The 56713-nt window shown below is 47.6% G+C and carries 58 protein-coding genes and 1 pseudogene (2 of these 59 only partly in view); 25 read left to right on the top strand and 34 right to left on the bottom strand.

The genetic code is table 11. From position 1 onward, the window contains the following. From EHO60_RS00220 to EHO60_RS00250, 7 genes are all read right to left on the bottom strand, one after another. Positions 1–399: the 5' end (the start) of an LIC11755 family lipoprotein gene (locus tag EHO60_RS00220; RefSeq protein WP_135766162.1), read on the bottom strand. It extends 1791 nt beyond the left edge of the window; only the first 399 of its 2190 coding nucleotides appear in the window; its start codon is at positions 397–399; the stop codon falls past the left edge of the window. Positions 400–465: 66 nt separating this feature from the next. Continuing rightward, positions 466–2313, bottom strand: coding sequence for an excinuclease ABC subunit UvrC (gene uvrC / locus EHO60_RS00225; protein WP_135766163.1), 1848 nt, complete (start codon positions 2311–2313; stop codon positions 466–468). Positions 2314–2323: 10 nt separating this feature from the next. Then, entirely contained in the window at positions 2324–2770 is a 447-nt protein-coding gene (locus EHO60_RS00230; RefSeq protein ID WP_135766164.1) for a peptide chain release factor family protein, read from the bottom strand. 2 nt (positions 2771–2772) lie between these two features. Then, a complete protein-coding gene (locus EHO60_RS00235; protein WP_135766494.1) occupies positions 2773–3198 on the bottom strand; it encodes an acyl-CoA thioesterase in 426 nt (141 codons plus the stop codon). Positions 3199–3200: 2 nt separating this feature from the next. Then, positions 3201–3920 (bottom strand): endonuclease III domain-containing protein, encoded by a 720-nt coding sequence (locus EHO60_RS00240; RefSeq protein ID WP_135766165.1) that lies wholly within the window; start codon positions 3918–3920, stop codon positions 3201–3203. Then, complete coding sequence (gene rpmB / locus EHO60_RS00245; protein WP_135766166.1) at positions 3871–4152, bottom strand: 50S ribosomal protein L28; 282 nt, start codon at positions 4150–4152, stop codon at positions 3871–3873. The genes EHO60_RS00240 and rpmB overlap by 50 nt, the downstream gene beginning before the upstream one ends. 94 nt (positions 4153–4246) lie before the next feature. After that, a complete protein-coding gene (locus EHO60_RS00250) occupies positions 4247–5023 on the bottom strand; it encodes an LOG family protein (protein WP_135766167.1) in 777 nt (258 codons plus the stop codon). Between the two features lie 92 nt (positions 5024–5115). Here EHO60_RS00250 and EHO60_RS00255 point away from each other — a divergent pair, with 92 nt between their 5' ends. Then, entirely contained in the window at positions 5116–6192 is a 1077-nt protein-coding gene (locus tag EHO60_RS00255) for a hypothetical protein (RefSeq protein WP_135766168.1), read from the top strand. Here EHO60_RS00255 and EHO60_RS00260 read toward each other — a convergent pair. Both EHO60_RS00260 and EHO60_RS00265 read right to left on the bottom strand, forming a co-directional pair. Beyond that, positions 6117–7253, bottom strand: coding sequence for a pyridoxal phosphate-dependent aminotransferase (locus EHO60_RS00260; protein WP_135766169.1), 1137 nt, complete (start codon positions 7251–7253; stop codon positions 6117–6119). The two genes, EHO60_RS00255 and EHO60_RS00260, sit on opposite strands and share 76 nt — an antisense overlap. A gap of 21 nt (positions 7254–7274) precedes the next feature. Beyond that, positions 7275–7640 carry a Rossmann-fold NAD(P)-binding domain-containing protein gene (locus EHO60_RS00265; RefSeq protein ID WP_135766170.1) on the bottom strand — a complete coding sequence of 122 codons (366 nt, stop codon included), beginning with the start codon at positions 7638–7640 and terminating at the stop codon, positions 7275–7277. 82 nt (positions 7641–7722) lie between these two features. On the opposite strand from EHO60_RS00265, the gene EHO60_RS00270 reads away from it, so the two are divergent. The 4 genes from EHO60_RS00270 to EHO60_RS00285 are packed head-to-tail and all read left to right on the top strand — an operon-like array spanning position 7723 to position 12245. Beyond that, positions 7723–9489, top strand: coding sequence for a phospho-sugar mutase (locus EHO60_RS00270; RefSeq protein WP_135766171.1), 1767 nt, complete (start codon positions 7723–7725; stop codon positions 9487–9489). After that, complete coding sequence (locus EHO60_RS00275) at positions 9486–10712, top strand: aspartate aminotransferase family protein (protein WP_135766172.1); 1227 nt, start codon at positions 9486–9488, stop codon at positions 10710–10712. The genes EHO60_RS00270 and EHO60_RS00275 overlap by 4 nt, the downstream gene beginning before the upstream one ends. A gap of 18 nt (positions 10713–10730) precedes the next feature. Beyond that, the gene (gene leuB, locus EHO60_RS00280; protein WP_135766173.1) at positions 10731–11807 is read left to right on the top strand and encodes a 3-isopropylmalate dehydrogenase; all 1077 of its coding nucleotides are present in this window, start codon (positions 10731–10733) and stop codon (positions 11805–11807) included. A 30-nt stretch (positions 11808–11837) separates the two neighbouring features. After that, positions 11838–12245, top strand: coding sequence for a response regulator (locus tag EHO60_RS00285; protein ID WP_135766174.1), 408 nt, complete (start codon positions 11838–11840; stop codon positions 12243–12245). A gap of 3 nt (positions 12246–12248) precedes the next feature. On the opposite strand, the gene pgeF is transcribed toward EHO60_RS00285, so the two are convergent. Then, entirely contained in the window at positions 12249–12947 is a 699-nt protein-coding gene (pgeF, locus tag EHO60_RS00290; protein WP_135766175.1) for a peptidoglycan editing factor PgeF, read from the bottom strand. 98 nt (positions 12948–13045) lie between these two features. Between pgeF and EHO60_RS00295 the strand changes: the two genes are divergently transcribed. Both EHO60_RS00295 and mutS read left to right on the top strand, forming a co-directional pair. Beyond that, positions 13046–13702: a phosphoribosylanthranilate isomerase gene (locus tag EHO60_RS00295; RefSeq protein WP_135766176.1), complete on the top strand. Its 657-nt coding sequence runs from the start codon at positions 13046–13048 to the stop codon at positions 13700–13702. Continuing rightward, positions 13692–16250, top strand: a complete 2559-nt coding sequence (mutS, locus tag EHO60_RS00300) for a DNA mismatch repair protein MutS (protein ID WP_135766177.1) — start codon at positions 13692–13694, stop codon at positions 16248–16250. Before EHO60_RS00295 ends, mutS begins: the two co-directional genes overlap by 11 nt. Positions 16251–16274: 24 nt before the next feature. Here the strand turns inward: mutS and serB are convergent, their stop codons facing one another. The 9 genes from serB to EHO60_RS00340 form a co-directional block, all read right to left on the bottom strand. Continuing rightward, positions 16275–17138 carry a phosphoserine phosphatase SerB gene (serB, locus tag EHO60_RS00305; protein WP_135766178.1) on the bottom strand — a complete coding sequence of 288 codons (864 nt, stop codon included), beginning with the start codon at positions 17136–17138 and terminating at the stop codon, positions 16275–16277. Positions 17139–17145: 7 nt separating this feature from the next. After that, the gene (locus tag EHO60_RS00310) at positions 17146–17892 is read right to left on the bottom strand and encodes a GDSL-type esterase/lipase family protein (protein ID WP_135766179.1); all 747 of its coding nucleotides are present in this window, start codon (positions 17890–17892) and stop codon (positions 17146–17148) included. Positions 17893–17924: 32 nt separating this feature from the next. After that, positions 17925–18095 carry a hypothetical protein gene (locus EHO60_RS17055; protein ID WP_167880118.1) on the bottom strand — a complete coding sequence of 57 codons (171 nt, stop codon included), beginning with the start codon at positions 18093–18095 and terminating at the stop codon, positions 17925–17927. A 161-nt stretch (positions 18096–18256) separates the two neighbouring features. Next, positions 18257–19348: a biotin synthase BioB gene (gene bioB / locus EHO60_RS00315; protein WP_135766180.1), complete on the bottom strand. Its 1092-nt coding sequence runs from the start codon at positions 19346–19348 to the stop codon at positions 18257–18259. Between the two features lie 62 nt (positions 19349–19410). Next, positions 19411–20715, bottom strand: coding sequence for an adenosylmethionine--8-amino-7-oxononanoate transaminase (gene bioA, locus EHO60_RS00320; protein ID WP_135766181.1), 1305 nt, complete (start codon positions 20713–20715; stop codon positions 19411–19413). Beyond that, on the bottom strand, positions 20712–21377 hold the full coding sequence (bioD, locus tag EHO60_RS00325) for a dethiobiotin synthase (RefSeq protein ID WP_135766182.1): 666 nt from the start codon (positions 21375–21377) through the stop codon (positions 20712–20714). The genes bioA and bioD overlap by 4 nt, the downstream gene beginning before the upstream one ends. Before the next feature lie 2 nt (positions 21378–21379). Continuing rightward, the gene (locus tag EHO60_RS00330; RefSeq protein ID WP_135766183.1) at positions 21380–22522 is read right to left on the bottom strand and encodes an aminotransferase class I/II-fold pyridoxal phosphate-dependent enzyme; all 1143 of its coding nucleotides are present in this window, start codon (positions 22520–22522) and stop codon (positions 21380–21382) included. Between the two features lie 19 nt (positions 22523–22541). After that, on the bottom strand, positions 22542–23522 hold the full coding sequence (locus tag EHO60_RS00335; RefSeq protein WP_135766184.1) for a malate dehydrogenase: 981 nt from the start codon (positions 23520–23522) through the stop codon (positions 22542–22544). Positions 23523–23550: 28 nt separating this feature from the next. Next, on the bottom strand, positions 23551–24615 hold the full coding sequence (locus EHO60_RS00340; protein ID WP_135766185.1) for a DsbA family protein: 1065 nt from the start codon (positions 24613–24615) through the stop codon (positions 23551–23553). Positions 24616–24962: 347 nt separating this feature from the next. Here EHO60_RS00340 and EHO60_RS00345 point away from each other — a divergent pair, with 347 nt between their 5' ends. Both EHO60_RS00345 and EHO60_RS00350 read left to right on the top strand, forming a co-directional pair. Beyond that, entirely contained in the window at positions 24963–25280 is a 318-nt protein-coding gene (locus tag EHO60_RS00345; protein WP_135766186.1) for a hypothetical protein, read from the top strand. Between the two features lie 3 nt (positions 25281–25283). Continuing rightward, on the top strand, positions 25284–25925 hold the full coding sequence (locus tag EHO60_RS00350; protein ID WP_135766187.1) for a hypothetical protein: 642 nt from the start codon (positions 25284–25286) through the stop codon (positions 25923–25925). A gap of 10 nt (positions 25926–25935) precedes the next feature. Here the strand turns inward: EHO60_RS00350 and thrB are convergent, their stop codons facing one another. After that, entirely contained in the window at positions 25936–26904 is a 969-nt protein-coding gene (thrB, locus tag EHO60_RS00355; RefSeq protein ID WP_135766188.1) for a homoserine kinase, read from the bottom strand. A gap of 96 nt (positions 26905–27000) precedes the next feature. Between thrB and EHO60_RS00360 the strand changes: the two genes are divergently transcribed. Further along, a complete protein-coding gene (locus EHO60_RS00360; RefSeq protein ID WP_135766495.1) occupies positions 27001–28464 on the top strand; it encodes a sodium:solute symporter family transporter in 1464 nt (487 codons plus the stop codon). Here EHO60_RS00360 and EHO60_RS00365 read toward each other — a convergent pair. From EHO60_RS00365 to EHO60_RS00385, 5 genes are all read right to left on the bottom strand, one after another. After that, a complete protein-coding gene (locus tag EHO60_RS00365; protein ID WP_135766496.1) occupies positions 28457–29254 on the bottom strand; it encodes an alpha/beta fold hydrolase in 798 nt (265 codons plus the stop codon). The genes EHO60_RS00360 and EHO60_RS00365 overlap by 8 nt on opposite strands. Continuing rightward, complete coding sequence (locus EHO60_RS00370; RefSeq protein ID WP_135766189.1) at positions 29239–30228, bottom strand: SH3 domain-containing protein; 990 nt, start codon at positions 30226–30228, stop codon at positions 29239–29241. The genes EHO60_RS00365 and EHO60_RS00370 overlap by 16 nt, the downstream gene beginning before the upstream one ends. 4 nt (positions 30229–30232) lie before the next feature. Next, the gene (locus EHO60_RS00375) at positions 30233–31450 is read right to left on the bottom strand and encodes a pyridoxal phosphate-dependent aminotransferase (RefSeq protein WP_135766497.1); all 1218 of its coding nucleotides are present in this window, start codon (positions 31448–31450) and stop codon (positions 30233–30235) included. Positions 31451–31507: 57 nt separating this feature from the next. Beyond that, complete coding sequence (locus EHO60_RS00380; protein WP_135766190.1) at positions 31508–33202, bottom strand: DNA repair helicase XPB; 1695 nt, start codon at positions 33200–33202, stop codon at positions 31508–31510. Positions 33203–33280: 78 nt separating this feature from the next. Continuing rightward, complete coding sequence (locus EHO60_RS00385) at positions 33281–34183, bottom strand: aldose epimerase family protein (RefSeq protein WP_135766191.1); 903 nt, start codon at positions 34181–34183, stop codon at positions 33281–33283. A 229-nt stretch (positions 34184–34412) separates the two neighbouring features. Here EHO60_RS00385 and sppA point away from each other — a divergent pair, with 229 nt between their 5' ends. The 6 genes from sppA to EHO60_RS00415 all read left to right on the top strand — a co-directional run bounded on the left by sppA (position 34413) and on the right by EHO60_RS00415 (position 40105). Continuing rightward, on the top strand, positions 34413–35300 hold the full coding sequence (sppA, locus tag EHO60_RS00390; RefSeq protein WP_135766498.1) for a signal peptide peptidase SppA: 888 nt from the start codon (positions 34413–34415) through the stop codon (positions 35298–35300). A gap of 38 nt (positions 35301–35338) precedes the next feature. Further along, positions 35339–36757, top strand: a complete 1419-nt coding sequence (locus EHO60_RS00395; protein WP_135766192.1) for an MBOAT family O-acyltransferase — start codon at positions 35339–35341, stop codon at positions 36755–36757. Positions 36758–36868: 111 nt separating this feature from the next. Continuing rightward, complete coding sequence (locus EHO60_RS00400; RefSeq protein WP_135766193.1) at positions 36869–37483, top strand: hypothetical protein; 615 nt, start codon at positions 36869–36871, stop codon at positions 37481–37483. Beyond that, positions 37480–38460 (top strand): PP2C family protein-serine/threonine phosphatase, encoded by a 981-nt coding sequence (locus tag EHO60_RS00405; RefSeq protein WP_135766194.1) that lies wholly within the window; start codon positions 37480–37482, stop codon positions 38458–38460. The genes EHO60_RS00400 and EHO60_RS00405 overlap by 4 nt, the downstream gene beginning before the upstream one ends. A gap of 54 nt (positions 38461–38514) precedes the next feature. Further along, positions 38515–38802, top strand: a complete 288-nt coding sequence (locus tag EHO60_RS00410; RefSeq protein WP_135766195.1) for a hypothetical protein — start codon at positions 38515–38517, stop codon at positions 38800–38802. Positions 38803–38815: 13 nt separating this feature from the next. Next, on the top strand, positions 38816–40105 hold the full coding sequence (locus tag EHO60_RS00415; RefSeq protein WP_135766196.1) for a hypothetical protein: 1290 nt from the start codon (positions 38816–38818) through the stop codon (positions 40103–40105). A gap of 1 nt (position 40106) precedes the next feature. Here EHO60_RS00415 and glpK read toward each other — a convergent pair whose 3' ends face one another. Continuing rightward, the gene (glpK, locus tag EHO60_RS00420; protein ID WP_135766197.1) at positions 40107–41597 is read right to left on the bottom strand and encodes a glycerol kinase GlpK; all 1491 of its coding nucleotides are present in this window, start codon (positions 41595–41597) and stop codon (positions 40107–40109) included. Positions 41598–41631: 34 nt separating this feature from the next. Continuing rightward, positions 41632–42588, bottom strand: a complete 957-nt coding sequence (locus EHO60_RS00425) for an MBL fold metallo-hydrolase (RefSeq protein ID WP_135766198.1) — start codon at positions 42586–42588, stop codon at positions 41632–41634. Positions 42589–42870: 282 nt separating this feature from the next. Between EHO60_RS00425 and EHO60_RS00430 the strand changes: the two genes are divergently transcribed. The 9 genes from EHO60_RS00430 (at position 42871) to EHO60_RS00470 (ending at position 48396) form a co-directional block, all read left to right on the top strand. Beyond that, positions 42871–43185 carry an STAS domain-containing protein gene (locus EHO60_RS00430; protein WP_135766199.1) on the top strand — a complete coding sequence of 105 codons (315 nt, stop codon included), beginning with the start codon at positions 42871–42873 and terminating at the stop codon, positions 43183–43185. Positions 43186–43193: 8 nt separating this feature from the next. Then, complete coding sequence (locus tag EHO60_RS00435; protein WP_135766200.1) at positions 43194–44009, top strand: hydroxyacylglutathione hydrolase; 816 nt, start codon at positions 43194–43196, stop codon at positions 44007–44009. Between the two features lie 59 nt (positions 44010–44068). Continuing rightward, a complete protein-coding gene (locus EHO60_RS00440) occupies positions 44069–45445 on the top strand; it encodes a dihydrolipoyl dehydrogenase (RefSeq protein WP_135766201.1) in 1377 nt (458 codons plus the stop codon). A gap of 60 nt (positions 45446–45505) precedes the next feature. Then, positions 45506–46423 carry an ABC transporter ATP-binding protein gene (locus tag EHO60_RS00445; protein ID WP_135766202.1) on the top strand — a complete coding sequence of 306 codons (918 nt, stop codon included), beginning with the start codon at positions 45506–45508 and terminating at the stop codon, positions 46421–46423. After that, positions 46420–47193, top strand: a complete 774-nt coding sequence (locus tag EHO60_RS00450) for an ABC transporter permease (protein ID WP_135766203.1) — start codon at positions 46420–46422, stop codon at positions 47191–47193. The genes EHO60_RS00445 and EHO60_RS00450 overlap by 4 nt, the downstream gene beginning before the upstream one ends. Then, the gene (locus tag EHO60_RS00455; RefSeq protein WP_135766204.1) at positions 47194–47466 is read left to right on the top strand and encodes a BolA family protein; all 273 of its coding nucleotides are present in this window, start codon (positions 47194–47196) and stop codon (positions 47464–47466) included. A gap of 94 nt (positions 47467–47560) precedes the next feature. Beyond that, a complete protein-coding gene (locus EHO60_RS00460; RefSeq protein ID WP_135766205.1) occupies positions 47561–47785 on the top strand; it encodes a BolA/IbaG family iron-sulfur metabolism protein in 225 nt (74 codons plus the stop codon). Positions 47786–47827: 42 nt separating this feature from the next. Next, positions 47828–48145 carry a Grx4 family monothiol glutaredoxin gene (grxD, locus tag EHO60_RS00465; protein WP_135766206.1) on the top strand — a complete coding sequence of 106 codons (318 nt, stop codon included), beginning with the start codon at positions 47828–47830 and terminating at the stop codon, positions 48143–48145. A gap of 5 nt (positions 48146–48150) precedes the next feature. After that, positions 48151–48396 (top strand): glutathione S-transferase N-terminal domain-containing protein, encoded by a 246-nt coding sequence (locus EHO60_RS00470; RefSeq protein WP_135766207.1) that lies wholly within the window; start codon positions 48151–48153, stop codon positions 48394–48396. On the opposite strand, the gene gshAB is transcribed toward EHO60_RS00470, so the two are convergent. From gshAB to EHO60_RS00505, 7 genes and pseudogenes are all read right to left on the bottom strand, one after another. Beyond that, positions 48393–49427, bottom strand: a complete 1035-nt coding sequence (gshAB, locus tag EHO60_RS00475) for a bifunctional glutamate--cysteine ligase GshA/glutathione synthetase GshB (protein ID WP_135766208.1) — start codon at positions 49425–49427, stop codon at positions 48393–48395. The genes EHO60_RS00470 and gshAB overlap by 4 nt on opposite strands. Further along, positions 49415–50956, bottom strand: coding sequence for a glutamate--cysteine ligase (gshA, locus tag EHO60_RS00480; RefSeq protein ID WP_135766209.1), 1542 nt, complete (start codon positions 50954–50956; stop codon positions 49415–49417). Before gshA ends, gshAB begins: the two co-directional genes overlap by 13 nt. Positions 50957–51019: 63 nt before the next feature. Continuing rightward, the gene (gene ggt / locus EHO60_RS00485; protein WP_135766499.1) at positions 51020–52786 is read right to left on the bottom strand and encodes a gamma-glutamyltransferase; all 1767 of its coding nucleotides are present in this window, start codon (positions 52784–52786) and stop codon (positions 51020–51022) included. Then, positions 52786–55038: an ATP-dependent Clp protease ATP-binding subunit ClpA gene (gene clpA / locus EHO60_RS00490; RefSeq protein WP_135766210.1), complete on the bottom strand. Its 2253-nt coding sequence runs from the start codon at positions 55036–55038 to the stop codon at positions 52786–52788. Before clpA ends, ggt begins: the two co-directional genes overlap by 1 nt. After that, the gene (gene clpS, locus EHO60_RS00495; RefSeq protein WP_135766211.1) at positions 55035–55370 is read right to left on the bottom strand and encodes an ATP-dependent Clp protease adapter ClpS; all 336 of its coding nucleotides are present in this window, start codon (positions 55368–55370) and stop codon (positions 55035–55037) included. The genes clpA and clpS overlap by 4 nt, the downstream gene beginning before the upstream one ends. Continuing rightward, positions 55367–56538 (bottom strand): annotated as a pseudogene (locus EHO60_RS00500) (GNAT family N-acetyltransferase). The gene clpS and the pseudogene EHO60_RS00500 overlap by 4 nt, the downstream one beginning before the upstream one ends. Before the next feature lie 6 nt (positions 56539–56544). Continuing rightward, positions 56545–56713, bottom strand: partial view of a sigma-70 family RNA polymerase sigma factor gene (locus EHO60_RS00505; RefSeq protein ID WP_135766212.1) — the final stretch only. Its footprint extends 416 nt past the window's final position; 169 of the gene's 585 nt are visible here — the last part of the coding sequence; its start codon lies beyond the right edge, outside the window; it ends in the stop codon at positions 56545–56547.

Here is a 56713-nt window from a genome sequence, read left to right on the forward strand (position 1 = left end):
GACCTCGTTGATTTTAAACGTTCCGATACTCGCTGAAATGTTCCGATCGACGGAGTCATAAACGGTACGTTCCGGGGATATCTCCTTTCGCCGCCATGCTTCGATCGAATTTTCCCATGTGCTGTTTATGGACCGATCCGCGTCCGACAAGCAAAACGTGAACGCATAGCCTGGAACTTCTCCCGATTGCAAACAGGTTCTGGAATCTAAAGTAAGGATTCGAACGGGGATGCTCCTCGGGTTCTCTCTGGCTTCCGGATCGTAATTGAGATGAAAAGGATTCTGAACGGGAAGTTCGAACCAAAGCCGTTCTTTTTCAGAGATCTTACAATAAAAGAAAGGAAGCGCGAGCCAGAGCCGAAAGGAACTCGAGAAGATAGAATTGATTCTTTTTTGCATTCTTTCCACCTGCTTGGATCGGCGGGTGGGAAGAACGTGAGCTCAGGAACGAAAAATTTTAAAAACTCACTCCGATTGTGTCGGAATACTCTCCGAATGGAAATGACGGAAAATTTTTTCCGCAAGTGCATCTCCGATTCCGGGCACCTTCTTCAACTCCTCCACGGTAGCTTCTTCGATTCTTTTTTGTCCCGTGAAGGAGCGGAGCAACAACTTGCTCCTTTTTAAACCGATATCTGGAACGTCTTCGATCAGACTCCGCAACGCTTCCCGGTTCCGTCTAGAGCGATGGTGCTCCACTCCGAATCTATGAGCCTCGTCACGGACATGACGTAGCAATTTCATTCCCGGAGAATTCATATCGAAAGTATAGGGTTCGGATTGTCCCGGAAAATAGATTTCCTCTCTCTTTTTAGCGAGTCCTACCATCGGAAGGTCCGGCACTCCCGCTTCTACAGCCGCCTCGCATGCCTTGCCGAGTTGCGTCGGGCCGCCGTCGATTACGACGAGATCGGGCAGAACCCCGTCTTCGTTTAGGATTCTTTGGAGACGACGGGAAATCGCTTCGTGCATCATCCCGGGGTCGTTGATCCCTTCGTACCCTCGGATATTGTATTTTCTATATCCTTGTTTAAAAGGTTTTCCTTCCACAAAGATGACACCGCTGGCGACGGGGAAGGATCCTTGGAAATGGGAAATATCATAGCACTCTATGATATGAGGCGGCTCCTTCAGACGGAACATCTCTTGGATCTCCTTTAAAGCGACGGTTTGATCCCGGTACTGCGTCGCAAGTAAGCGCTCAGTCAGGCCTAATTCGGCGTTTTTTTCCGCTATTTTCAAAAGGGATTTCTTTTCACCTGCTTTCGGAAAACGTAATTTAGGACGGAAACCCGTCTTTTCCTGCAGAAAATCCAAAACGGTTTCGGCCTCCTCCTTCAGAGCGGAAGGAACGACGATATGAGAGGGAACTAAAGCGGCGCTCATATAGTAATCCCGAAAGAAAGAGGAGAGAATCTCGTCTTCCGAGGAGTTTGCCATTCCTTGGATTGGAAAAGATTTCTTGGACTCCAGACGTCCTCCCCTGACTTCCATCAACACGACCTGTCCCTCGTCCTCCTTTCTAGCAAAGGCGATTACGTCTTCGTCTCCTCCGTCTAGACTGACGACCGTCTGCTTTTGGCGGAAGAATTGCAGCTTCAGAAGCATGTCCCTATAACGACCCGCGATTTCGTATTCCAATTTTTCGGAAAACTCGTCCATCCGTCGGGTCAGTTCGGAGACGAGACCGTCCTTTTTTCCCTCTAAGAATTGGATGACCTGGTCCACCACTAATTTGTATTCCTCGACGGGAATGTTTCCTTGGCAAGGACCGAGACAACGCTTCATCTGAAAATTCAAGCAAGGCCTGCGGGGCTTGGGCAACGGTAGGACCTGTTTCGTTTTCCGGATCGGAAAGATCCTGAGAACCACGTCGAGGGTTTCTCTAGTCGTCTTCACATCCGTATAAGGACCGAAGTATCGATCTCCGTTATCCTTTAATTTCCTGGTCACGGATACCATAGGATAAGGCTCGGAAAGAGAAACGCAGATGTACGGATATTTCTTATCGTCCTTTAGACGGACGTTATATCTAGGAGTATGCTTCTTGATCAAAGTGGCTTCCAAAATGAGAGCCTCTTTTTCCGTGGATGTGGCGATCCAATCCAAGTCCGCGATTTCGTTGCGGAGAAATCGGGTTTTTAGATCCGTATGATTTTCTTTCAGATAACTGCGGATCCGCTTATCCAGGTTTTTGGCCTTTCCTACGTAGATGATTTCGCCTTCCCCATTCTTCCAGAGATAACATCCGGGAGAACCGGTAAGGTTCTTCAATTTTTCCACGATCAGATTGTGGTTTAAGACTTCGGCCATAGATCCTTTCTTATTGGACTTCCCAATCCTCTCCGTACTCCTCTTTCCAGTCTTCCTCCGGATTTTTTTCGCGTCTAAGCGCGCTAGACGCGGATTTAGAAGCCGCCTTCCGCTTTGCCCGCCTAGCTCGGTCCGCCTTGGCTTTTCGAATTTTGGCGTGCGTAGGATCCTCTATTTTAGCCGAGTTTCTTTTTTCCTCCTCCAAACGTTCGCATAACAAAATTCTGGCTTTGTAACGATTCAATCCCTGGGTTCTATGCACGGAACATTTCACTTCCGTACCTGTGGGTTTGTGAAAAAGACGTACTGCGGTGGATACCTTATTTACGTTCTGACCGCCCTTCCCTCCGCTCCTGACGAACGTTTCTTCCAGATCGGATTCCGAAATTCCCAAAGAATCCATTCTCGCCGAAAGCGCGGCATCCTTTTCCGGGGAAACTGGAAACTTCGAAGACATGTTTAGTGGGAAAGAAGCTTGTGGGAATCGAATTGGGTAAAGTACGGAAAAGGCTTACCGGAATCGTCCAGACAAACGTACGTGATCCTGCAATCGATGATTTCTCGGACTTCCTTACGTTTTTGGCTTTTGGAAATGGAAGCGTTCCTGATCGTAATCGAGCTTTTTCCGATCTTTTCTATCTTGGAAAAAATCTGAATGATATCTCCGGACAAACCGGGACTTTTAAATACAACATCGTCCATGCTCACCGTAACGATATTCGAATAACGGATTTTTTCCATGACATACATGGCGCAACCCTCGTCTATCCATGCCAACATCTGACCTCCGAATAAAAATCCGTGCTGGTTTAAATCTCGGGACATCACGATATGCTGGGTGCTGAGCTCCATCCCTTCCAGCTTTTGGTCCAAAAAAACTTCCAAATTCATTTTATACTCCTAGGGTTGGTTTTTCGCCGGATCCGATCGCTGGAAGGACAAATCTCTCCGAGAACGCATTCCTCACAAAACGTTCGATGCGCTTTGCAGTATCGTCGCCCCAAAAAGATAAAATACAAGGAAAGATCCATCCAGAACCTATTCGGAACGATTTTCATGAGATCCTTTTCCACTTTTACCGGGTCCGTTTCTTTCGTGAATCCCAGTTTCTTGGAAACCCTTTTTACGTGAGTATCCACCACAAACCCTTCCGAAATTCCGTAGAGCTCGTTGAGTACCACGTTCGCGGTTTTTCTACCGATTCCGGGAAAACGGATCAGTTCGGAAATGGATTTGGGAAGCACTCCCTTGGTTTCGTTTAAAAGTTTGTTTGCAAATCCCAGAATGGACTTTGCCTTATTCTTATAAAAACCGGTCGGATAGATGATCTCCTCGATACGTTCCGACCGAGCGCTAGCGATCGATTCTAATGTGGGAAACGCCGAGAATAATTTAGGAGCAACTTCGTTGACCCTGGCATCCGTGCATTGCGCGGACAGAATCACGGAGATCGCGAATTCGTAATCTTTTTGGTATTCTAACGGAGATCGAACTTCCCCGAATTCTCCCTGCAAGAGGGAGTGCATCCGGGAAATGTACTGAGGTGTGGGGACAAACTCAGGCTTTGGTTGCCTGTTTTTGGATTCCGACGTGTTTTTTGGGGGCAAGAGCTTGCAGAGAACCGCCGTTATCTTTGATTGCGGCCTTGATTCCTTTTTTACGAAGAGTACGAAGAGCGCGGGTAGAAATACGTACGGTCACCCAGCGGTTTTCGTCCTCCAAAAAAATCCTCTTTTTAATGAGATTGATTTTCCAAGTTCTACGGGTTTTCAGGTGAGAGTGGGAGACATTGTTCCCTGCTATCGTTCCTTTCCCTGTCACGACACACTTTCTGGCCATATTGCGACCATAATTTTCCTTCAGGGGAAGCTGTCAAGAAAAGGATACGGGGTGATTCATTTTCGTCAACATCCGCAAGGAAAAGTAGGAAAGCTCAATCGTCAAAAGGAACCTTCCTCTTGAGAACTTCTAGCACGTCGACAGGATGATCGCAATAGGTGATCAGGGACACATCGTCCGGGTCGATCAGGCCGTATTCCTTCATCGGCTCTATGTGAAACACCTTATCCCAATATTCCCGCCCATACAGAATCACCGGAATTCTCAGGTTGTTTCTACCGGTTTGGATCAGAGTCAAGGTTTCAAAAAGTTCGTCTACCGTTCCGAATCCTCCCGGAAAAACCACGATTCCCTTGGAAAGTCGAAGGAACCAGAGTTTCCTCATAAAGAAATAATGGAATTCTATGCTGATCTTCGGGTCTGCGAACGCATTGATCGTCTGTTCGAAAGGAAGACGGATGTTTAGTCCGAGGCTAGGTCCCCCTCCCTCCATCGCCCCTCGATTGGCGGCTTCCATGATTCCGGGCCCGCCCCCGGTACATACGGCCATTCTACGGACATCGGAAGAAATTTCCTTCCCCCAAAGAGTGATGAGCCGAGCAGTCTCCCTCGCTTCCTCATAATAACGGACGAGTTCGCCTTGTTTTTCGTGTAACTTCAATTCTTTAGGGGTGAGCTTGTTTTTCAATTTATCTCTGGCCGCAAATTCCTCGCTGCTTAGGATACGAGCGGATCCGAAAATACAGATCGTATCCTTGATTTTTGCATCGCGAAACAACGCCTGCGGATAATTGATCTCCGCCAAAACGCGGAGGTGAAACGCATCCACGGAATGTAAAAATTCCTCATTCTCGAACGCTGCCCTTCCCATAAGCCATCCTTCATTCTATTTCTAGGGTTCCTGCGGATCTTCCGTGTCGAACTAACGCTTGCCGGAAAAACGATCTCGGATATCTTTTCCGCATGAATTCCATTTCCGGCCTAAGCCAGAAATTTCTCTCTAACCTGGAGCGGATCTTCTTTTTAATTAAAACCAAATTTCGTGCGGGATTCATCAGACTCCATAAAAAAATCGAAACTTACAGATCCGAGAGCACGATTTCCGAAATTACGGTCCCCATCGGTTCCTCACAGAAATCCGACCGATCTGAGTGGATGGAAAACTCTCCCCCGTTTTCCTATTGGGAAACGCAAGAAGAAACGGTATTTCCGAATGCGAAACGAATCGTCAGGACGCGGACCGTTCGTAGAGGCAACCCTTGGTTCTTGAGCGGAATCTTATTCGGCAAAACGAAACCCTCCGAATTGGATCCTATTTCCAGAGCGTTTTCCCCATCGGAAAAGGAATCCGAAATTGCAAGACCGCAAAATCGGAAACGAAAACCTCTTTTTCGGAGCAGACCGTATTTTTGGGAAATTTGGTTTCCCCAGATTTCCACCTTAACTCTCTCTCCACTGGTCGTCTGGGAATGTGAAATTCCCCATTCCGCCTTCCGGGATTGTTTACCTGAATCCGTCCTTCCTTTCGGGCCGCCCGGAAAATGGAAAGTGAGGATCTATTCTATGAAAGTGCTCAGTCACCAGCTCGGCAATTTGTACGAGGATTTCTTTTCCAGTCCGAACGTCGTTCGCAGATCCGAAATATGGGTCTATGGACATCGTTCGCAAGAGAGCATAGATCCGGAAAATTTGCGTTTGTTTCCTTTAGGAGTCTGGATCCATCCGAGCATTTTAAAAGAGGAAGATCCGAGACTCCGGATCGGACTTCCGTTTCGAAGCGGGGAAACGGATTGGTCCATCCAAGGGGACATCTTAACGATTCGGATCCGGGATCTTTCCTGGAGTTGGAAACCCGCAAGTCTAGGTTCGGAAACCCGCGCCGATCTTTCTGCGCCTCATTTCTTTTTTGGAAAGGAAAGCATCCGTCTCTTACCGGAGTTTCCTCAGTCCGGTCTTATGGAAGCTTATTTGTACAAACGTGCGATCGTTTCGGATCCTAAGGCTTTCCAGCGCTCCAATCCCTCCCGAAACCTCTCCTGAGTTTCTCCGAAACCGACTCGAATATAGCCTTCCGTCTCGAAATCCGAACCCGGGAGCACGAAGATTCCGGCTTGGTTCCAAAGTAGATCCGCGTACAACCCGGAAGAAAGCCTCGGATCCAATTTCGGAAATCCTACGATCCCTCCTTCGGGACGTCGAAAAAAATCGATCCCATCCAAATCGGAAACACTCCGGGAAAAAAGGGTAATATTGGTTTCCAGATTTCTCCGGATCGATGCCTGCATCCCATTTCTTTTTCTTAATAAAGCCAAAGTCAAAAATTCCGAAATGGGAGAAACCGTGTGAGTGAGATAATCCTTCATGGATCTCGCCTTCCCAATAAAATCTTTCGGACCGACAAGCCAACCGATCCGCAATCCCATCACCCCGAAGCACTTTGTAACGGATCCGGTAGCCACAGAACGTTCCGATAGACCGAACCCTGACCAACCCAACTCGGAATCCCCATCCAAAAAACGATAGTGTTCATCGAACAGAAGCCAAGTTTCCGGGAATTCTTGCGGGAGTTTTTGCAGGACTTCCCGATCTCCTTTCGTAGTGGAGATCCCGGAAGGATTGTGGGGATGATTGAGTACGACCAATTTCGGTTTCTCTTCGAAGAGATTCCTCAGATTCCTTTCTCCGAATCCGAATTCTTCCTCTTCCATCCGATCCAGAAGGGAAACAGGATTCAATCTTGCTCCCAGAAACAGAGGAACCTCGTACAATGCTTGGAAGGCCGGCCAAAACAGGGAAACCGGATCCCCTTTTTCCAACAACAGGCAAAACGCTAAAAACAGGGCTTCCCCCGTACCAGTAGTCACCAAAACCTGGTCGGCGGAAGCTCCCGGATATAAGGCAGCGATTTCCTCTCGCAAATCCGGTCGGCCGCTGTTGGGTGAATCGGCAAGGGAAAGCCCGCCTAACTCTCGCAGATCCAATCCTAGATAGGAGGAAAGCTCGGAAAGATCCCGGTTTCGAATTCCGCTCTCCCCCAAATTGCAGGACGCGGAGGTTCGGAATCTCTCCAACCGATCTTCGATAAAAAAATCCCGGAGCATTTTGCCTTAAGAATCCTCCCTTTAAGAAAGAAGAATGGCAAAGGCCCCGAAAAATGAAAATAAGAAAAGGCCGACGACGATCCAACCGAACCAGAGTAGAAAAAGACGCAAGTCTTTGAGAGCATACAGCAATTGTTCCGGATCCTTTCCCTCCAGGGCAAGAGTCCTTCGAAACGAAACGGAGGCGCTATAGGCCAATATACCCAGGATAAAAGTCAATACAGCAATACTTGCGGATACGACGATTTTTCCGGAACCTTCCGTAAATAAGGTTCCGAAAGCCAAAGCTCCGGAAAGTAGAAAAAGAACGACCCCTGTATTTCTGAGTACGGCGCGGAGAGAATCCAACTCCCTATGTTGCTCTCTCGAAAATTCGGTTGATTCCATACTTATAGAATCGGCCCAAAAAACGGGTTGAACCAGGGGGAAACCGAATTTTTATGAAAATAGACTAGAAAGGGCAACACTGATGAATCGCGAAATCGCTTATATCGAAGCCTGGACGGAAGAACCGTTTTCGCCCGCTGCGCGGAAGGAAGCGGTCTCCGTTCTGGAAAAATTCAAGAAGGGAGAAAAGGGACTGGAGATCGAATCCTTTACGGTTCCCTTGGAATTCGGCACGGGAGGAATCCGGGGAAGGATCGGAAACGGAATCGGTCGAATGAACGAATACACCGTAGGTCGTGCAGCCTTAGGTTTTGCCAGGTATCTGGTCAAGAAATCCAAAAAACCGAGTTTGGTCATCGCTTATGATTCGCGTAGAAGATCCCGGGAATTCGCGGAAGTAACGGCAGGAATCGCGGCTTCCTTCGGAATCAAAGTACATCTCTTTCCGGAGGTAGCTCCTACCCCTTTGCTCTCTTATGCTGTCCGTTATTATAAGGCGACTGGGGGAATCGTTTTGACGGCCTCCCATAATCCGCCTGAGTACAACGGATTCAAAGCCTATCTGTCCAAGGGAGAACAATTAGTTCCGCCCGACGACAAGAAAATCATAGGTTTGATCGAGGCGATAGAGGACTGGAAAGAAGTCAGGATTCTTTCCGCAAAGGATCCACAATATAAGAAATTCGTAAAAAAGGTCGAACCAGCCTGCTTTGCATCCTATCTCAAAGAATTGAAAAAAGCGGGAATCCAATCCGACCTGGTCACCGCCAAAGAAAGGGCCTCCTTGAAATTGGTCTACTCTCCTCTGCATGGCACGGGAGGGAAATACATGAAGGCTTTGTTACATTCCTTCGGATACAAAAAAGTGACCCTGGTGCCGGAACAAAAAGATCCGGATGGAGAATTTCCGACGGTAAAATATCCGAACCCGGAAGAACCGGAAGCCTTGGAGATGAGCAGGAAATTATCGGAAAAATCGGGGGCCCAGGCTTTCATCGCCACGGATCCCGACGCGGATCGACTGGGAATCGGAGTCCGCAATTCCGCCGGAACCTATACTCTTTTGAACGGAAATCAAATCGGCTCCATCCTAGCCGCCTACCTATCCGAAAAAGTTTCCTCTAAAAAGAAGAAAGGAAAGAAACCTGTCTTAGTAAAGACGATCGTCACCACCGATCTGCAATCCGAAATCGCGAAAAAAAACAAAATCGCCCTGAAGAACGTTCTCACAGGATTCAAATACATAGCGGAAGTGATGGGCAAACTGGACGCAAGTAAGACCCAGTATTTTCTCTTCGGTGGAGAGGAATCCTACGGATATCTTCCCGTAAATTTCGTAAGGGATAAGGACAGTCTCTCCTCCGCTCTCCTCCTATTGGAAGTCCTAGCGGAAAAAAAGGATCTGAACGATTACATAGATGAAATCTATCTGAAATACGGACTCTACCAGGAAAGTTTAAAATCCCTGAATTTAGAGGGGTTGGCTGGAAAAAAGAAAATTCAGGATTCCCTGCAGTTATTAAGAGACACGGATTTGGTCGGAAAGACAATAGGAAAACGTAAGGTTTTGGGTTTGCTGGATTTCAAAAACAAGATCGCTAAAGGTTCCTCATCCAAGTCCGCATTTTCCGGACTCCCTTCTTCCGACGTCATCCAATTGGAATTGGAAGGATCCGCCAAACTTACCCTTCGTCCTTCGGGCACGGAACCGAAAATCAAGATCTACTCCTCGTTTAAGAGTCTGGCCTCTCCGCGGAACAAAAGCGAAATCCCCGGTTTGACGGCGAGTCTCCAGGAGGAATTGAAGCAAACGGAAATCGAATTCTTAAGATTGGCAGGACTTTCATGAAAGAAACGGCGACAGATTTTCAAAAAACCAAGGAATTAAACGACAAGTACGTTCTCGACCTGGTCAACCGATATCCGATCGCGTTTCGATACGGAGTGAACGAGCTACTTTTCGACCAGAACAACAAACAGTACATCGACTTCCTAAGCGGTGTCGCCGTGACCAATCTAGGACATAGCGATCCCGACATCATCGAAGCGATTCGTCTGCAGATCGATAAGCTCATGCATACCTCGAATTGGTTCTATTCGGAGGAAGCGACGAAGTTAGCCGAAATCCTAATCCAAAATTCCTTTCCGGGTAAAGTTTTTCTCTGTAACTCCGGAACGGAGGCAACGGAAGCAGCATTTAAACTTGTACGGGCATACGCGGAACAAAAACATATCGCGGATCCCATCATTATTTCCCTGCAAAAAAGTTTCCATGGTAGATCCGTATCAGGAATCAGTTTAACCGGTCAAAAGAAAATGCACACCGGTTTCGGTCGGCTCCTCGACGGAATCGAATTCGTGAATCCGAATAGTGAGGACGAATTGGTCGCCGCCTTCGAACGGTACGCGGGAAGAGTGGTCGCGTTTATCGCGGAGCCGATCTTGGGAGAAAGCGGTATCATTCCCCTAACCCACGGCTACCTAAACCTCGCCCGGGAACTCACCGCCGAAAACGAAGCGCTATTGGTTCTCGACGAAATCCAAACCGGATTCGGAAGGACCGGAACCTTGTTCGCGTTCGAAACTCTGGGATTCTCCCCGGACGTGATGACCTTAGCGAAAGGACTCGGATCCGGATTTCCGATAGGTGCCATGATCGTCGCCGAAAAATACGAAAGCGTTTTGGCCAAAGGAACCCACGGAACCACGTTCGGCGGCAACCATCTGGGAGCCATGATCGCTTACGAAACGATTCGAATCATCCAGACCAGAGATATTTTATCCAACGTGAATTCCTGCTCGGACATCGCTTTTAGCCGCTTGAGACAATTGCAGCAAAATCTGAAAATCATCAAGGAAGTCCGAGGGAAAGGTCTGCATATCGGGATAGAGGTAAGCGTCCCGGCCCGACCCATAGCGGAAAAATGTCTAGAAAAAGGCCTGATCGTAAACGCTACCGGAGACACCGTGATCAGGATCATGCCCCCGCTTACGATTTCTTCGAAATATCTGAACGACGGCTTGGATATTCTAGAGGGAGTTCTCTCGGAATTTCAAAGAGAACAGAAATAAAAAAGGAAAATAGAAAGAATGAAAAAAGTCGCCGTATTGGCCGGAGACGGAATCGGGCCCGAAGTCATGAAAGTGGCGGTATCGGTCTTAAAGAAAGCCTTAGCAAAAAAAGAATCGGAATTCGAATTCAATGAAGCCTGGGTAGGCGGAATCGCGATCGATAAAACGGGAGGCCCGCTTCCGCCGGAAACCTTAAAACTTTGCGAAGCATCCGACGCCATCCTATTCGGAAGCGTGGGAGGTCCTAAATGGGAATCTCTTCCTCCGGAAAAACAGCCGGAACGAGGAGCCTTACTTCCGCTACGTAAGCATTTCGATCTATTCGCCAATCTGAGACCTGCAATCATTTACCCCGAATTGAAAAACGCTTCTCCGATCAAAGCGGAGATCATAGGGGAAGGTCTGGACATACTGATCCTACGGGAACTTACTTCGGGAATCTATTTCGGACAACCCAAAGGTCGAGAAGGTTCCGGTGAGGAAGAGTTCGCCTATGACACGATGCGTTATTCCCGTCGTGAGATCGAAAGAGCCGCAAGAGTCGCCTTTGAAGCGGCGCGAAAAAGAAACAATAAAGTCACTAGTATTGATAAAGCGAACGTATTGACAACTTCCGTTTTTTGGAAAGAAGTCGTAATCGATTTGCATAAAAAGGAATTTTCGGACGTCCAACTAGCTCATCTATACGTGGATAACGCAGCGATGCAATTGATCGTAAATCCGAAACAGTTCGACGTGATCCTCTGCGAAAATATGTTTGGAGATATCCTGTCGGACGAGGCATCCATCATTACGGGCTCCATAGGAATGCTTCCCTCGGCTTCGCTCTCCGAAAGCGGATTCGGTCTATACGAACCCTCCGGAGGTTCGGCACCGGACATCGCAGGCAAGGGAATTGCGAACCCGATCGCGCAGATCCTTAGCGCCGCACTGATGCTTCGCTACTCGTTTTCTATGGAGCCGGAAGCGGCTAAAATCGAAAGCGCTGTGCGAAAAGTCATCTCTGAAGGAAAAAGAACCCGCGACATCGCTGAACCGGGAGCGAAAATTCTCGGAACGGAAGAAATCGGAAAAGAAATCGAAAACGCATTGTGAATTTTGCAATTTGTTTAGGACGGTGATAAGATGAAAGGTGGAATCGCCCCTTCCGGCAGACCTTACCAGGTAATCGTAGCGGAAAATTCCAAATTCCAGGCAAAGCAATTGGCTCAGATTCTGGAATCCGAAGGTTATGAAGTCGTTGCCTTCGCGGAAACGGGAAAGGAATTGGTCGACTTATACAAAGAAAACAAAAAGGTCGATCTCATTACTTTGGATCTTCATCTTCCCGTGATGGACGGGTTCGCGGCATTTTACGAAATCAAGGAATTAGGAGTTCTTCCTAGAATCATGGTCGTAACCGACGAAAACACTCCCGCAGTCATCAAGAACCTATCTGATAGCGGCGTAATGGATTATGTGGTCAAACCCATCAAACGGGAAAAGATCCTGGAAAAAGCGAATGCGACCGTCCGCAAGACGATCAAGATCTAGGAATTATTCCAGCCAAATACAATTCAGATTTCTTGCGGTGTCGCCTCTTCTGTGACTGAAATACCTGGAGTTTGCCGTCATCGTGCAGGCTCCGGAGGTTTCCAGAAAGGCTTCTACTCCCAAATTTTTCAGCCGATTCAATAGGAATACTTTCTGTTCCAATAGAAACTTTCCCTCTGTCGGAAGCTGTTTCAAAGCCGTAGGACATTCCTTCCTAAACTGAGACGCCACATCTTCCCCCACCTCGTACTGCTTTCCCGTTGCATAAGGCCCGATATAAAATTGAAGGGATTGGGGATCGAACCCGTATTTTCGGGTAGTCTCTCGGATTGCCGTTTCCGCTACTCCTGCCAAGGTTCCTTTCCAGCCGGAATGTACGATTCCTACCAAGGCCGGATTTCCGTTCCAAAAGAAGACGGGCATACAGTCGGCCGTTTTGATAACCAGCACTTTTCGGGGTTCCGTAGTGTATAAGGCATCTCCCTGCGGAACTGCCCCGGCCTGGATCCGATCCGAATCTACGACGTCGGTTCCATGAACCTGATCTAGAAGAAAAATTCTCTCCTCCGGAATTTCGCTGAAATGAGAAACTCGGGAGCGGATAAATTCGGGATCCGGGGAATAATCGGACAGTTCCCGATTCCCCAAGACGAGAATTCTTAAACTTCGTTTATCTTCCAGATAGAAGCGGTGATCGATCATACTTGACGTCAGGAGGTTCTAGTCTTGTATAGAAAAGAGGGAAAATAATTCGAGCGGGAAACCGACCTCGGAAAAGTTTTTCGCGGACGAACATAGGAATGACGGAAAAAGTAAAAGTAAAGATTTGCGGAATACGGGACTCCGATACGATGAAGCTTTGTGTGGACGAGGGCGCCGACTTTATCGGTTTGAATTTTTCCCCCCTTAGCGTCCGAAACATTTCTCCTTCCCACGCTGCTTCCCTACTCTCTGTCCTGGAAAACGGGGTTCCGAAGTTTCTCCGACCTAAGGTCGTTTTTTTGTTCTACCGAAATTCCCTCTCTTTCGTCGAATCCGTATTAGGTTCCCTTCCGTACGACTATTTGCAGTACGTAAGCGACGACAATCTGGTTCCCGGAAACGCTTCCCCCTTGTACGGACAAAGAAATTCCAGAATCCTTTCCTACCGAGTGCAAAAACCCGTCTCCGACGAAGCGCTTTCCTCTTTGGATTCCGATCTGCTGATTCTAGACAGCTATGTTACCGGTGCGGGAGGAGGAACCGGGGAATCCTTTCCCTGGGAATATGTTCGAGGGGTCAAACGTCCTTTCTTTTTGGCCGGAGGACTAAAGCCGGAAACCGTAGCCCGAGCCGTTCGGGAAATCTCCCCGTTCGGGGTGGATGTGGCGAGCGGAGTGGAATCCTCTCCCGGAATCAAGGACCGGAATTCGATCGTTTCATTCATCCGAAACGCAAAGCAAGCTCATGTCGACTGAACGGATAGAGGCGGATTTTTCCGCGGCACTGGACACGCCTATGATGCGTCAATATATGGACATCAAGGCGAAATTCAAAGACTCCGTCCTTTTCTTTCGAATGGGAGATTTCTACGAAATGTTTCTGGAGGACGCGAAAATCGCTTCCGCGATCCTGGACATCGCTCTCACAAAAAGACAAAACTCCGTACCGATGTGCGGAATTCCGTACCATAGCAAGGACGCTTATATCGCAAAACTTCTCTCGGCGGGAAAGAAGATCGCGATCTGCGAACAATCCAAACCGGACGATTCCAACCCCAAGTTGATGACTCGGGAGGTGGTCCGGATCATCACTCCGGGCACGGTTATCGAAGAAAACCTACTTTCTGGGTATAGAAGCAATTATCTCTGCATGATCCTCCCGAAAACGGCCCTCGTATTCGTCGGTATGGCGGACGTATCGACGGGAGAAGTGTTGCAGTTCGCGATCTCGGTTTCCGATCCCGAGGGCCTATCGGCCGAACTGGAAAAATTCCAACCCAGCGAAATCTGCGTTTTGGAAAAGGACAAAGAAAGAATCGTCGATTGGGAAGGATTCGGGGAGAAAAATTTCACTCTTCTTCCCGCTTCCGCAGAAGGGGGCAACGAGGCCAAAGATCCTTTCCATTCCGTCAGAAATTGCCTCGAATATTACGTTCGGGAAAACTACCGGGACGGCTCCCTAACCTTAAGAGAGGCGAAGATTTTAAACGCCGGATCATTTCTCGAAATGGATCGGGAAACGATTCTAAATCTGGAATTGACGGAAAACGAGCACGGAAAAAATCACACACTCTTTTCCATATTAAATTTCTGTCATACAGCAAAGGGAAAAAGACTTCTGAAACAAAGGATCCTTTTTCCGGAGACGGATCTTGCGGTTTTGGAATCCAGATGGGAAAAACAGGATCTACTTCGGAAAATTCCTTCTCAACCGATCTTACAGTCCTTGAAGGATTTGGGGGATTTGGAACGAATCCTGACCCGATTCCGGAACAATAAGTCTGCGCCCCGGGATTTTAAGACGATCTTAACGGCGATTGAAACGGCTTTTTCTCTGAAAGAAACTCTGAATGCGATCGGCTATCCGATCCGGTACCCGATTGCGAAGCTGGCGGATCTGGAAACCTATATTCGGGAAAGACTTCATACGGACGAATTACCCGTGATCTTAGGAAACGGTAAATTTCTAAGGGATGGATTCCTGCCGGAATTGGATCGAGCAAGAGAAGCCGGTTCCAAAGGGATGGATTGGATCCTGGAATTGGAGACTTCCGAAAAGAAAAGCACAGGCCTTTCGACTCTCAAAATCAAGTACAACAAAATCGTAGGATATTTCATAGAGATATCCAGAAACCAGGCTGAACAAGCTCCGAAGGAATATTTAAAAAAACAGACATTAGTCACCACGGAAAGATTTACGAATTCGCGTCTGGAGGAAATAGAAAGAGCCATTTTGGAATCGGATGACACGATCCGGATTCTGGAAAAAACCGAATTCGAAAGAATGACCGCCGAAGTACTAAGATTTACGAACGAGCTTCTGGAATTATCCGAGGAATTCGGAGATTTGGATTTTCAGCTTTCTCTAATAAAGGCGGAAGAGAATTACGGCTGGACCAGAGCCAAATTCAGTCAAAATTCCGGCAGTTTCATGAAGGAGTCCAGACATCCCGTAGTGGAGGCCGCCTTACCCGTGGGCTCCAAATTCGTTCCCAACGATGTGCAATTGGATACGGGCGACAACGCGATCGCCATTCTGACGGGACCGAATATGGCCGGAAAATCCACGTTCATGCGACAAATCGCCCTCAACCAGATCCTGTTTCAGATAGGTTCCGGTGTCTCCGCGACCAAGGCGGAGTTGCCGATCGTGGACAAACTGTTTACCAGAATCGGAGCGGGCGATAATCTTACCGCAGGCGAATCCACCTTCTTCGTGGAGATGAAGGAGACAGCGCATATCTTGAGGAACTGCACTCCTCAATCTTTGTTACTGTTCGACGAAGTGGGACGAGGAACTTCCACCTACGACGGAATGAGTATAGCCTGGGCGATTTTGGAATTCCTTTCGGAAATGCCCCGGAGACCGAAGACGGTATTTGCGACGCATTACCACGAACTTACGGAACTCTCTAGGCTTCCGGGGATTTGGAACATACACATGGAAACTTTAGAAAAAGATGATAAGGTGCTTTTTTTAAAAAAGGTAAAACCGGGGAAGGCGAAAAAATCCTTCGGAATTTACGTGGCCCAGTTGGCAGGCGTCCCCGAAACCGTGGTAAAACGAGCCGGGGAAATTCTTTCCGACCTCGAGTCCAGAAAAAAGGAAATTCGGATCCGAACGAGAGAGCCTTCCCTATTCCAGGATTTTCAAGCTTCCTCTCCCGAACAAACCTTTTGGAAAGAATGGAAAAACGAGATTTCTTCCCTACCCTTGGACTCTATGACTCCGATGGAAGCGCTGCGGCTGTTGGACGAATGGAAAAGAAAATTGAATGCCCGGAAAAAAAGCGATCCGGATTGAGATCGTCCTTTTTCCCACTCTAGTTTAGCTCTCGAATAGAAAAAGAAGCACGTCCATGGGCGCAAAATCGACCCAGTTTACGATCGTGTTTTTCAAGCCCTCCTTAGCGTGAAAACCGATTCCGATCCCAGCTTCACTTAACATTAATTGATCATTGGCTCCGTCCCCTACGGCGATCACGTTTTCCTTCTTAATCCGGAACTTTTCCCTGAGTTCAATCAGGGATTCCCTTTTTACGTCCTTGTCCACGATCCTTCCGGAAACTCCTCCGGTCAGCTTTCCGTCCTTCCTTTCCAAAACGTTGGCGCGAACCTCGTCTATGAAATGCTCCGTTCGGAATCTTTCCAGAATGTCCTGAAAGCCTCCGCTAAAAACGGCCGTCCTTACGTTTTTTTCTCTCAGCCTGGGAAGAAGGTCCGAGACACCTTCATTTAACGAAAGTCTGGAATACAAATCCGCCAAGGCCGCAACCGGCAAATCCTTTAAATACGAACAACGTTTCCTTAACGCATCTTGGAAATTCAAATTTCCTTCCATCGCTTCCCTGGTGACCGAGGAAACTTCCTCGTAAACTCCCGCAAAACGTGCCAACTCGTCGATCACTTCCTCGTGGATCAAAGTGGAATCCATATCGAAGCAAAAAAGGGATTCTCCTACGATACGATTTTTTATTAAGAGAACATCGATTCTAAATCGGGAAAGTTCGCTGCGCAACCCGATGAGATCTTCCCGGGACACGGCGAAAGAATCGGACGAAAAACATTTCCACCCGCTCGGGACGGAAACTTTCGTATTTTCCAGAAGTCTTTGATCGGAATCGAAACGGGCAAGAGATCTTCGGATCTCCTCTTTCGCGTTTGCGGACGGTTCTGTAAAGAATAGTAACACTGGAACGTTATTTCAGTAAGGGCTTGATCTGCTTCGCCCAGATCTTATACGCGTTTTCGTTTACGTGAATCTTATCCGTCTTTCCTTCGTACTCTAAAGCCAATTCTTCTCGTAGAAACGGAAGTCCTTTTGTCCGAAAATACGGCCAAATATCCAGATAACTGAAATTCGGACTTCCTGCAGCGATTCTCGCCAAGGCGGAGTTTACGATCGGGGACACTGAGTTCACTTGCCCGCTCAATACGGGGGGAATTCCCAATAAGATCACTTTTGCATTCGGCAAGACGATCCGGATCCGAGAAACGATCTCCTTCTGCTTCGATTCTATGTAATCCAAACACTTCCCTTCTCGGATATCGTTTCCTCCGATTTCGAGGACGATGTACGACGGTTTTAGAGGAAATACGGTGCTTTCAAGCCTGCCTAAAAGAAGCTCGGTCATGTCTCCCGGAATCCCACGGTTGACGGAACCGGGAAATTCCTGCTGCAAAAGTTCCGAGGGAAAACCGGCCATCAGGCTGTTCCCTACAAAAACGATCCGAGCCGTTTTGATCCGCGCATTCTCTTTGGAATAAAATTCGACTGCTTCCTGATACTTTACCTGATAGAGTTTCCAGAAGTCCGGATCTCTAGAACCTAGATTCCCTGCGCATTCGAAATTCGGATGGTAATAATCCACAATCTTCGCATTTCGAAGACTAGCGCAGGAGGAAAGAAGAAGTAAGGAAAGACAAACGCGAACGAAAATTGTCATACGCCAAGACAAAATTTCCTGAGGATTCTCAGTTATTCGTTGTCCTTCATATGGAAACGTTTGTGCCAATCGGCGATCTGAGCCTGTAAATATTCTTCCGTATCACAAATACGGAATTCGATGGGGTTGTTGGAAACTGTATCGATCAATTTGGCTTCAATATAGCCGTTTTTTAGTTTATTGATCTCGATCTTATATTTCATCCGACAATCTCTCCGTTATATCCAGGATTTTTATCCTACCGAGAGTTTCAATCTATTACGAATTTCCGTTCCGAAAACGAACGATTTCCTTCTTTCCTCTCGGATCCGAATTCCGTAAAAACGCTCTGGATATAATTACTACGAACAACCTTACATTATTTCTACGGTTTTTTCCTGAATTTATAAAGTTCGGGAAAATTATCCGCGGAGTAAAGATAATCATTTCCTAAAATGCTTTCCCAATCCACTTCCGCGCCTTTTCCGGAGGAGAATTCGGGAAGGAACCCCGCGTCTAAAATCAATTTGACGGTTTCCAGCGCATCGGATCCCTTTACGTTCAGATATCCGCTGGCAAACAGCGAATTGGCAGCGAACAAGGCCATACTTTGTAGGCTTCTGAGATGCCCCTCTCTTCCGGCTGCGATCCGTACTTCCGAGTCCGGATTTACCAAACGGAAAGCGATCAGCACTCTCAGGCAAAATTCGGGAGTCAACGGTTGGGGTCGGCGAACGGCATGGCCTGCTACCGGAATAAAGAAGTTGACCGGAATGGAAATCACGCGGAGAGCCTTGATTTCGAAAACCACATCGACGATGTCCTGGAAAGATTCGCCCATCCCCACGATGACCCCGGAGCACATTCCGATTCCGGCTTCCGAAAGATTCGAAATCGTTTCCACTCTCTGCTCGTACGTATGAGTTTCGCAAATTTCAGGGTAATGAGACTTGGAAGTATTTAAATTGTGGTTGTATCTGTCCAATCCTGCTTGCTTCAGGATAGCGGCCTTTTCGCGATCCAACAGTCCTGCGGAAAGGCAAACCTTTAAACCGAGCTCCTTATGGATCCTTTCTATGGTCCGAGCCAATTTTTCGGTCGTATTCTGATTCGGCCCCGTTCCGGAGGTGACCATACAAAACCTGTATGCTCCGTTCTCTTTTGCCAGAACCGCATCTTGGAAGATTTCCTCTTCCGATTTTAAAGGATATTCCTGCACACCGGAATTCGCATTTTTGCGCTGAGCGCAATAACCGCAATCCTCCGGACAATGGCCGTTTTTAATATTATCCAAAATATGAATTCGAACCGATCGGCCGAAATATCGTTCCCTGGCACGATACGCCTGATCCAAACATTCCGTGAGAGGAATCTTCCCCTCTAAAATAGAGAGAGCCCCCTCGCGACTGATCAGACTAGGCACTTCGGAAAGTACTTTTTCTTCCATTGCACCGGGTTTTTGGGTTACGGTTTGCATTCTCCAGATAGTTTCCAGGACCCTTGGCAATTGGCAATCGATATTCCTGTCCAGGAGAAATGTCAAGAAGGCACATGATAGGAGGAAAGCGCGATTCTGATCGCCCCGAAGATTCGATCTAAAGATTCCTTAGAAATCGTATAGGGAGGGGTCACATAGATTACGTTTCCAAGAGGTCGAAGAATGACTCCGTTTTCCAGACAAATTCGTTTGAATTCTTTGGCATAGGAATAGACGTATCCGGGTTTTTCTTTCCCGGTTTCCAACTCTCCCACTCCCACGGCACCCAATACCCGGACGTTCCTAAGCTTTTCGGGAAACTCAGCGCGAATCCTGGACCATCCTTCTTCTAAGCCTAGTTCCAGCCGCTTCACGTCATCCAGTCGATTTTCCTCTTGGAAAATTTTCAAGGAAGCCAAAGCCACCGCACAACCGGAAGGATACCCGGTCATCGTGTGTCCGTGATACAAGGTCTTGAGCGGTTCCTCGGAAAGAAATTCCTGATAGATCTCTTCGTGAACGAGAGTAACTGCGAACGGTAAAATTCCGGCGGTCAATCCTTTCGCCAAAGCGACCATATCCGGCACGATATCGGCGGTCTCGTACGCGAATTTGCGTCCCGTTCTTCCGAAACCGGTAAATACTTCGTCCAAAAGAAGGAAGATCCCGTACCGATGCGTCAGTTCTCTCAGCTTTTTTAAGACCTGCGGTTTGTGAAAAAGCATTCCCCCCGCACCCGCGATCAAAGGCTCGAGAATAACTCCAACCACTTCGTCGGAATGAAGGGAAAGATAGGCTTCCAGTTCGTCCAGACAGTCTTCCGAACAGGTTCTCGGATTTTTTCCGACCGGACAATCATGGCAGGCCGGAGTAACAAAATCTTTGGTGGAAAAAAGCAGGGATTGAAACACACGATTAAAAACGGAATCTCCCCCCACACTCATCGCACCGATGGTATCTCCGTGATAGGAGGAGGAGAATTTTATGAAAACTTTTCGTTTCGTATCTCCCCGATTTCGAAAATACTGCCAGGCGATTTTCAGCATGATTTCCAAAGCGGTCGAACCGTTGTCGGAGTACACTACTTTGCGGAATTTCCAGTTCGTGAATTGCAGCAACTCGTGAGCCAGTTCCAATGCCGGGGGATGGGTAAACCCGGCGAGCAACACGTGATCTAGCCGGTCCACTTGGTCCTTCAAGGCCTGGACTAACTTAGGATGGTTGTGACCGTGGATGCTCACCCACCAGGAAGAGATTCCGTCCACATAATCCTTTCCGGTTTCGTCATAGAGGAATTCGTTTTTGGCGGAAACGATTTTCAAGGGAGGATCGGCGCCCAATTGGGATGTATAAGGATGCCAAATCAAGGGAATAGAATCTCCGGTAGAATTCCCTTAGGATCGAACTCTTTCTCAACTCGATCCAGAAATTCCTGGCGAGCCAACCTTCTATCCGGCAACAAAAACGTTCCTAATAGGCCGATCTCGCTCGCTTCGATTACGGTACGGATATTATCGGAGCGAAGCGGATTTTCGGGACCGATAAAGAATACACCGTGACATTTGATGGAAGACCGCTTCATAGCCTCTATGGAAAGAAGAGTATGATTGATCGTACCTAATCCTGTGGATGCCACAAGAACGACCGGCAATTGGGATTGTGAGATCAAATCGATATTATAATAATACCTTTTCAGCGGAACGTAAAGCCCGCCGGCTCCTTCGATCAGAATTTTTTCCGAACGGATGCTGAAGAGATGCCTGGATAGTTCCTCTGTCTCCACTTGAACGTTCGCTAGTTCCGAAGACAAATGAGGAGAAGCCGGGATTTCGAACGTATAATAGTTCTTCAAAAAATATTTCTCATTCAGGCCCGTCAGATTCATGATCTTGACGCGTTCCGAATCTTCTCCCGTCTGGATCGGCTTGAAATATTTTACTCCCAGGGTTTCAGCATATTTTGCCAAAAAAAGGGAACAAAACAGAGTCTTTCCTACATCCGTCCCGGTAGCCGTTACGAATACCGCCAAACTTATCTCCCCTTAAGAATTCCGATAAAGAGGTCGAGGTCCGCCTTCCGTAATTTTGCGTTCACGGAGACTCGAATTCTGGAAACATCCACCGTCGGAGGTCGGATCGCCTTGGCCTGAAAACCGAACCGGAGAAACCTTTCCGCCAGTTCTAGCGAGTGGGATTCGTCGCTTAAAAGAATCGGGACGATCTGAGTAACCGAATCCCCGAAAGAATAACCTGCCGATCCGATCGCTTCCCGCAAAATTCCGGCAAACTCCAAGATCCGCCTGCGCTCCTCTTCCATGGATCGCGCAAGTCTGATCGCGGCTAATCCTGCGTGGGCGATTGCGGGTAAGGACCCGGTGGAGAAAACAAAAGTACGAGCGCAATGCAGTAAATAGCGTCTCGCCTCCTCCGAACAGGACACCATCGCACCCTCTAATCCCAATGCCTTGCCGAAGGTAGACATCCGAAAATCGACCTTCCCTATTTCCGCTTCCGACAATTGGTCTAGAGCGCAACCGGACCCCTCGGGCCCGAAAACACCGATGGCATGCGCCTCGTCCAGGTACAATAAGGCGCCGTGTTTTTCCTTCAAACGCAGCAAATCGGAAATCGGAGCGACATCGCCATCCATGCTGAAAACGGTTTCGGATACGATGATTTTATTTCTGGAACCGGAATGCTTTTCCAGCAGCTCTTCCAAATGCAAAAGATCCAGATGCCGGAAGTAGACCTTTTTTGCACCGGAAAGCCGGATTCCGTCCATTAAAGAAGCATGATTCTTTCGATCGGCAAATACGACGTAGGAAGGATCACAGATACAGGACAGAGTCCCCAAATTCGCCGAATACCCGTTGGAGAAAAAAAGGGAGGCCGGAACTCTTAGCCAGGAGGAAAACTCCCGTTCCAGATGCTCGAATACTTCTCGGTGACCTCGGACCAGTCTGCTGGCCGTAGAACCTGCGCCGTAGATTTCGATCCCTTCTTTGAGGGAATCCAGTAGGACAGGATGTTCGGAGAGCCCAAGGTAGTCGTTGGAGCAAAGATCGATTCCGGTCGGCGGTTCCAAAGACCGGATTCGATTCGTTGCCTCCAGCCTATCAAAGAAGGCAGGTAGCTCACCGTAAAACGGGGGTTGGATGATCTTCGGCTCCCGCACTTCTTTGATCGGAAAGGAATTAAAGCATTCCTTTTACTTCTTCCCGCTCGGATTTTAGTTCGTCATGAGTGATCTTGAACTTCTCTTTTGCAAAATCGTTCAATTCCAGATTTTTAACGATTTCCACTTTCTTACCGTCGGACTTCACAGGAAACCCGAAGATCAATCCGGAATCCGCGCCGTAAGAACCGTCGGAAGTCACCGCCACACTGAACCAATCTCCTGCAGGAGTAGGAGTGATGATTTGTCGGACAGTATCTACGACTCCGTTCGCAGCGGACGCCGCAGAAGACGCTCCGCGGGCTTTGATAATTTCCGCACCCCTCTGCTGTACGTTCTTAATAAAGTCGCCTTTGAGCCAATCATGGTCCTTGATCACGTCGGTAGCGACCTTTCCGCCGATTTTTGCGTTATAAAAATCCGGATACTGGGTAGACGAGTGGTTTCCCCAGATTCCTAGGTTCGTCACGTCCTTTACGGGAACTCCTGCTTTGGAAGCCAACTGAGACTTGGCGCGGTTCTCGTCCAATTTAGTCATCGCAAACCAACGATCCGAAGGAATTCCTTTCGCGTTATTCATAGCGATCAGACAGTTCGTATTGCAAGGGTTTCCGACGACGAGGATCTTCACATCGGAAGATGCATTCTTCTCCAATGCCTTTCCTTGGTTCACGAAAATTCCGCCGTTGATTTTCAAAAGGTCTCCCCTTTCCATTCCCGCTTTTCTAGGAACGGAACCTACCAAGAGAGCCCAATTCACGTTTTTAAACGCGATATCCAGATCCGAAGAAACGCTGACTTTTTGCAGTAAAGGGAAAGCACAATCTTCCAATTCCATGATCACACCTTTGGCCGCCGGCAGAGCCGCTTCCAATTCCAACATCTGGATTTCCACCGGAGTATCTGCTCCGAACATTTGTCCCGAAGCGATTCGAAAAAGAAGGGAATAACCGATCTGCCCTGCGGCACCGGTAACTGCGACCTTGACTGTGTTGCTCATAAAATGCTATCCTACCTATATCTTCAGATTAATTCTTCAACTCTTGATCGATGATTTTCGTAAACGACTCGATGGGTTGGGCTCCTTCCACCATGATCCCGTTGATGAAAAATGCCGGAGTTCCGTTGACCCCGTATTTTTGTCCCTCTGCTATATCCGCTTCGATTTCCTGTTTCTGTTTGGATTCGTCCGCGATACACTTCTGGAACTCGGGCATATTTAATCCGCTCTTTTGAGCTAAGGAAATCACGTTTTGCCTCTCCAGATTTCCGCTGTTCTCGAATAATTGGGAGAAATAATTCCAATATTTCCCTTGAGGAATCGCACAGTTGGCGGCCACATGCGCAAACATTGCGTTCTGGTGAAAGGGCAAAGGAAAGTCGCGGAATACCCAGCGGATTTTGCCTTGGTATTTTTCCCTTAGCTGCTTGGTAACATCCTGGCTTCTTTTGCAGTAGGGACATTCAAAATCGGAAAATTCCACGATCGTCACTTTTGCATCGGCGGGACCAATGGAAGGGTTGTTTCCGGTCGCCACTTCTATTTTAGCCGGAGGGGGAAGTTCCTGTACTCGAATGTCTATATCGTATTTGCTTCTGAGTTGCTGGTAGAACGACTGACGTTCTTCGTCCTCTTTGACCCTTTTGAGGAAACTGGAAATATCTCCTTGGACTTGCTGGTAGGACTTTCCCTTTAGAGCGGGGATATTGTCTTTGTACTGGTTATAAGTGGCGACTTTTTCCTCTTCCGTGGGCTCGTAATTCGCCGCAAACTTAGTCAGCGCTTCCACGGAAACCCCTCTTTCCTTCGCTTCCAGTTCGAGCACCTTATCGTTCGCGTATTGCGAAAACAGTCTGTAAATTCTATCGTTATTGTCCGAGGCGTATTTTCGATAAACGGAAGGACTGGATTCTTTCACGTCGTTTAACGTATAATAGCGGTGCCCAATCTTAACGTACTGCTCGGGTGAGAAAAATTTATATACAGGATATACGGTAAGAAGGACATAAACTCCGAAGACTCCCGCGAGTACGGTCGTTTTGTTCAGCGTAGAAAAAAGGGTGGCAAACCGGGGAGTACTCTCTTCCGACATAATCTCCTGTCCTGGGAAAAACTTCCCTGACTACCAATTTAGAAACCGTCACCCCTCTGGCAAACGATTAAATTCAAGCCTCTCGCAGGACGAATTTTCCCTTTTTTCTCGTCCTTTGGGTGCGCTTACTAGGGAGCATTTTTGGGAATCCAGTACGCTTCCCAAGGGAGAAAATTCAAAAAATCATTAAGCCCTTTTCCTTCCGGCCGATGATCAATATAGGGAAATCTCGAGTGATCGGTCCTTTTTCCAGGCAATCACGGAGTCTCTCCCGAAAGACTTAGGACTGCCCAAAATCCAATGGGTAGAGTCATGGAAAATGGACCTGAAAACGGAGGTTTAGGTTTATGAACGTTAACGGAATGCAAAACGGGGGGAAATATTTCCCGCAATGGTCTCCCCCGCCCAAAGAAACGGATCGAACGGAAATTCGATCCTTGGATCCGGTGGAGTTGAGAAATTCGAAAATAGAATCCGGCAAGAAAAAACTCCCTGAACCGGAAGAGCTGGTGATGAAACCTTCGCCGGTAAGCACGGAAGAGAGAATGAGCCAAGTCATCAGTCCGGAACAAATGAAAGATCTTTTGTCTATGATCGTCAGTTCCCGTTTTAGTCGGGAATCGAACGAATCTATGCCGGTTCGTAAAATCGATCAAAAAGGTTGATCTTTGTTTTTTTTCCCGGCATTATTATACTCTCCCAAATTGGACCTTTTCCTAATCGTCCTTGCGATCGTTTCGTTCGTAGGCATGGCCTTCTTTTTTTATTGGGAAGTGTTTCGCCCCTACTCCGCCAAAATGCGGCCGGGACAAATGGAGCCTCCGGAAGAAGGAGACTTTGCGGAGATCGTCGTTCCAGAAAGTACCCGTTATTATAAATTCACCGTAGGCCAATCCTACGGAGATATCGTCACTCTCTGCAAATCCATCCAAGACGAGCATCTCGTTTTCGTTTTGAAAAAGGGAAAGGAAACCGAAGATTACGATATTTTCATCCATCGGAACGGACCGGTACTGGTCAAACCTCCTAGAATGCAGTTCTTTACGAAAATGGAATCCGAGGAAAAACTGGAAAGTCATGAAATCATAGGACAAACCGCTTTTTTCCGAATCTCCGATAAGATCAACCGGGAGAGGATGACCCAGTATTTCGAAATCGGACTGACTAGCTCCTTCTTCATCAATAAGATGGGAAAAGAAAGAATGAAATTCATTTTTACCGTGCAAAAAATCCACCCGGGATTGGCTCTACGCTCCAGGGACAAAAAGGGAATTTATTCTTTCGGGAAAGAAAGAAGCGAGGAGGAATGATTCGAAAACTCTAAAGTTTTCTGGATCGGATCTTAGCCCCGTCCGTATCGATTCCGATACGGACCAATTGACAAGCGATCCCTGTTTCTTCCGTGAATTGTCGCACCAAAGGACCGAGTTTTCCGGCGATCCTCTCCGAATTCTTTCTCTGGCAATAGAGCAGTACCGAAGGACCGCTACCTGAAAGGGACAATCCGATCACTTCCTTGCGAACCTTGTCGATCAAAGGCATCAAAGGAAACTGGGAGTTCATACGATAAGGCGTGTGAATCCGATCTTCCAGAGCCCTTTCCAGAAGTTTCGGCTTACCCGAATCCAAAAATTCCCACCAGGTCCCCAAGCGACTCATGTTAAAAAGTACGTCCTCTACGGAATATGCATCCGGCAAACATTTCCGGGAATGGTTCGTTTCGATTTCGAATCTAGGAATGAGAAAAAAACAATGGATCCCTTTCGGAAATTTTTTCTTAAAATAAAAAAGCCGATCCTCTGCAAAATAGGAAAACACAAACCCACCCAAATAGGCCGGAGTCGTATTGTCCGGGTGCCCTTCCAGCAACGCGAGCTTATACAGAAAATCCGCCTCATTGGGAACGGAAATTTCCGGATAAAAGGTCTGGTGTGCGAACCTTGCCGCAGCGTAACCCGCAACCACCGCACTCGCACTGGAACCCAATCCTCCCTTTAGAGGCAAATCCAACTCCATGCAGACGGTATAGGGAAACGGATTTTTCCCGGGTAGAAAATTCGAAAAATAATCCCGGTAGGAAGAGAGCACGAAATCTTCCTTTTCGGAAAAAGGCGGGACTTCCATGCCTTTGACCTTGCTGGAAAAAGAGTCGGAGGATCCGAATTCGAAGTCGAATCGATTATAGATTTTGAAAGCAAGTCCGAACAGATCGAATCCCGAACCTAGATTCGCGGAAGTTCCCGGAACTTGAACCTGTAATCTGTATCTGTATCTGTATCTGGATCCCATGACGACCTGACAATCGCCATTCTTCGGTCGCCACTTCGATCGTCATTTGCTTTTCTTCTTTTCAATTCGAACGGTGCGGAAACGATGATTTCCCATATGCATTTCGGTTGGATGGACGCTTTCGTAGTATTCGTTTATTTCGCGCTCGTTCTGTATTCCGGTTGGAAGACGAGTAGAAAGATGCCCGACGCTCAGGAATTCTTTTTAGCGGGAAGAACTCTTTCCTGGATTCCTCTTTCCTTGTCCATTGTAGCGACGGAAACCTCTGCTCTTACGTTTTTGGCCGTACCGGGAATAGCGTATGCCGGAAATTTCACCTTCCTGCAGGTCATATTGGGATACATTTTGGGCAGGATAGTCGTAGCCGTATTTCTTTTGCCTCTCACCTATCACGGAAACTTCATGTCGGTGTACGAGTGGGTAGGAAAACGGTTCGGTCGCAATTCGCAGCGTTCCATGTCGGCTCTTTTTTCCCTCACTAGAATTTTGGGAGACGGAGTGCGACTCTACGCATCCACTCTGCCGATCGCGATTTTATTGGAGCTCGCCTTCTCCGGATTTTCTTCCCTGGAATTTTCCGCCCATACCATAGGGACGATCTCGCTCTTTTTGATCACTGCGGTTACGTTAGCATATACCATGCAAGGTGGATTTCGTTCCGTCGTTTGGGTGGATACTTTACAATATTTCGTTTATATATTCGGCGGAATATTCGCATTGGGGTTGTTGCTGACGGAAACCGGCAATATCTCGGATATTTTTCACGCGGCAGAGAACTCCGAAAAATTGAAGTTCCTAGAATGGGGGGATCCCAAAGCTACGTATTTTCTTCCCTGGGCGGTCTTGGGAGGAGCACTCTTAAGCTTGGGCACTCACGGCGCGGACCAGATGTTCGTACAAAGGGCATTGGCGGCGAGAAACCTGAAAGCCGCCCAAAAAGCAATGGTGATTTCCGGCCTGGCCGTATTCGTTCAAATGCTCCTCTTTTTAGCGATCGGAACCCTTCTGTATTTCAGATACGGAGGAAAAAACCTTCCGCAGGACAAAGTATTTTCGGAATTTCTAATTCACGAAGTTCCCTCCCCTCTGATCGGTCTGCTTTTATCAGGCATTCTTGCGTCCACGATGTCCACCTTATCCAGCTCGATCAATTCTCTCTCCTTGACTGCAAAAGTTGACTTCGGTTGGAAATCTTTAGGGGAAAAGAAAGGAAGTTTTCTATTCGGAATTCTTCTCTTTCTCAGCGCGTATTTTTTCTTTTCCCTTCCGGAAGAGAAAACCAAGGGATTACTCGAACTGGGCTTAAAGATTTCCTCTTTTACGGTCGGATCCATGGTCGCGGTATTTTTGACCGAAGTGATTCCATTCTTACGGGCCAAAATTCATCCGGGAGACGTAAGCCTAAGCGTTTCTTTGGTAGGAGCGGTCTTAGGAACCGGAATCCTGGGGACGATCTACAAATTCGGATTCACAATCTTGGTTCCGATCGGCATGATCCTATTTTGGATTCTTGCGCTCGGGGCAGGAATTCTTTTCCCTAAGAAAACGAACGCTAGCTAAGGATGCGTAGGATGAGTTCCTTGAATTCCGCCGCACGCGTAAAATGCATGTAGTGATCGCCTTTAGGTATCGTGTGGAATTCCGCATTGGGAAAATACTCCAACGCCGCAGAACGATCGGTGTCTCGAAAATACTCCGAAATGCCCCCGATGATGAAAGATGTCGGCCCTTCGTATTTCCTAACTTCGTTTCCGTATTGGGAATCGAACATGCGTTTGGAGTTTTCGATTCCTTCCACGTTCAATTTCCATCTATAGCCGCCCTCTTCTCTACGTTCCAAATTCATTAATAAAAAATTTCGAATGAACGGATCCGGGACGAACTCGGCCATTTTTACGTCCACTTCCTGCCTCGACTTGGCGTTCATAACGTCCACTTTTAAGGCGGAAAGTTCCCCCTCGTAAGTGAATTCGTAGTTTCTAGGAGCCACGTCTTCCACGACCAACCGGGAGATCCGATCCGGAATATCCAGAGTCGTCTCCATAGCGGTGAGCCCGCCCATCGAATGTCCGATTAGGATTACCGTGGAAAGATTCCGGTCTTCCAGGAATTCCCGCACGTCCTCTGCCATAGCTTTTATCGTGTGAACCGGAGAGTGAGGGGAATCTCCGTGATTTCTCAAATCCAAAGAAAATACGTCGGTAAGTTCGCTCAAATACTCGGATACGGTGATCCAGTTTTTGGAGGACCCGAACAATCCGTGAAGAATCAAAATCGGATCCGAAATCGAAGAAGGAAAATCCTTCTTTTTGGGATAAAATTTAAACGCCAACTTCACTTGGAGCCGCATTCCTCTTGGATGATCTTCCATTTGGAATGAAATTTTTTACCGTACCGATACGGCAACTCTTGAAGCGTTTTTCTGAAGGAGGAAAGGATTTCCGCTTTAGGAAGTTTGGTATCGCAGAGGAACGTTTCTCTGTCTTTCACGTAATGCTGGAGACGTTTATCGATCTGAGAGGAAAAAATTTGGGAGTAATTTCCGTTGGGATTCAGTCCTAGATACCTCAGCCTCCTGGATTGCTCGTCTTGTAGGACGCATATCGGATCCGGGCCGCATTTCACTTCCGGAGTATTTTTTACGGCGAGGTAAGCGGCAAAATCCCCTGGTTTGGAATTCGGGTTGGATTCGGCGATTCTCCAGAAGGCTTCGGGACGAACCCGAAATCGACTCCCTTCTTTGGAATTCGTGCTGGAATCCGCCCAAGTTCCTTCCTTGGTACGGATTCCGATTTCCGAAGGAAACTTTTTGAAAAGCTCTTCCAGTTTCGGTCCGGTCTTCGTCCTGATTTCCGCGGATTGAAGTTTTTCCAAGTATTTCTGGAATACTACCAAGCGACGGATTTTTAAAAATAAGAACTCGTCTCCTCTAAAAACCGTTCCCTCTTCGACTCCGGTCAAATAATTGAATACGGACTCCAATTCAAGAACCCCGGAATCCTGGTACAAAAGTCTTTCCACCGCTTTCGTAATTACATTGTACGTTCCGCGGCTTCCGATTCGGAACAAAGAATTGGAATCCGCCCAACCCTTGAGACCGTCACGGTCCGTCAGCAATCGAAATTTGGATTTGGATTCCCTCAGATTCTCCGAATTCAGAATTTCACCGAAAGAAAGTTTCCGAAGCACCTCCGATTTCTTTTCCGGAAAGAGGTACAAGGGCGTACTCGGCTCCAGTACGATAAATTCGTTTTTAGACTCTCCGAAAATCGGAAAGAAGAAAAGCCAGCTCAGGATAAAAGGGATCCAGGGGCGTTTCCGCATGCACCTATCGGGACAAATCCCTTACCATTTCGGCGATCCGAGAAACGCCTTTTTGAATGTCGTTTTCACTCATCGCATAGGAAAGACGTAACGCTTCGTCGTCTCCGAAAGCGATTCCGGGAACGGCGGCCACCTTATATTTGTCCAGAAGGTGAGCGCAGAACAATTTGCTTTTGCTCTTTTCCTCGGATGCAGCCGAAAGTTTTTTGAAACCTGGAGTTTCGTATACACCTGCGAGATACGGGAATACGTAAAAAGCTCCCTGGGGAAGGTTCACTTCCACGCCCGGAATTTCTCGTAAGAGCCGGACGATCAGATCCCTTCTTTTTTGGAAGGCGCGCGCCATTTCGAGCACACATCCTTGGTCCCCTTTCAGAGCCGCTTCTGCCGCCGCTTGGGAAATGGAAGAGGGATTGGAGGTGGATTGGCTCTGGATCGTATCCATGTTTTTGACGATTTCAACAGGCCCGACTCCGTAACCGATCCTCCACCCGGTCATGGAGTATGCTTTCGAAACTCCGTTAACGATAAAGGTTAATTCCTTGAGTTCGGGAGAAATCATCGCCAGATTGCAGAATTCGAAACCGTCGAAGACGATTCTCTCGTAGATATCGTCGCTCATGACGAGGAGCTTATGTTTCAAAACGACTTCGCCTAACGCTTCCAATTCCTTTCTGGAATACGCGGATCCGGTGGGATTCGAAGGGGAATTCAGAATGAGGACCTTCGTTTTGGGAGAGATCGCCTTTTCCAAATCGGCGGGAGAAATCCGGAACTCGTTTTCCTTGCTCGCGGAGACTAGGACAGGAACTCCGTCCGCAAGCCTTACGATATCCGCATAGCTGACCCAGTACGGTGCGGGAATCACGACTTCATCCCCTTGGTTCAGAGTGGCTAGAAAGAAATTATATATGACCTGCTTTCCACCGGTACCGACGATGACTTGGTTTCTGGAATATTCTAAACCGTTATCCCGTTTGAATTTCGTGAGAATTGCGTCTTTTAATTCTACCGTGCCTGAAACGGCGGTATAACGGGTCATCCCCTGATCGATGGCGTTTTTAGCGGCTTCCCGGATATGGGCGGGCGTTTCGAAGTCCGGTTCCCCTGCTCCGAAGCTGACGATATCTTCCCCTTTCTTTTTCAATTCGGCGGCCTTGGCGCTAATGGCCAAAGTCGGAGAAGGTTCGATCACTTCCAACCTTCTTGCAATCCAGTCCATTTCTTCCTCTCTTTTCGTTTCGATCAACATTCGCGTAAGAAACCTTCCCTTTCCGGTTTAAGCTCCGACCTTTTCTTCCAAAGATTCGCGGAATTGGTCGAGAGTGTAAATTTCGTATTCGTATCCCTGCTCGGTCAAAAAAAGCTGTCTGTTTTGTCCGAATCTTTCTTCATTCGTATCCCTGGAAATCAGAGAATAAAACACCGCAGTATTATCCTCTCCTTTCGGTCTCAAAATACGCCCCAGTCGCTGTGCTTCTTCCTGACGAGAACCGAACGTTCCCGAGACCTGTATTGCGATATTGGCGTCTGGCAAGTCGATGGAAAAGTTCGCGACTTTACTGACCACCAAGGATTTGATCCTTCCGGACCGGAACGCATCGTACAATTCCTGTCTTTCTCCGAGAGGAGTCTTTCCCGTAATCAGAGGGATTTTAAATGTCTTGGAAATCTCCTCCAACTGGTTGATGTACTGGCCGATCACAAGCAAATGAGACTCGGAGTGCTTCTTCATGATCAGGTCGATCGCCTTCATCTTTTCCGGATTTTCGGAAGCAAGCCGGAATTTCTCCCTGTCGTCCGCGATGGAATAGCGCATCCTCAAATCGTCGTCCATAGAAACACGGATCTCCCTGCATTTCGCCTCGGCGATCCACGATTTGCTTTCCAATTCCTTCCAAGGAACATCGTATTTCTTGGGTCCGATCAGACTGAAGACGTCCTCTTCCAGTCCGTCTTCCCTGACTAGAGTAGCCGTAAGACCTAACCTTCTCTTCGCTTGCAACTCGGAAGTCATACGGAAAACGGGAGCGGGCAGAAGGTGCACCTCGTCGTAGACGATCAATCCCCAGTTATTCGCGCTGAACAAATGGAAATGGGTAAAATCCCCGCCTTTCTTTTTCCGATGCGTAAGGATATTGTAAGTAGCGATGGTGATGGGCTTGATTTCCTTCACTTCTCCGGAATATTCTCCGATATCGGATTCCGGAATATCCGTCTTATCCAAAATTTCGTTTTTCCATTGGCGGATCGAAAGAGTATTCGTAACCAAAATCAGGGTTTCCGCGCCTACGATCTGCATGACCCCGATTCCCACGATGGTCTTTCCGGCGCCGCAAGGTAGAACGACGACTCCGGAACCTCCTTCGTTGCCTCCCCCCGCATGAAAGACCTCTACGGAAGCGCGCTGGTAGTCTCGCATTCCGAACTTTCTTCCCGACTTGGTGGTGGGCCTGAGATTAAAACCGTATTTATTCCCTTCGTCATAACCTGCGAGGTCTTCGACCGGGAAGCCGATTTTGATCAATGCTTGCTTGATATGCCCGCGAAATTCTTTTTTAATATAGATTTTATCGGCTATCGTGTTTTCGATATACGGTTGGACCGCACGGTGGTTGGAAATTTCTTGGAGGAAGCCCTTTTCATTAGAAATAATGCAAAGATCTCCGTTTTCTTCCTTTACCAATTTTACTTTTCCGTAACGGCTAATCTGTTCGCGGATCTCGTTGATTACGTTTTTAGGGACCGAGTACCTGGAATACTGCTCCAGACATTGCACGATCTCGTCAGCAGTCATTTTGATCGAAGCGGCGTTCCATAGGGAAAGCGGAGAAATTCGATAGGTATGCAGGTATTCGGGACTCTTTTCCAGTTCCGCAAATTTGGAAACGACGGTCTGGCAAGCTTCGAATTCGGGGTTATCCACCTCGAGAAGCATGGTCTTGTCGCTTTGTACGATTAAAGGTTTACTCATTTGGATGCGGAATCTCCCTGTAACTTAGACTGAAAACGACCCCTTTCTTGTCAAGAAGAAAGCCTGTATAAGGCGGAATCATGTAGGTTTCACTAAAATTCTGAATTCTCCGGAAAGCTCGGAATAGCTTTTAAGTTCGGTTAATCCTTGACCGGAAATGAGAGCATTTCCGGGAGCGCTGCAAGGCTCGACTGCGATCGAACTTAAATCGGGACTCGTGTAGATTTGATAATATTCCAGAGGGATCTCCTTTTCTTGCCCGGGAGGACTCAGGATCGTGATCGAATACTTTTCCTTGCAATTTTCTAATATAACTCTCGGATCCTTTCCGTAAAACAAATGATCCATCGGTCGGATCTGTCCGTCAGTCACCGAATCTATCTGATTCGAAACGGAAGGAATGTACGGGAGCAGTTTGTCGTCCAATTCCAGATTTTTGTCCAAGTGGAGATGGATCCTCCAATCCGCCGGACTTCCTTCCAATTTGAAATAAGGATGATAACCGAATGCGAATCGAAGCGGATTCGCTTTTAAATTATTGAATTTAATTCGGATCGTGAGTAGTACTCCGGAACCGATCTCTTCTAAAATGATTTCCTCTCTAACTGCGACCGCAGCGGCCGGACTATCTTCCCAATGATCCGGGATCAAAACCCGAAATTCCGCCCCCCTCTCCCCAGGAAATACCTTTAAGGCCTTTCTAGATAAGGAATGCGTGAATCCGTGCACCGGAAATCCGTTGGAATCCTTTACGATTTCGGGAAGTTCCAACTTCTTTCCGCCGAAAACCAATTCCGAAGAGGCATGCCGGTTCACCCAGGGAAACATGAGAAAGCAACCCGAACCGAAAGGGGCCTGCTCTTGTTTCCACGGAGCGAGGATTTCGATTTTTTTGGAAGTTTTACTGTGGATCCAATCCCAAGCGATCCAATGCGTCCCGTCCGTCGTAAACGAAGAGCTTTCCGTCCGAAATTTGAGCATCGCGGAAAGAAGTTGGGGAGAACTTCCGATTGGGAAACAAAAAAACGGTTTTGGCCGTATTTTTTGCGGGAAAAACCGGACTGGGAAAGGAATTGATGACTAGGTCTTGTCTCCGAATATGGACATCCTGAGGTCCTAAATGACTGCCCTTCGCATTCTTGCCAAATCCTTCCCTCTTACGATCTTTCTATTTGCGTTTTCCTGCATCACTCTCCCGCAAACCAGACAGTTGGTTCCTGTGGAAAAGATCGTCTCAGGTCGGGATAAGGACAAAGTTCTCGTCCTGCCGATAGAAGGAATCATTTCGGACGACTCGAGAGAAGGAAATATATTTACCGGAGAAAAGGATTCGGTACTTTCCTCGGTCAAATTGCAACTGTCCTATGCGATGGAAGATCCGAACCTCAGAGCGGTCATCTTAAAAATCAATTCCCCCGGCGGAACGGTTACCGCGAGCGATATCATTTATCGGGAAATCCTGGAATTTAAGAAAAAGAAACATGTCCCCGTGTTGGCGCTTTTCATGGATACTGCGGCTTCCGGAGCATATTATATTTCCATGTCTTCTGATTACCTCTTGGCTCACCCGACTACGGTGACCGGATCCATTGGAGTGATTATGCAGGGGATCAATGTAAAAGAGGGTTTGGATAAGATTGGTATCAAGGACCAATCCATACGCTCCGGAGAAAATAAGGCGGTCGGCTCTCCCTTGGAAGAACTCACTTCCGAACAGAGAAAACTATTGCAAGGAGTCGTGGACAATCTGTACGATCGCTTTTTCGAAGTCGTAAAAATGGGAAGGCTAAAAGTGAAGGAAGGCGACCTCAAAAAATTGGCCGATGGACGGATCTTTACCGCCTCGCAGGCGATGAAACACGGATTAGTGGACGGCATCGGGTATTTCGAAGATGCAGTTACCGTAACGATGCGTTTGCCCGGATATAAAATGACTCCTGGAAACATAAACCCGAGAGTGGTATTTTATTCTCACGCAAAAGAAAAGCCGGAAACGTTTTACCATATCCAAGGCTTCTCCCCCGAATCGCCCACTCTACTGGAAAGAGTCGGATTAGGGGTAAATCGGGTCCGTTTTTTATACATGTTCTCTCCTTGAAAAGGAAACTGGTCCGGAACTTTCGGTAACTCCCCCGCATGCTATTCAATTCCCTTCCGTATCTCGCGTTATTTTCCGTAACCTTCCTGCTGTATTGGTCTTCTCCGCAAAAATGGAGAAAGGACCTTTTGCTCCTAGCTTCCTTAATTTTCTATTTTTATTCTGGGCTGGCGTTCACCGCTCACTTTCTGACGGTCATAGCTGTGAATTTCTTCTTTTCCCTAAGATTATGGAAAGAGAAGTCCCAAGGCCGATCCACCTCCCGAACCTTGTTTTGGGTAATAGCATTAAATTTTCTGAATTTAGCTTTTTTTAAATATTTTTATTTCCTGCTGGAAACTCTGGATTTGTTCAAAGGGGGCTCCGCCTTTTCGGATTTCGGAAGAGGCGTTCATATACCTCTCCCTCTCGCCATTAGTTTTTATACGTTCCAATTGGTGGCGTTACAAGTAGACATCCATAGGAACCATGTGCCCGATCGGATCAAAGCCTCCGATTATTTCTTATTCATATTATTTTTTCCGCAACTCATTGCCGGCCCGATCATGCGGACCACGGATTTCCTTCCCAAACTCGATAAGCCTTGGATCGACTTCGATCGAATCAAATGGGGAGTCTTTCTCATTCTTTCCGGCTTATTCAAAAAAGTTGTGCTCGCGGATAATATTGCAGTCATCGTAAATCCGATTTACGCGCAGCCTTCCGCTTACAACGCGGGTGCCCTGTATTTGGGCCTGTTCGGATTCATCAGCCAAGTGTATTGCGATTTCAGCGGATATACGGATATCGCCCGCGGCTCGGCCTTCCTTTTGGGCTATGATATTCCGGAAAACTTCCGAGGTCCTTTCCTTTCTCCGTCATTTCGTGAATTTTGGGGACGTTGGCATGTGACCCTATCCACCTGGCTCAAGGATTATCTGTACATTCCCTTGGGCGGAAGCCGCGGCGGAATTTGGAGAACCCAGTGGAATTCCTTCCTGACGATGACCTTGGGAGGGCTTTGGCACGGGGCGAATTTCGGATATCTCATTTGGGGAGCTTACTTAGGAATCATTCTGGGTGCGGAAAGATTCTTGTCTCCGGGAAATCCGAAAGACGAACCCGAACCCAAAGGACTCCGACGTTTTTTCAGAATCGCATTGACCGTTCATCTGTTTTCCTTATCCGGAATCTTTTTCCGGTCGGCGGCGATGGGAAAGGAATCTTTACGTTTAACGAAAGAATACTTTTTAGGTTTCGGGAATCTTTTTTCCGGGAAGCCGATTCCGCGTTGGGAAGAACTGTTTTTATTCGTAATTCTTGCCTTTTTTTGGAATGCAGTGCAATATTACCCTTCTCTGCGTGACCGGATTCGTTCTCAATTTACCTGGCTTTTGCCCGTTTTCTCCCTAATCGTCCTGCTTTTACTGGGAATCTTTGGAGACGGCGGAGGAGATTTCATCTACTTCCAATTTTAATGAGATTCGGTTTGCCCCGAGCAAGGCGTTTTTCCAGTATGTACCCCGGCTTAGGCGTTCCGGTAGAAATGAAGTTCGGAACTCCTTCGCCCTTTCCCTCCGGGATCACAGATGCAAATCCTTCGACGATTCTTCCTGCCGTTTTTCTGCTTTAGTCTGGTCGCTTGTTTTCCTCCTGCCTGGATTCGGGAACTTCCCGCTCAGAAACAATCCCTGCCCGATGCGGTTTTATCCGGAACCTTTCGAAAAAATATTCCGGGAATGTCTCCTTTGACTTCTTTAGGCTACATAGAAAACCATTCCGAATTCATCGAGTTTTCCGATGTGGAAAAAACGTTTCGAAAAACGTACAATCGGGAGATTGAAGAGGGAAATAAATTTCGTCAGATGCGGGTGGAGGGAAAAGGCAGATTCAAAACCAAAGGGAACTGGGTTCTCCTGATGACGGAATCCCTCATTATAGAGGAATCCGTATGGGAAAAAGGAAAAAAACCGGAAACTTCCGGCGCAAAGACGTCCAGGAGCAACCATAGGTTATTGTACCACTACGATCCGAATTCCTTATCCTTGATTCCTATGCTGTACGAAACCGGATACAAGGAAAAACCCTTCGGTGTTGTGGAAGGAATTCGGGTTCCGTATTCCGAGGACGAGGCGTTTCGGATAGCAAGAAAGAATTTCGCGAAGAAAGAATACCAAACCCACGCATATTATAAAATACGATGAGAGCGGCGTTTACAATTAAGCAATACCTCAAGGGTGCATGGAAAATCATTCTAGTCCTGAACCTTTCCCTGACGCTCTGCTTTATCTTCGGTTTTTATTTTTATAATTTTCTAATCTCTATTCCGGTTCTCGCGTTAGCGGCGATCGCCTTTACCCTCTTTTTAAACTATGTGGCCTTCGCACTCTATCTTACGGAAAGAATATTGCCCGAGGAGCAAGAGGCCGGAAAAATCATCAAGCGTTTCCGAAAAGGGGACAGCCGGATGCAGAATTACATCCTCCCCTTGGATTTTAAGGACGAACACTTCGAAGTCTACGGAAGGTGTCTGACCTATAATCCGATCGGAGGCGATTTTTACAATTTTCTGAGGGACAAGGAAGGGAATTATTGGTTCGGTATCGGAGACACTTCCGGACACGGATATGTCGCCGGCCTATTCAGTATGATGGTAATGAATCAAATGTCGGACGTCATACACAGTAGTTCTCGCCCGGACGAAGCCATACGCAAAATCAACGATCACCTAGAGGAAAGAACCAAAACCTTTCCTACGATCCATCGCAGCCTATATGCTACGTTCCTGCTCATGAAAGCGGACCCTTCCGGTAATTTTCTTCTATCGGGGATCCATCCCAGTTCCGTATTATTCAATGCCAAAGAAAATCGGAACGAGATCTTGGACACGGACGGGTTCTTTCTATCCACAGTGATGAATCCTCCGGGAAAAAAGGAGAGACCATGCCGAAGCCTCAAGATGGAAAAGGAAGACGTGTTGTTTAGTTTTACCGACGGACTCTTCGAACAAAAGAGTAAGATGAAAAACAGCTATTACGGCGAAAACCTTTATAAATTCCTGGAGAACGCCCCGAAGAATAACCTCAAAAAACTGATCGATACCCTTTTCGAGGAAATCACTCAGTACGGAGGGGGTAGGATCCGCGACGATATGAGTATTCTAGCGATACGAAAACTTTAGTCTCCATTCCTTTTTCCTGGTTGAATTCACTCCCCTCCTAGGCAGAATGTATTCGTGAGTCATAGCGAATGGATCGAAAAATTAACTTCCGTCCTAATCTGGAACGAACGGGATGTTCGTAAAGTTCTGAGGGTCGTATCGGACACTTCCCTTCTGACCGGAATGACGGAACAGGAAGTGGTGGATTTCATCCAGTACGGCTTCGAGGAAGAAATCTCCGAACTGAAGCAAACGTACGACTGGACTAGATTCAAGACCCGGCTCGTCGGCAAACTCTCCAAAAGGACTCACGAACCTCCGGGATTATCGGTTTTACATCCGGACTTGAGGGAAGAAGAATGAGCCCGTCCTTGAGATGATCCATGTAGAGGGGGAAAATTACCATTTCTTTCTTTGCAATCCGGATTCCGTAGCGAGAGTAAAAACCAAGGTCCAACCTTTTTACGGTTTTCCCAGAGAAAACATCGAGGAACTGCCTTTTCTCTATTCCCAACCCGCTCTGATTCCTTCTTTTTTATACGAAATCGAATACGATCGAAGGAACTTCCCTCCTCGTCCGATGAATAGTCCCTCCTACTTGTCCTATGACGATGGGGAAATCCGAAAAGAAGACGGAAAGTTCCCGGAAGGCGCTCGGGAGAATTGGGAAGGAAATCTCTTCAAAATCGAAAAAAACCCGTACAAAGCGACGGGAAAACCTCCCATTTTATTGCTTCGTTCTCCTCTAGAATCCACTCAGATCGGTCCGATGATTACCGGCAATTTTCCTTTGTTCCGACAAAGCAGGAGCAGAATGGTTGCAACACGTTATCTTTCCTTGAGGGATATCGTAAATCCTGAGTTGGACGAAGAGTCCGTCTCCCTCAAAATCGAGGAATTGTACTTCGATCCGAAAAACAAAAACTATCTTTTCCGTCTGTTACGGATTCTGTATGCAGGAACTCCTGCGGAAGAACAAACCATCGTTTCGAACCTTTTCTCCCACGAGCCGGAATTTGCGGTTTTTCTGCGCGACACCATATTTACGATCGAAATCCTTCCGCTCATCCATGGCCCGTTTTTGAATTCCGTTCTGAACACGGTAGATGAAAGAATCGTAAAGTTCGCCGTTCCGGAACTTTCGTTTCCGGTCAGAAAAATAGTGGAACGAAACGTTTCCAAAAATCGCTGGAAACAGATATTGAACGGACCCTCCAAAAAACCGGAACCGGGGGAATCATTTCCGGAAATCGTAGAACGGGAAATATTCAGAAGATTTTCCAGAAAGATTTATTATGAAGAAGGAACCTTTCCCGTCTATCGAGAACAGGGAGACGAAACTCAGGCCGAATTCGATTCTCGGCGGGAAGTTCGATTTTCTTCGATTCCGGGGGAGAAATACAATTTCAATTTTCGGGGAGAGGGACTCGGACTCTATGCCGTGACGAAGGACAAGATACTATTCCATACGGTAAAATTTCTGGAGATCCTCAGATTCGATATCCTTCTCTCTCGAAAGGAAAGGGACGCCTATGAATTATTCCGGATTCCGGAACACTGTATCGTGGAGATTCCTCGTTACGACCAAACGAAATTAACGGTGGGAGGAGGAATTTCCGGGGACCGACATCCTTTCGAATTTTCCCTACTCTCCCGGAATTATTGAATCAGTTTCCCGTTAAAATTCTTTTAACGGACTCCTTCCAAACTCGAATCTCTTTTTCCCTTTGTCCTCCGCTCATCTTCGGCGAAAATTCCTTATTCGATTTTTGCTTTTTCTTCAAGTCGGACACCGAGGAGTAAAAACCTCTTTCCAGCCCGGCCAAATAAGCGGCTCCTAGAACGGTCGTATCCAAATTCGAAGGACGAACGATTTTTTTACCCAAAATGTCCGCTTGGTACTGCATCAGCCATTGGTTTGCTGTCGCGCCTCCGTCCACCTTCAATAGTTTCAATTTGGAGCCGGTATCGTTTTCCATAGCCTCCACTAATTCATAGGATTGCAGGGCGATGGATTTTAATGCGGCGCGGGCAATCTGCTCCTGAGTCGTATCTCTGGTCAGACCCAAAATTGCTCCCCTAGCGTTCATATCCCAGTAAGGAGCTCCCAAACCGGCAAATGCAGGTACGAAAACCACCTCGTCCTCTTTGGTCACGGACGAAGCCATTTTTTCGGAAAGCTTGGATTCTTTAAAAAACTTCAGATTGTCCCGCAGGTACTGGATGACCGCACCTCCGATAAAGATGGAACCTTCTAGGCAATACACGGTTTTTCCTTCCGGACCGCAGGCGAGAGTGGTGATCAAATTGTTTTTAGAGATCTGTAATTTGTTTCCCGTATTGAATAAGAGAAAGCATCCGGTTCCGTACGTGTTCTTTGCCTCTCCAGGTTCCGTACACAATTGTCCGAACAATGCACCTTGTTGGTCTCCCACTAGGGAAGAGATCGGAATTCCGTCCAGGAGTCCTTTCACCCCTTCCGTCCTTCCGAACAGATTGCTGGAATTGTGGGTCTCCGGCAAAATCGCTTCCGGAATATCCAGAATCTTCAACAGTTCCTTATCCCATTCCTTTTTTTCTATATTGAAGATCAGGGTTCTACTGGCATTCGTATGGTCCGTTTTGTGCGATTTTCCGTTGGTCAAGCGGTACAAAAGATATGTGTCGATCGTTCCGAAGAGTATCTTCCCTTTCTCCGCCTTGGCCCTCACTCCTTTTACATTCTCCAAAATCCAACGGATCTTGGTTCCGCTAAAATAGGCATCCACTACGAGTCCGGTTTTTTTTCGGAAAATAGGTTCGACTCCCTCTTTTTTCAATGTACCGCAGAATTCAGCCGTCCTTCTACATTGCCAAACTATGGCGTTGTAAACCGGAGCTCCTGTATCTTTATCGAAAAGTACGGTGGTCTCTCTCTGGTTCGTGATTCCTATGGCGACCGCATTTTCGGGTTTCAACTTTCCCTTTCGGATCGCTTGCAGGATGAGCTTTTCCGTCTTGGCCCAAATTTCTTCGGGATCGTGTTCCACCCAGCCGGCTTTCGGAAAGTACTGTTTAAATTCGGAGTAAGCGCTGGAAATCACTCCACCCGACCGATTAAAACAAAACGTACGGATCCCCGTGGTACCCGCATCGATACCTATGATATATTCGCTCATCGTTTCCTCCGATTTTTAGGCGAGAACTCTGGATTCAGATCTGAATCTCCAAACCTTCTCTCGCCATAATGATCTCCAGCTGATTGTCCGGATCGAACATTTCCTTGTATTTGATAGCGCGTAGATAGACTGCATCCAGCTTTTCGTCGTCGTAGGAAGGGTCATGGTGAAACATGACCAACTTTTTCACGTTCGCACGTAAGGCGATGTCCGTAGCCATCGAAGCGGTGCTGTGTCCCCAATCGATTTTTTGCAAGGACTCTTCGAACGTGTATTGGGTATCGAAAACGAGCACGTCAGCTCCTCTAAAATAGTTCAAGTAATCGTCGATATTCTCCATCTCGTCCAGATTGAATTCTGCGTCGGACGCGAAGATCAAGGATTTACCATCCTCTTCGAAACGATACGAATAACTTCCGCCCGGATGTCGCACCGCTTTCGAAATGGAAGTCACGGAGTCGGTCGCACGGAAAGCCCTTCCTTCCGGTACGTGGCGAAAGATTTTTTCCGCCTGAAAGCCTTCGAAAGGAACCGGAAAATGGGTAAAGGTGTGCTGGTATTTCAACCGATTCTCCAGATTTTCCACCGAGCTTACGAACTCGAACCTGTTCCCCGGAGTGTACAGAGGTACAAAGAAAGGAATCCCCTGAATATGGTCCCAATGGGTATGAGTAAAGATCCAAACGGCGCTTCCTTTTCCCTGGAGATAACCTTCGTGCAGAATGGAATTCCCGAGTTCCCGGAGTCCCGTACCACCGTCGATAATGATGAGTCTATCTTCCTTATCCCGGATTTCGACGCAGGTGGTATTTCCACCGTACGTGCTCCAATTGGACAGGGCTAAGGAATCCAGAAAGTCTTCTATGGCTTCCGGACTCTGAAGGTCGGAAGGCGAAGCGAGACTCAGGATTTTTAAAATCTTCGCCCGAATCAAATCGCCTTTTACCGGGGAAGAAATGGAGCCCCGAACTCCCCAAAATTTAATCCGCATCGCTATTCAAATATCGGCCAAAACCTTGCAAACTGGTCATGGAAAACGCCCACTCTATTTTCTCGTCCTGTCCGTTTTTTCCACCATTTCTTCTTTCCGCGGTCGGAGAAATTGCCCTATTTCGGAAGGAAAAAAAGAGTTTACCTCCCCTTTGCCACAAATTACTCTCATTGATCGGATTCCCTCCCCGAGCGAACGTTCGAAATTTTTATTTTCTAAACGTTTCGGTAGAATTTCCCTCTCGAGGACGGTCATATAAATAGAAAATCGGAGCCGTTTCTATTGGAAGGTTTTCAGACAGATGTGTCCTTTGAGGACGGAATTTGCATCGTTAAGATCCAGGGTAACGTAAGCCTAAAGAATGCGTTCTCCTTAAAAGAATTGATTATCAAGCAATTCGACGAAGGTTGCAAAGAAATTATTCTGGATTTCAAGGGAGACGTTTATTTGGACTCCTCCGGGATAGGAGCCATTTTCAATACCCAAAAATACGTTACAGAAAGGAATGGGAGTCTGAAATTGAGGAACTTGAGTCGGGACGTGATGACCATCCTGAGAATCGCCAACTTAGACAAGCACCTGGATATTATTCCCTGAATCCTTAGATGTTGGAAATCGTCCAAATCTACACAGCTAGCCCGCTTCGAAATTTCAGCTACTTAATCCGACAAACTTCCTCCGGAGAAACCGTCTGCATAGACCCGTTCGACTCCGCCCAGATTTCCGCCGTGCTAAAGAATAAAGATTGGAATTTAAATTTCATCGTAAACACTCACGAACACTGGGACCATACGAGCGGAAACGAAGGGCTTTGCCGGGAATTCGGATCCGTCGTATTGACACACCCCAAAGGGATGGAATCCGTCCCTTTGGCGAGCCAATCCTTGCTTCCGGGAGACAGGATCTTGTCCGATCCCGCGGAACTCTCTTACTTGGAAGTATTGGACACTCCGGGACATACCTTCTCTCACATTTGTCTTCTCCAGATCGAAAACAAAACTCCGACCGCAGTCTTTACGGGAGATACCATCTTCAATTGCGGAGTAGGAAATTGCAAGAATGGGGGAAACGCCGAAGTACTGTACCGAACCGTTTCCGAAATTTTCTATGCGCTACCGGACACAGTCAGGCTTTACCCGGGCCACGATTATCTGAAGAACAATCTTAGATTCAGTCTGCACCTGGATCCGGAAAATTCTAGGGCGAAGGCGGCTTTGGAACGAGCGGAAGGTCTCCGGGAAAACGAGGAATTTTGGACGACCGACTTCGGAGAAGAAAGGGAATTCAATCCTTTCTTCCTCTGTAGAAATCCTTCCCTTTCTCTAGTTTCCGGAATACGGAATCGATCCGGCAAGACGGATCTTCCGACCGACGAGAAAACTCTTTTTCTGACTTTACGATCCCTAAGAGACAAATGGTAGGGTCTAAAAGATAACCTCTTTCCCTTTTCTCGGAGGCGTCTCCGATCTAGTCGAATCGAATGAAAAAATATGATATTCTCGTAATCGGATCGGGGGGTGGTACGAAATTAGTGACCCCTCCTTCCAGACTCGGCTATAAAGTCGCGATTCTGGAAAAAGACAGACTAGGAGGCACTTGCCTGAACCGGGGGTGCATTCCTTCCAAAATGCTCATCTATCCCGCCGAGATCCTAACCCTAGCTTCCGATGCGGCAAGATTCCAATTGGACATTCCGGGTCCGTTTCGAGTGGATTTTCAATCCTTGGTCCAGAGGATCTCTGCCGCGGTGGATTCGGACTCGGATAGTATAGCCCCTGCGTACGAAAAGAATCCGAACATAGATTATTATCCTTATGAGGGCCGCTTTGTGGAAAACAAGGTGATCCAAGCCAACGGAGAACTTTTAACGGCGGATCGCATTTTCCTAGCGGGAGGTTGCCGACCCTTTCTGCCGGACATCCCCGGTCTTGCAGGCACACCGTTTATGACAAGCAGGGAAGCTTTGCGTAGGACGGAACTTCCGAAACGACTCCTGATCATCGGCGGAGGATACATCGCTTTAGAACTGGGTTTTGCATATTCCTCCTTCGGCTCCGAAACCACCTTCCTAGTTCGGAATCGAATGCTTTCCCACGAAGACGAGGACATCGTCAACGCATTCGAAAAAAGTTTTCTGAAAAAACACGACGTACGTCTCGGAACCTCGGTGGAAAAAGTGGAGTACGATTCGGGCCGATTCCGTCTCCATTGTAAGGGAGAAAATTCGGAATTCGAACTCGAAGGGGACGCGTTGTTGGTGGCCACGGGTGTCCGTCCGAATACGGATTGGCTCGATCTGGATCATACGGAAATCCGGATGAACGAAAAAGGATACATTCTCACGAACGAATATCTGGAAACGACTGCGGAGGGAGTGTACGCCTTGGGAGATATCGCGGGAAAACACTTTTTCAGGCACTCCGTAAATTTCGAAGGGGAAGCCCTTTTCCATTCCTTGTACGTGGACAAGAAAAGGACCCTCGTAGAATATCCCCCCGTTCCTCACGCAGTCTTCACTCATCCCCAGATCGCAGCGGTAGGTAAGACGGAACGCGAATTGATCTCCGAAGGAGCGGACTATATCTCGGCGACCAACCCCTATTCCGCTAGCGCTACCGGAATGGCCCGACGATCCGAAGAGGGATTCGTAAAGATCCTGGTGGATCGTAAATCTAGAAAATTGTTGGGTGCGCACGTTTTAGGGGACGAAGCCTCGAACCTAATTCACGTTTTTATTCTTTTGATGACTATGGGCGGTACCTTGGACGATCTTCTGAAAATGATTTACATCCATCCCGCACTTCCGGAAATCGCCAGGAACGCGGCGAGAAAAGCCAGGGAGATATTAGCATCATAAAAATCGTCGGGAGACACCGACACCGCGTCGAATGATGAAAGGAGCCTAATTTCCGTACGGATGAAAAAAGCATTAGAGATAGAAAATCTGGTTAAAACCTATTCGGGAGGGATTCAGGCTCTCCGAGGAATTGATTTAACCGTGGAAGAAGGCGAATTTTTCGCGCTCTTGGGTCCGAACGGCGCGGGCAAATCCACTACCATCGGAATCCTGAGTTCCCTGGTGAACAAAACCTCGGGAAAAGTCAGAATTTACGGCGCTGACATCGACACTGACCTTCCTCTGGCCAAATCTTTCTTGGGAGTCGTACCGCAAGAGTTCAATTTCAATATCTTTGAAAAAGTGGAACAGATCGTGATCAACCAGGGGGGCTATTACGGCCTGGCCAAATCCGTTGCGACCGAGAGAGCTCACGAATATCTGAAACAATTAGGACTTTATGAAAAACGAAAAGAATCTGCGGGAAGATTATCCGGGGGAATGAAACGAAGGCTGATGATCGCGAGGGCCCTGGTCCATAATCCGAAAATTCTGATCCTGGACGAACCTACGGCGGGAGTGGACATAGAATTCAGAAGATCCCTTTGGGAATTCCTGATCAAATTAAACGAATCGGGGATCACTATCATACTTACCACCCATTATCTGGAGGAAGCGGAAACACTTTGCAAAAGAATCGCGATCATAGATAGAGGACTCATCGTGGAAAACACCTCCGTTAAGGAACTCCTGGTAAAATTGGATACGGAAACCTTCATACTCGACCTACAGGAAGCGGTATCGGTTCCTCCGAAACTCAACGGCTTTTTATTGAGAAAAGTGGACGACCTGACCCTGGAAGTGGAGGTCAACAAAACCCATTCGATCAACGAACTGTTCCGATTGTTGGACCAGGAAGGAATAAAAATCACCAGCATGAGAAACAAAGCGAATCGACTGGAAGAACTCTTCCTGAAATTGGTGGAGAAGAATTCATGACATTCCGGGAAAAGTTCAACGCGTTTTCCACGATAGTGCGCAAAGAAACTGTGCGAATCCTCAGAATCTGGATCCAGACTCTGATCCCTCCCGGTATCACCATCTCTCTGTACTTTCTCATCTTCGGGAAACTGGTAGGATCGCAGATCGGAAATATCGGGGAACATACGTACATCCAATTCATCGTCCCCGGTCTCGTAATGATGTCGGTGATTCTGAACGCTTATAACAATGTGGTCTCATCCTTTTTCGGAGCGAAATTCGGACGGAATATAGAGGAACTTCTCGTTTCCCCCACACCTTCCCATTTGATCGTACTCGGATATTCCATCGGCGGAGTGATCCGAGGCATCCTAGTGGGAATCATCGTGACGATCGTTTCCTTGTTTTTTACCGATCTGAAAATCGTTCACCCTTGGGCTGTGTTCATTACCGTGGCGCTTTCCGCCCTGCTTTTTTCCATGGGAGGATTCCTGAACGCCTTATTCGCGAAGAAGTTCGACGACGTCACCATCATTCCCACTTTCATCCTGACGCCTCTCACGTATCTAGGAGGAATTTTTTATTCTATCCGTATGCTCCCTGAAACATGGCAGATCGTCTCCAAGTTCAATCCCATCCTATATATGGTAAACGCGTTCCGTTACGGCTTTCTGGGAGTGAGCGATATAGATCCGATTTTCGCCATGAGTCTCTTGGCCTTCGGAACGATTCTATTGTATTGTTTAGCGGTATTCTTACTGAACCGAGGAATCGGAACGAGGACGTAAATGAAAGAAACTCAGGAAGAATTGGAATTTCTACTTCGGGAAAAATTCTCTCCCTCAGCTTTGGAAGTGGTGGATTTTTCCGCGGAGCACGCAGGTCATTCCGGGAATCCGGAAGGACGCAGGAAAGGAACCCATCTGAGAGTTCGGATCGCTTGTGAATCCTTTCGGGGAAAGTCTCTCCTGGAACAACACAGACTCGTCGTTTCCACCTTGGAATCCACGGTGAAGGCCAGGAAAATCCACGCCTTGGAAATCCGGACCGAAGTTCCCTGAGGAAAAATGATTGTGCGGCAAGGTCGCCTTTCCAAGCTATCCTTAGGAAAACGGGCCTCGAACTCTTAAGAGTCGAAGTCTAATCATTGGAATCATGACGATAGAAGAAATCCGAAATAAGATCCGATCCGGCCTACCAGGTTCCGAGGTGGAAATCTTAGATCCGTACAAGGACGGTGTCCATATCAAGGCGGTGGTGAGATACTCCGGCTTCCAAGGCAAATCGATGGTAGAACAGCATAGAATGGTTTACGACACATTGCGGGAAGAACTCAAAGAAGAAGTCCATGCCCTAGCTCTGGAAACCAAAGTCTCTTAGAAACGTGGAACCGCAGAAATAATACAATTTTAGAGGAAGCAAATGGACCAAACTCTCAAAGAAAAAATCGAAGGATTGATCGGCTCGAAAAAGATCTTTCTATTTATGAAAGGAACTCCTGAGGCCCCGATGTGCGGTTTTTCCGCCGGCGTCACGAACGTTCTACGAAGCCTGGGTGCGGATTACGGATCCTTCAATGTACTTTCCGACCAGACGGTCCGGGAAGGAATCAAGGAATTCGCGAATTGGCCGACGATTCCCCAACTCTATATCGAAGGTGAGTTTATCGGTGGCCACGATATCGTCGTGGAATTGGCGAAGACCGGAGAATTGCAGAAAAAACTAGGCCTCCCAGTATAAGATCGATGATGAAACTCTACCAGTTCCAAACCTGTCCCTATTGCGCCTATGTTTTAGAGGAATTTTCCAGACTAGGCTTGGTAATCGGAAAGGATTTTGAACTGGTGGAGGCAAGTAGAGGAACTCCTGGTAGGCAGGAGGTCGTTCGCTTAGGCGGAATCAACCAAGTTCCCTTTCTCGTGGACGAAGAAGTCAAAATGTACGAATCCAGGGATATCGTGGATTACGTTCGTAAAAAAAAGAGCGCCTAAAACCCGAGAAGATCCAAAATCCGATTCCCTACGTCCCTATTTTTTCCGGAATACGGATAGTTGTGAATGTAAAGGACGGGATTGAAATTGAGTTCCAGAATTCTATAATCCTCGTTTCCGCCTAGATCCTTCACAATAATATCCACTCCGCAAATTTTCGCTCCTACTGCTTTTGCTGCATCCACTGCAATTTTTTTATAAGCAGGAGAAGCCTCATCCGTAACGTCTATCGAATCTCCTCCCGTACTGATATTCGAATTTCTTCGGAGATAGACGGTCTCTCCGCTCGCCGGAACCGAATCCACAGCCAACCCTTGCTCTTTTAAAACTCCCAGCTCTGTTTCTTCCAGCCGGATCTTTTCTAGGGGAGTAACATGACCGATCCCTCTCCTGGGATCCCGGTTCTTTTCGAGAACCAATTCCCTTACGCTCTTACTTCCGTCTCCGATCACGTTAGCCGGAATACGATTACACACTGCGACACATTCGCTCCCGATCACTAAAAAACGATATTCCTGCCCTTCCGCAAATTCTTCCAGGATTGCGGTCTCCGAAAAAGAAAGAGCCGTTTCGATCGCCGTTTTGGCTTGTTCTTCGGAAGATCTTGGAGAAAGAATCGTGATTCCGATTCCGAAATTCGTGGTAACCGGCTTAACGACCAGTTTCTTTTCGGAATGTCCCCGAAAATAACGCATTCCCTCTTCCGGATCCGAAAAACTGATTCCTATCGGAACTCGGATCCCTTTTTCGTGCAGAATGCGTTTCGTTACCGTCTTATTTTCCATGACCAGAAACGTCATATAGGAATCCAAATCCGTTTTGGAAGCCTCCTTGACCAAACGGGAACTTCCGGATCCGGAAATCCGAAGGAAATGACTCACTCGGTCCAACACCTCTACGGTCAGCCCGCGATTGAGTGCGTCCCGGATCATGATCTGAGTGGAGATCTCCAGATCTTCGAATCCGGAAAGCACATACTCGCTCGGATCCAATCTTTGACCTTCGGGGAGTCGGATCGTCAATGGTTGCATATCTTGGGAGTCGGGAACTTACGCACCTTTTCGGTCTCTTCGATTTTCGCCAATTCTTCGACGGAACGATGCACTTCCTTTTCGAAAGAATTCCATTTCCCCGGCGTGAGTTCCATCTGGGACTGGTTTCGGAAATTCTCCCGAGCAAGATGGATTCCCAAATCACGGAATTCCCAATCTTCTTCCAGAAGCCGTTTCAGAAAACGACCGGAAGGGGTTTTCCCCGGATCTCTCCATTTTTCCAACATAGTGCTCAGAGTATCCTGGTAAAACGTTCTTCCCGAATGACGATCCAATTCTTCCGCGATCGGAAATAAAGATTCTGTATATTCGACTCCGGCTCGGATAAAATCGATTTCTCCTCCGTCCTCACCTAAAATGGAAAGGCCCGGCTTCCTTCCTTCCCAAATGGTTCGCCTTGTGTTTTCGCGGATCCGCTTTTTTTCCGGTTCCAAAATGGGTGGACTCGGCCTCAGGATCCCGTCCAGCAGAATCATCTGTATATATGCCAAACTGCTCTTGCTGACTCCCGTAGGGGATTCGGGTTCTATATCCAGACATCGGATCTCTATGTATTGGATTCCTCTGTTTTTGAGAGCATCCAATGGACGTTCCTGGTTTTTCGGAATCTGCTTGGGACGGATGGGGGAATAGAATTCGTTTTCAATCTGAAGATAATTCGCGTTCAACTGATTCGGAGATCCCCCCAAGGACTCGTAAGGAGGATACGGCGTACTGACCGCGTAACACATTCCGTCCATGTATTCCTTTAAAGAATTATAATTGATGGGAAGAGCGTCCTGCACCTGGCTCGTATAACCGATTTCGCTCATTCGGAGGGAAGTCGCATAGGGGGCAAAGAGAGTATGGGATTTATGCTTGGTGAACTGAAAATCGTACCGAACAGGTAGGAAGGTCTCGTCGAAAGCGGGCGTCGCTCCGGTGAGATACAAAACGAAAGGGACTTTCCGAAAGAAGTTTCTAGTGACGGAAAGGTACATTTCCGAAATCTCTTCTTTGTCGAATTTGGAGATCTCCTTTTCGAAAATCTGTTTTAAGAACAGATTGGAAAAGGAAAAATTATAATGCACGCCGGAGATCGTCTGCATTCTCCTTCCGTAACGGAGTCCGAGCCCATTCCGATAAAGCGTCTTCCATTCCCCGGAAAAAGAGAGGCCGTATTTCCCCAAGGGAATGTCCTTCTCCTCTTTCGGTAAAATGGGAGGCATACTGAACGGCCATATCCATTCTCCTTGTAGATGCCGGGAAGTAAAGATATGCAAATCCTGCAATTCTCGGACAATGGCTTCTATTCTAGGTCTGGCATTTGTCGCGAATTCCAATTGTGGTTCGGAAAAATCGGTCTTAATATAATGATTTGTAAGACTGGAGCCCAAGGCTTTAGGATGGGGAGTGGTCGCGATCTTTCCGTCCGAAAAGATTCTCATGCTCTCCTTTTCCAATCCGTGCTTCGCTTTGACCGCGTGTCTTAAATTCGGGCATACTAAACCTGCTACACTACGTTTCATTCATTGATTCCAATCGTTTTTTTCTTAGACCGTTCCGGGCTCTTAAAGTTAGTTCCGAATTCCTCATTCTCCCATCGGAATTCCGTCTCCCCTGGGATCCGCAGCCCCGTAGAGCGTCCCGTTCTCCTTCTTGACGGAAAACAATTTGGCAAAATTCGGTCCCACCCTCAATTCATGCCGCTTTCCCTTAAGCTGATTGGATACGGCGGTATCCATCGCAGCCCCTTCCATATATAAGGCATCGGGAAAAAATTGGTGGTGGATCCTTCCCCTAGCTACGGATTCGTACAGGGTCAGTTTAAAATCCAGGTTAAACAATAAGGACTGAAGTACAGCATTCACGATATAGGAGCCGCCAGGTGCGCCGGTAACAAGGAAGGTCTCTCCATCCTTCAGCACGATGGTCGGGGACATGGAACTTAGAGGCGTTTTTCCCGGTCGAATCGAATTCGCTTCGGCTCCGATCAGACCGTAAACGTTCGGTTCCCCGGGAGAACGACTGAAGTCATCCATGGTGTCGTTCAGTACGAAACCGTAACCGTCCAAAATCACGGCGGCTCCGAATCTGTAATTTACGGATTGGGTCGTGGAAACCGCGTTTCCTTGGGAGTCGATAACGGAGATATGAGTGGTTTCATGAGATTCCTCCCTCAGATTCAATCTTCCTAGATAATCGGAACTCGGCGTCGCCATCATCGGTTTAAAATCCGCGATCTTTGCCAACGCGTAAGCGGGAGACAAAAGGTTTTCGATCGGGACTTTCGTATATTCCGGATCCCCTCCCAAAACGGCTCGATCCGAATACCCCCTGCGCATCACTTCCGCAAGAAAATGATAATATTCCGACTTGGAAGATCGGTACAGATCCGTCAATTTTCTAGTTTCCAACATTCTCAACATGGTGAGCATGTGTACTCCGGAAGAAGGAGGAAACATCGTCCTAACGGAATATCCTCTGTAAAGGATCTCCAAGGGTGCTCCTTGTCGGACTCGGTAATTGGCTAAATCCGATTCGGAGACCGTTCCTCCCTTTTCTTTCATCAGCCTTCCCAAGGCGCGAGCGATCCTTCCCTGATAGAACTCCTTTTCCCCCGTCTCCGAAATGATCCTTAATGTCTTTGCCAGATCCCTTTGTACTAGAATTCCTCCGACCTCCGGAGCTTTTCCTCCGGGTAAAAAAATATCCCGCATCGTAGGACTCATGTCGTTCGACGATTCGAGGATCGACTCTCGGAGATCGGGATAGACCGCAAATCCTTTTTCCGCATAACGAATCGACGGTTCCATCACCTGCTTTAAGGACAATTTGCCGAACTTCTTCTGAACCAAAACCAATCCAGCCACGGTTCCCGGAACTCCTACGGATTTGTATCCGAATAGAGAATCTTCTTTGGGTCGGTTCCTGTACATATCGCGGGAAGCGGCCGCGGGAGCCCTTTCCCTAAAATCGAAAGCATACGTCTTTTTTTCTCTGGAACTATGCAGTAACAGGAATCCCCCGCCCCCTATTCCCGTGGATTGGGGACGAGTTACCGAAATCACGAAGGAAGCCGCAACCGCGACATCCACCGCGTTTCCTCCCAATCGATGAATTTCCAAACCGGTCCGAGAAGCCTCCTCCGAATCTGTGGAAATCATAATATTCTTGGATTCTGTAGACAGTCTTTCCGGAGGAATTCCTGATTTGGGGGAAACAAGCCCTTCTCCCGAAACGCGCTTTCCTTCTAGAAAGAGTCCGGTTCCTTTACAGAAGGAATCCGAGAACAACAGGAAAAGAAAGAGGAGTAGAATCCGACTCGCAGGAAGAAGACCTCTTTTTGGAAAGACCATCATCCTTTCTTCTGCCCTTCCGATTCCGAAAAATCCAACTCCAACTCTCCCTCGACCTCCCGCAAGCGAACCGATCCTCCCGCCCGGAGTTTTCCGAACAGAATCTCCTCGGAAAGCTTTTTTGAAACGTTGGAATCTATCCATCTTTGGACCGGCCGAGCGCCGAAAAGAGGATCATAAGCTTTGCGAGCTATGAAAACTAACACCTCTTCCCCGTATTCCAGAACGATTTTCTTTTCCTTCAGACGTTCTTCCAGAAGTTCCAATTGTTTTCGAACCACTTTGGAAACGACGGATTCGTCCAGAGCCTGGAATTCCACGATGGCAGTCAGACGGTTCCTGAATTCGGGAGAAAATTGTCTTTCTATCGCTTTGAGACCCCGGTCCGCCAAAGCGGTATTTTCGAAGCCGAGAGGATTTGCCGCCCTCTCCCTCGCCCCGGTATTCGTTGTCATGATCAGAATGACCTGCTTGAAGTCGGCCTTTCTACCGTTATTGTCAGTGAGAGTGGCATGATCCATGATCTGCAAAAGAATATTATAAATATCCTCGTGTGCCTTTTCGATCTCGTCCAGAAGTAGAACGCAATGAGGAGTTCGAATAATAGCATCCGTTAATTGTCCCCCCTGCTCGAAACCTACGTAACCCGGAGGAGATCCGATCAGACGCGATACCGTATGTTTTTCCATGTACTCGCTCATATCGAAACGATGGAACTCTATCCCCAAGTTAGAGGCTAGCTGCTTGGAAAGCTCCGTTTTCCCTACTCCCGTAGGCCCCGCGAATAGAAACGATCCCACCGGCTTCCCGGGCTCCGATAAACCGCTTCTAGAAAGTCTGATGGCTTGCACGATTTCTGTAACTGCCTTGTCTTGGCCGTAGATCCTTTTTTTCAGTTCACCATCCAGTTCCTTCAGCTTATCCCGGTCGTCCGCCTTGACGGTCCGGGTCGGCACCTTGGCGATTCTGGAAACGAGATCCTCCACATCCTTAACTGTGACGGTTTTATGCTTTGCGGAGGAACGTATCTTTACTTTTGCTCCGGCCTCGTCGATCAAATCGATCGCCTTGTCCGGCAATTTCCGATCCAGGATATATCGATCCGCCAACCTCGCCGCTTCTTCCACCGCCTGAGAGGAATATTTTACGGCGTGAAAATCCTCATACTTAGGCAAGAGCCCCTTTAGAATCCGGATCGTTTCCTCGACGCTCGGTTCGTTTACTTCCACCTTCTGGAAGCGCCTGGAAAGAGCGTGATCCTTTTCAAAGATCGCTTTGTATTCTTTGTAGGTGGTCGTACCTATACATCTCAATTCCCCGTTTGCCAAAGCGGGCTTCAGAAGATTGGAAGCGTCCAAGGAACCTCCCGAAACCGCTCCCGCTCCGATAATCGTGTGGATCTCATCCACGAATAAGACGCGGTTCGGATCGGACGCAACTGCCTGCACTACATTTTTCAGGCGTTCCTCGAATTCTCCTCTGAATTTCGTACCCGCGAGCAACAGTCCCATGTCCAGAGAGAAAATCCGAGTCTGCTTTAAGGAATCTGGAACCGTCCCTGCCATAATGTTCAGTGCCAAACCTTCCACAATCGCGGTCTTTCCGACTCCCGCATCTCCCACGAAAATCGGGTTATTCTTTCTACGGCGAGCCAAGATATGAACGGTTCTCTCTATCTCTTCGGAACGGCCCACGAGAGGATCCAATTTTCCGGTCCTAGCCTTTTCGGTAAGGTCCACGCAGAAGTCCTTTAGAGGATCCCCGGATTCCGAAGGGGCCGGTTCCGTCGTTCCTTCCGGAGTTACTTTCTTACCGTCTTTACGGATTCCGTGGGAAATGTACCGGACCACATCGAATCTAGAAATGTCCTGTCTAGCTAAAAAGAAAACCGCATGGGACTGATCCTCGCGAAAAAGGGAGGCCAGTACGTAGCCCCCGTCCAACTTCTTCTTTTGGGTGGATTGCACATGAAAAGCCGCTAATTGAAGGACCCTTTGGGCTCCTATCGTATACTCCGGCTCCATCTCTCCGAAGGAATCCGGAATCGATTCCATTTCCGTATCCAGAAATTCCCGCAATTCGTTGCGCAACATTTCCAGATTCGCGCCGCAAGCGAGAAGAACCTCTTGTCCCACGGAATCGTAGGTCAGAGCCAAAAGGATATGCTCCAACGTGATGTATTCGTTCCTGCGCTTTACCGCTTCGATTCTAGCCTGATTCAGGGATCTTTCTAGTTCCTCGGAAAGAGTCATGGTTCCTCCTCACCCTCTTCGATTTCCATCCGGCATTGAAGAGGATGACCGTTTTGTTCCGCAAGTTTATGTGTTTCCGACACTTTCGTCTTGGCTACGTCGTGCGAATAGACTCCGCACAAGGCCTTACCTGTAGTATGTGCTTGAAGCATGATCCTCTCGCTCTCGGCAGCGGTTCTATAAAAAACCACCTTCAAAATCCATACGACGAACTCCATAGGAGTATAATCGTCGTTCAGGATCACCACCCTGAACTTCGGCGGCTTTTTTAACTTCAATTTTTCCTTTGTAAGGATTTGTTCTTCGGTATCGAAACGGTATACTTCGCTCATCTCGTTTCCCTATCCGCTAAACCTGGGACGTCCTTTAAAGGGGAATGCTCGTTCGTCTCTTCGATCATTTCCTGCATACGCATTCTTTCCGTTTCTAGGAAACGTTCAATCGCATTTCTGGCTCCGGAGTGGAAAATGAAATGAGAACTGTATGTGGGAACTGCGGGAAATCCTCTCAGGAATTTCTGCTCTCCTTGAGCGCCTGCTTCGAAAATTCGAATCCGATTCCGGATGGAATATTCGATCGGAGAGTAATAGCAGCATTCGAAGTGCAAAAACGGAATATGCTCGAGGGAACCCCAATATCTCCCGTAAAACTTATCCCCTTTTTTTAGATTAAAACTTCCTCCCAGAATCTTTCCCTCTTTTTCTCCTTGGATCAATACGATCTTATCTCTGAGTGTCTTCCAAGCCTCCCGAAAAAAGGCCAAATTCAGATAGGGGAACCCCACTTACGCGAATACGTATCGGTATAAAAACGGTACATCTGCTCCATGTTTTCTTGGGTAACCGAGTCCCCTTCCAACACCCGGATGGAAATTCCTGCGTCGCGGATGTTCTCTCTTTCTTTCCGGATTTGCATCCTTTTTTTGGATTTGAATTCCTTTAGAAAATCCTCGAAGTCCGCATAATTCCGATTCTGCCAATGGTACTGGTGCGTTATGCGCGTAGCAAACCCGCGTTTTGACAATTCCTGCGCTTCTTCTTCCTGCAAAAACAGAAAATGAATACCGGATAGGCCCGCTTCTTCCGCCGCGCGAAACGTTTCGGGTAAAAGTACGTCCAATGCCTCCCGAATGGAAACTCCGTCCCGACGCAGAATCCTCCTTCCGGTCACGGGCGTGAAAGGATATGCCACCAGCCCTTTCGGGTAATAGGACAATCCGTTTTGAGCGAAAAAATTCGCCCAGGCATGATCGAAAATGTACTCTCCGTACGAATCGAACTTATGAAAGAAAGGAAACGCGGAATGAAATCCTTGCGAATCCGTTGCGAGTACGTATTTCGGGTGCCAGGCTGTCTTAACGCCGATGCAGGAGGTTTTTTCCAAACCGGCATAAAAATCGTAATCCGAAAAAGGATTATCCGGATCGCTTAACTTGTCCCATTCCTCCTTAGGAAGTGAACATATGGAATCCACGGATCTAGCTTTCAACGAAAGGGACATGTCCTATTAGTTGGACGTTTCCTGGCCAGCCTGCGGCCGCCTTTCCCCCGAAAAAACTTTACGGATTTTCTGAACCGATCTATGCACGATCACTTTTACGTTCGATTCAGAAAGTCCTGTTTTTTCCGAAATTTCTCGGACACTATATCCTTCCAGTTTGGCCAGTTTCAAGATT

It is taken from the genome of Leptospira fletcheri (assembly GCF_004769195.1).
GTDB lineage: Bacteria > Spirochaetota > Leptospiria > Leptospirales > Leptospiraceae > Leptospira_B > Leptospira_B fletcheri.

What these genes read in the sequence shown, in the direction of transcription:
- uvrC (WP_135766163.1), bottom strand. Translation starts at nt 2,313, where the DNA reads ATGGCCGAAGTCTTAAACCACAATCTGATCGTGGAAAAATTGAAGAAC.
- clpS (WP_135766211.1), bottom strand. Translation starts at nt 55,370, where the DNA reads ATGAGCGAAGTATACCGTTTCGATACCGAAGAACAAATCCTTACAAAG.
- EHO60_RS00440 (WP_135766201.1), top strand. Translation starts at nt 44,069, where the DNA reads ATGAAAAAATATGATATTCTCGTAATCGGATCGGGGGGTGGTACGAAA.
- gshA (WP_135766209.1), bottom strand. Translation starts at nt 50,956, where the DNA reads ATGAAACGTAGTGTAGCAGGTTTAGTATGCCCGAATTTAAGACACGCG.
- EHO60_RS00385 (WP_135766191.1), bottom strand. Translation starts at nt 34,183, where the DNA reads ATGCTCAAATTTCGGACGGAAAGCTCTTCGTTTACGACGGACGGGACG.
- EHO60_RS00340 (WP_135766185.1), bottom strand. Translation starts at nt 24,615, where the DNA reads ATGTCGGAAGAGAGTACTCCCCGGTTTGCCACCCTTTTTTCTACGCTG.
- EHO60_RS00425 (WP_135766198.1), bottom strand. Translation starts at nt 42,588, where the DNA reads ATGCGGATTAAATTTTGGGGAGTTCGGGGCTCCATTTCTTCCCCGGTA.
- EHO60_RS00470 (WP_135766207.1), top strand. Translation starts at nt 48,151, where the DNA reads ATGATGAAACTCTACCAGTTCCAAACCTGTCCCTATTGCGCCTATGTT.
- EHO60_RS00445 (WP_135766202.1), top strand. Translation starts at nt 45,506, where the DNA reads ATGAAAAAAGCATTAGAGATAGAAAATCTGGTTAAAACCTATTCGGGA.
- EHO60_RS00255 (WP_135766168.1), top strand. Translation starts at nt 5,116, where the DNA reads ATGAATTCCATTTCCGGCCTAAGCCAGAAATTTCTCTCTAACCTGGAG.
- EHO60_RS00285 (WP_135766174.1), top strand. Translation starts at nt 11,838, where the DNA reads ATGAAAGGTGGAATCGCCCCTTCCGGCAGACCTTACCAGGTAATCGTA.
- EHO60_RS00310 (WP_135766179.1), bottom strand. Translation starts at nt 17,892, where the DNA reads ATGACAATTTTCGTTCGCGTTTGTCTTTCCTTACTTCTTCTTTCCTCC.
- EHO60_RS00275 (WP_135766172.1), top strand. Translation starts at nt 9,486, where the DNA reads ATGAAAGAAACGGCGACAGATTTTCAAAAAACCAAGGAATTAAACGAC.
- gshAB (WP_135766208.1), bottom strand. Translation starts at nt 49,427, where the DNA reads ATGCAACCATTGACGATCCGACTCCCCGAAGGTCAAAGATTGGATCCG.
- EHO60_RS00455 (WP_135766204.1), top strand. Translation starts at nt 47,194, where the DNA reads ATGAAAGAAACTCAGGAAGAATTGGAATTTCTACTTCGGGAAAAATTC.
- EHO60_RS00230 (WP_135766164.1), bottom strand. Translation starts at nt 2,770, where the DNA reads ATGTCTTCGAAGTTTCCAGTTTCCCCGGAAAAGGATGCCGCGCTTTCG.
- EHO60_RS00400 (WP_135766193.1), top strand. Translation starts at nt 36,869, where the DNA reads ATGCAAATCCTTCGACGATTCTTCCTGCCGTTTTTCTGCTTTAGTCTG.
- EHO60_RS00405 (WP_135766194.1), top strand. Translation starts at nt 37,480, where the DNA reads ATGAGAGCGGCGTTTACAATTAAGCAATACCTCAAGGGTGCATGGAAA.
- EHO60_RS00265 (WP_135766170.1), bottom strand. Translation starts at nt 7,640, where the DNA reads ATGGAATCAACCGAATTTTCGAGAGAGCAACATAGGGAGTTGGATTCT.
- EHO60_RS00435 (WP_135766200.1), top strand. Translation starts at nt 43,194, where the DNA reads ATGTTGGAAATCGTCCAAATCTACACAGCTAGCCCGCTTCGAAATTTC.
- EHO60_RS00365 (WP_135766496.1), bottom strand. Translation starts at nt 29,254, where the DNA reads ATGCGGCTCCAAGTGAAGTTGGCGTTTAAATTTTATCCCAAAAAGAAG.
- EHO60_RS00380 (WP_135766190.1), bottom strand. Translation starts at nt 33,202, where the DNA reads ATGAGTAAACCTTTAATCGTACAAAGCGACAAGACCATGCTTCTCGAG.
- clpA (WP_135766210.1), bottom strand. Translation starts at nt 55,038, where the DNA reads ATGACTCTTTCCGAGGAACTAGAAAGATCCCTGAATCAGGCTAGAATC.
- glpK (WP_135766197.1), bottom strand. Translation starts at nt 41,597, where the DNA reads ATGAGCGAATATATCATAGGTATCGATGCGGGTACCACGGGGATCCGT.
- leuB (WP_135766173.1), top strand. Translation starts at nt 10,731, where the DNA reads ATGAAAAAAGTCGCCGTATTGGCCGGAGACGGAATCGGGCCCGAAGTC.
- bioB (WP_135766180.1), bottom strand. Translation starts at nt 19,348, where the DNA reads ATGCAAACCGTAACCCAAAAACCCGGTGCAATGGAAGAAAAAGTACTT.
- thrB (WP_135766188.1), bottom strand. Translation starts at nt 26,904, where the DNA reads ATGGGATCCAGATACAGATACAGATACAGATTACAGGTTCAAGTTCCG.
- EHO60_RS00295 (WP_135766176.1), top strand. Translation starts at nt 13,046, where the DNA reads ATGACGGAAAAAGTAAAAGTAAAGATTTGCGGAATACGGGACTCCGAT.
- EHO60_RS00460 (WP_135766205.1), top strand. Translation starts at nt 47,561, where the DNA reads ATGACGATAGAAGAAATCCGAAATAAGATCCGATCCGGCCTACCAGGT.
- EHO60_RS00360 (WP_135766495.1), top strand. Translation starts at nt 27,001, where the DNA reads ATGCATTTCGGTTGGATGGACGCTTTCGTAGTATTCGTTTATTTCGCG.
- EHO60_RS00335 (WP_135766184.1), bottom strand. Translation starts at nt 23,522, where the DNA reads ATGAGCAACACAGTCAAGGTCGCAGTTACCGGTGCCGCAGGGCAGATC.
- EHO60_RS00450 (WP_135766203.1), top strand. Translation starts at nt 46,420, where the DNA reads ATGACATTCCGGGAAAAGTTCAACGCGTTTTCCACGATAGTGCGCAAA.
- grxD (WP_135766206.1), top strand. Translation starts at nt 47,828, where the DNA reads ATGGACCAAACTCTCAAAGAAAAAATCGAAGGATTGATCGGCTCGAAA.
- EHO60_RS00250 (WP_135766167.1), bottom strand. Translation starts at nt 5,023, where the DNA reads ATGGGAAGGGCAGCGTTCGAGAATGAGGAATTTTTACATTCCGTGGAT.
- EHO60_RS00345 (WP_135766186.1), top strand. Translation starts at nt 24,963, where the DNA reads ATGAACGTTAACGGAATGCAAAACGGGGGGAAATATTTCCCGCAATGG.
- mutS (WP_135766177.1), top strand. Translation starts at nt 13,692, where the DNA reads ATGTCGACTGAACGGATAGAGGCGGATTTTTCCGCGGCACTGGACACG.
- rpmB (WP_135766166.1), bottom strand. Translation starts at nt 4,152, where the DNA reads ATGGCCAGAAAGTGTGTCGTGACAGGGAAAGGAACGATAGCAGGGAAC.
- EHO60_RS17055 (WP_167880118.1), bottom strand. Translation starts at nt 18,095, where the DNA reads ATGAAATATAAGATCGAGATCAATAAACTAAAAAACGGCTATATTGAA.
- EHO60_RS00415 (WP_135766196.1), top strand. Translation starts at nt 38,816, where the DNA reads ATGATCCATGTAGAGGGGGAAAATTACCATTTCTTTCTTTGCAATCCG.
- EHO60_RS00370 (WP_135766189.1), bottom strand. Translation starts at nt 30,228, where the DNA reads ATGCGGAAACGCCCCTGGATCCCTTTTATCCTGAGCTGGCTTTTCTTC.
- pgeF (WP_135766175.1), bottom strand. Translation starts at nt 12,947, where the DNA reads ATGATCGATCACCGCTTCTATCTGGAAGATAAACGAAGTTTAAGAATT.
- EHO60_RS00260 (WP_135766169.1), bottom strand. Translation starts at nt 7,253, where the DNA reads ATGCTCCGGGATTTTTTTATCGAAGATCGGTTGGAGAGATTCCGAACC.
- EHO60_RS00395 (WP_135766192.1), top strand. Translation starts at nt 35,339, where the DNA reads ATGCTATTCAATTCCCTTCCGTATCTCGCGTTATTTTCCGTAACCTTC.
- ggt (WP_135766499.1), bottom strand. Translation starts at nt 52,786, where the DNA reads ATGGTCTTTCCAAAAAGAGGTCTTCTTCCTGCGAGTCGGATTCTACTC.
- EHO60_RS00375 (WP_135766497.1), bottom strand. Translation starts at nt 31,450, where the DNA reads ATGGACTGGATTGCAAGAAGGTTGGAAGTGATCGAACCTTCTCCGACT.
- EHO60_RS00270 (WP_135766171.1), top strand. Translation starts at nt 7,723, where the DNA reads ATGAATCGCGAAATCGCTTATATCGAAGCCTGGACGGAAGAACCGTTT.